This is a genomic window from Pseudomonas sp. NPDC087346 (genome assembly GCF_044744235.1).
Classification (GTDB): Bacteria; Pseudomonadota; Gammaproteobacteria; order Pseudomonadales; family Pseudomonadaceae; genus Aquipseudomonas.
This window is the reverse complement of record NZ_JBIUXX010000031.1, coordinates 2024-46262: the sequence shown is the minus strand read 5'-3', so window position 1 is coordinate 46262 and position 44239 is coordinate 2024. Positions and strand designations below refer to the sequence as shown.

Sequence of the window (44239 nt, the reverse complement as noted above, 5' to 3'; positions counted from 1 at the left end):
GTCCCCGCTGATCATCTGCGGTGTCGGCAGCGCGATCCAGATCGGCGTCGTCGCAGATGATCAGCGGGGACTTGCCGCCCAGTTCCATGGTCACGTCTTTCAGCGAAGATGCCGAAGCGCTGGCCATGACTTTCTTGCCGGTGTCGGTGCCGCCAGTGAACGAGATTTTCTCGATGCGCGGGTGCTCGGTCAGCCAGGTGCCGACTTCACGGCCGCTGCCGGTCAGAACGTTGAACACGCCATCCGGTACGCCGGCTGCGGTGTAGATCTCGGCCAGTTTCAGGGTGGTCAGCGAGGTGACTTCGCTTGGCTTGAAGATCATCGCGTTACCGGCAGCCAGTGCTGGTGCGGATTTCCACAGAGCGATCTGGATCGGGTAGTTCCAGGCGCCGATACCGGCGACAACGCCCAGCGGCTCGCGACGGGTGTAGACGAAAGCGGTGTCACGCAGCGGGATCTGCTCGCCTTCGATGGCGGGTACCAGGCCTGCGTAGTATTCCAGTACGTCGGCACCGGTAACGATATCGACATATTTGGTTTCGGAGAACGACTTGCCGGTGTCCAGGGTTTCCAGCGCGGCCAGTTCGTCGTTGCGCTCGCGCAGGATGTCGACGGCACGACGCAGGATGCGCGAACGCTCCATGGCGGTCATCGCAGCCCAGATTTTCTGGCCTTTTTCGGCGCTGACTACTGCGCGCTCGACGTCTTCCTTGGTCGCACGTTGTACCTGTGCGAGGACTTCACCGTTAGCCGGGTTGATGGCTTCGAAAGTGGCGTCGCTGCTGGCGTCACTGTAGCCGCCATCGATGTAGAGTTTTTGCAGTTCGAAACGGGCCATAAAGTCCTCGCAAGTGCATAAGTGATTGGCTCAGGCGCCGAGCGTTTCTCTGTGCTCTAGCTCACCTGTTTGGCCAGTTGGAAATCCATGTATTCGTAAGCGATCCGTTGCGCCTGCGTGGTGTCGAAAGCGTCTCCCGACAGCGCGCCGCGCAACCACAAACCGTCAATCAACGCTGCCAGTCCACGGGCGGCGTTACGCGCATCTTCGAGCGGTAACACACGGCGGAACTCGCAGCACAGGTTGGAATACAGACGGTGATCGTTGATCCGCTGCAACCTGTGCAAAGACGGCTGGTGCATGCTGGTGGCCCAGAAGGCCAGCCAGGTTTTCATTGCCGGGCCATTGACCTGGCTGGCGTCGAAGTTACCTTCGATGATCACCTGCAGATGCGCCCGTGGGCTGTCATCTGCCAGCGCTTGGCGGCGCAGGGTGACGTTCTCGCTGAGGACGCTCATCAGATACCGCATCGTGGCGGCAATCAGGCCGTTCTTGTCCTGAAAGTAATGACTGATGATGCCATTCGAGACACCGGCCAAACGGGCGATCAGCGCAATGCTGGCGTCCCCCATTCCGACCTGATCGACCGCTTGCAACGTGGCTTCGATCAGTTGTTGGCGGCGGATGGGTTGCATACCGACCTTGGGCATCTTGCACATCTCCTTAGGCCTTCCGAGGGGCGATAAACGCCTATCGGATTGAGGGCCAGTCTATTTTGTTTTGATTGAACGTTCAATCAACAAAGAATAAGATCTGCGACAAATCGTCGCTGTTTACAGATTTTTCCCACATGTAAATGGCGATAAACCGACATCCGAAAATGCTCGAAACCTGCGCGGGGCATGGCGCGGTTCGCGGTTCGATGGACGTGTTGAAAGGGCAAGACGCTCAGGCTCAAGTTTCGGATGAACGTCCGGGCTTCGGCCACGAAAGCGATTCGTGACGCCATTTCTGCAGGTTCGGGCTCTTTTCGGGGTGTCTTTATATCACCCACCGGTCGGCTGCCAACTAACCGATTGGTCGGGTTCCGCGTTGCCTTGTGTTCTTCTCTCGCACTGCCTGGAGCATTTGTGCCATGAGTTCTGCCTCTCTTATAAAGACCCCGCCCGAGAAGGTGACGGTCAACGGTTGGGTGTTCTACACCTCTACCGCGTTGATTCTGTTGTTGACCGCCATTCTGATTATCGCCCCGCAAGAGGCCGGCAGAATGTTGGGTGTGGCCCAGGCCTGGTTGTCGCGCAGCTTCGGCTGGTACTACATGGTGGTGATCGCCGCCTATCTGGTATTCGTCATCGGTCTGGCGTTTTCGTCTTACGGCAAGCTCAAACTGGGCAGCAAGGACGACACCCCTGATTTCAGCTACGGCGCCTGGGCGGGCATGCTTTTCTCGTCGGGTATCGGCATCTCCTTGCTGTACTTCGGAGCATCCGAGCCGCTGGATCACTACTTCAATCCGCCGGAAGGCGCGTCGGCCACCAACATGGCGGCACGTCAGGCTGTGCAACTGACTTTCCTGCACTGGGGCCTGCATGGCTGGGCGATCTACGCACTGGTCGGTCTGGCCGTGGCGTACTTTGCGTACCGTCATAACCAGCCGCTGGCACTGCGTTCGGCGCTGTATCCGCTGGTCGGTGAGCGTTGGGTCAAAGGCGCGGCCGGTCATGCGGTGGACGGCTTCGGCATGTTCGTGACCCTGCTGGGGCTGGTGACGAACCTGGGGATTGGTTCGCTGCAAGTGTCGTCGGGCCTTGAAAACCTGTTCGGCATGGAACACAGCAACACCAACCTGCTGATCGTGATCATCGTGATGAGCACCGTGGCGACCATCGCTGCCGTGTCCGGCGTGGAAAACGGCATCCGTCGTCTGTCCAACCTGAACATCGTGCTGTTCAGCGGTCTGCTGATTTTCGTGCTGCTGTTCGGCCCGACGCTGCACCTGCTCAACGGCTTTGTGCAGAACGTCGGCGACTACCTCAACGGCGTGGTGCTGAAGACCTTCGACCTGTACGTCTACGAAGGCGACAGTGAAAAGTCCGACCGCTGGCTGGGTCTGTGGACGCTGTTCTACTGGGCATGGTGGATTTCCTGGGCCCCGTTCGTAGGCATGTTCATCGCGCGTATTTCCCGTGGTCGTACCGTGCGTGAACTGGTGGCCGGCGTGCTCCTGATTCCGCTGGGCTTCACCTTGGCGTGGCTGTCGATCTTCGGTAACTCGGCACTGGACCTGGTGATGAACCATGGAGCGGTGGAACTCGGCAAGACGGCGCTCGAGCAGCCGTCGATGGCGATCTACCAACTGCTCGAGCATTACCCGGCATCCAAAGTCGTGATCGGCGTATCGATCTTCGTCGGTTTCGTGCTGTTCCTGACCCCGGCCGACTCCGGCGCGGTGATGATGGCCAACCTGTCCTGTAAGGGTGGCAACGTCGACGAAGATGCGCCGCACTGGCTGCGGATCTTCTGGTCGGTGGTGATCACGCTGGTGACCATCGGTCTGCTGTTCGCCGGTAACTTCGAAGCCATGCAAACCATGGTGGTGCTGGCCGGTCTGCCGTTCTCGGTGGTGCTGGTGTTCTTCATGTTCGGCCTGCACAAGCAGATGCGCCAGGACGTGCAGATCGAACAGGAGCAAGCGCAACTGGCTGAACGGGGTCGTCGTGGTTTCAGCGAGCGTCTGACCCAACTGGATCTGCAACCGAGCCAATCGGTGGTGCAGCGTTTCATGGACAAGCAAGTCAGCCCGGCGCTGGAAGATGCTGCCGCGCAAATGCGGGCGCAGGATCTGCAGGTGCAGACGCTGCTGGGCAAGTCCAAGCGTTGCATGGGTGTGCGCATCGAGATGGAAGAGGGCAACCCTTTCGTCTACGAAGTGAGCCTTGAAGGCTACCTCGCGACACCGTCCGAATCGGTAGAGTCTGAAGAGGCGCGTCAGCGTTTCTATCGCGCCGAAGTGTATCTGCACAACGGCAGCCAGGATTACGACCTGATGGGCTTCACACAGGATCAGATCACACGGGATGTGCTCGATCAGTTTGAAAGCCATCGGCAACTCCTTGGCCGGGTGTATAGCTAAGTTGTAAGTGCTGCGGTGTTTCTGTCTGAAGCACCGCGCCAACTCTATCGCCAGCAGGCTGGCTCCCACATTGGAATGCATTCTCCTGTGGGAGCCAGCCTGCTGGCGATGGGGTCATCAACTTCAACACTGTATTGCCAGATATCCCGATAAACAAAAACGCCGCGATCCTCTCGCGGCGTTTTTGTGTCCGGGGTCTTACCCCAGGTTCTTGCCAAGCAGCGCGTGATACAGCTCGCTGTCGCCAAGAATCCCCACCACATGATTGTTATCGTGCAGCACCAGTTTGTTGCCGGTCTGATAACGAATCTGCAACGCATCGCGCATGCCGATATTCGAATCCACCAGCGTCGGCCGGCGCTCCAGTCCTTCGACCGCTTGCCCCGGTGCCCAGTTCTGCAAGTCCAGCACCGAACCGTTCTGCCGCGCACCTTTGATCGTATTGCCTTCGGCCAGGTCCAGCCAGGAATCGCCGCCCGGGTCGAGGCACACCGAGCCGTTGATGCGTTTGCACTTGTCCAGCGTGCGCATCAGGCTGCGTCCGCAAAGCACGTTGAGCGGATTGGTATGCGCCACAAACGTGCGCACATATTCGTCTGCCGGGTTCAGCACGATCTCTTCCGGCACGCTGTACTGGATGATCCGCCCGTCTTTCATGATCGCGATGCGGCTGCCGAGTTTCAGCGCCTCGTCGAGGTCGTGGCTGACGAACACGATGGTCTTGTTCAGCTTGCGTTGCAGTTCCAGCAGTTCGTCCTGCAAACCCTGACGGATCAGCGGGTCAAGTGCCGAGAACGGTTCGTCCATCAGCAGAATATCGGCGTCCATCGCCAGCGCCCGGGCCAGACCGACACGCTGTTGCATGCCGCCCGAGAGTTCGTCAGGCTTCTTGTTACGCCATTGGGTCAGACCCACCAGTTCGAGTTTTTCATCGACCAGTTTTTTGCGTTCTTTCTCCGGACGGCCCTGCATTTCCAGACCGAAACTGATGTTCTCGCGCACTGTCAGCCAAGGCATCAGGGCGAATTTCTGGAACACCATGGCGATGCGCTGGGTGCGCATCATTTTCAGCTCGGCCGGGGTGCACGAGGCGATGTCGATCTGCCTGCCTTCGTGCTCGACGAACAGCTTGCCGCGACTGACGGTGTTGAGACCGTTGATGCAACGCAGCAGGCTCGACTTGCCGGAGCCGGAAAGCCCCATCAGCACGCAGATCTCACCTTTGTTGATGTCCAGGCTGGCCTTTTCCACGCCGACGATCTGCCCGGTTTTTTTCAGGATCTCGTTGCGGGTCATGCCCTGATCGAGCAGCTTGAGCGCCTCGCGCGGGTCCTTGGAGAAGATTACGTCGACGTCTTCGAAGCGAATTATGCTCATGCGTCACCCCCTACTTTGGCGTCGGGTTGTTTGCAGATACGGTCGAGCATGATCGCCAGCAATACAATCGCCAGGCCCGCTTCGAAGCCCAGGGCGATATCAGCAGTGTTCAGTGCGTTGACCACCGGTTTGCCGAGTCCGTCGGCGCCTACCAGTGCCGCGATTACCACCATCGACAGCGACAGCATGATGCACTGGGTGATGCCGGCAGCGATGCTCGGCATGGCGTGTGGCAGTTCGATCCGTGAGAGCAATTGGCGACGCGAGCAGCCGAAGGCTTTGCCGGCGTCCATCAGTTCTTGCGGGACATCGCGGATGCCCAGGTAGGTCAGGCGGATCGGCGCAGCGATGGCGAATACCACCGTGGAGATCAGGCCCGGCACCACACCCAGCCCGAAGAGGGTCAGGGTAGGAATGAGGTAAACGAAGGTCGGTACGGTCTGCATCAGATCGAGTACCGGACGCATTATTGTGTAGAACATCGGTTTGTGCGCGGCGACGATGCCCAACGGCACGCCGATGACCACGCAGACCAGGGTCGCGAACATCACCTGGGCGAGGGTTTCCATGGTTTCCTGCCAGTACCCCAGATTGAGGATCAGCAGAAAGGAGGCGATGACGAAAACGGTCAGACCCCATTTGCGTTGGATGAAATGGGCGAGCAGGGCGATGAGGCCGATCAAGACAAAAGGGTTGAACCAGGTCAGCGCAAACGTCACGCCGTGGATCATCGTTTCCAGGGTCACGGCGATTGCGTCGAAGGTGCTGGCGCCGTGTTGCGTCAACCATTCAACGAATCCCGCGATGTACTGGCCTAAAGGTATTTTCTGATCAATCAGCATGGTAGTGAACGTCCGCATGCAAGGAAATAAACAGCCCAGGCAGGCGAACCTGCCCGGCATAAGCGATTACTGATTCAACTTGGCTTTCACGGCCTCCAGGCCTGGTTTACCGTCAGTGGTGGTCACGCCAGCGAGCCAGGTATCGAGCACCTGTGGATTCTTTTTCAGCCAGGCCTTGGCGGCCGCTTCAGGCTTCATCTTGTCGTCGAGGATGTTGCCCATCAGTTCACTTTCCATGTCGACGGTGAACTCCAGGTTTTTCAGCAACTGACCGACGTTGCTGCATTCCGTGGCGTAGCCCTTGCGGGTGTTGGTCGCAACGGTTGCGGCACCGAAGTCGGGGCCGAAGAAGTCGTCACCACCGGTCAGGTATTGAATCTTGAAGCGCTTGTTCATCGGGTGCGGCGCCCAGCCGAGGAACACCACGGCGGTGTCGCGTTTCTGCGCGCGGTCAACCTGCGACAGCATGCCCGCTTCGGACGACTCGACGACTTTGAAACCGGCGGCTTTCAGGCCGAAGGCATCTTTGTCGATCATGCTCTGGATCAGACGGTTACCGTCGTTGCCAGGCTCGATACCGTAGATCTTGCCGTCGAGTTCCTTCTTGAATTTGGCGATATCGGCGAAGTCATGCAGACCTTTGTCATACAGGGCTTGCGGCACGGCGAGGGTGTACTTGGCACCCTTGAGGTTGGTGCGCACGGTGTCCACGGTGCCGGCATCGCGGTAGGCCTTGATGTCGTTTTCCATGGTCGGCATCCAGTTACCGAGGAACACGTCCATGTTCTTGCCGTCGGCCAGCGACTTGTAGGTCACGGGTACGGAAATCATGGTGGTCTTGGTTTTGTAACCGAGGGCGTTGAGCACGACGCTGGTGGTTGCGGTGGTTGCGGTGATGTCGGTCCAGCCGACATCGGAGAAATTCACGGTACTGCACTGAGCGGGTTCTGCTGCTTGCGCCAGTAACGGCAGACTCAGCATGGCGGCCAACAACAACGACGGGGAACCTTTCATGGATGGACTCCTTGGTGTTTTTTTTGGCAGTGTTCCGACTGGACCACCGCACTTATAGGTTGCGGTTGGATGGCGTTCTGGAGACAGCTCTACCGCGGCGCCTTGCAATCGAGTCGATACGATCATGTACCAGTGAAAATCTGACGCCTACAGGGTGCGTCGTATCCAGTACAGGGATGGTCGTATCTAGTGTCAGTGACGTCGTTTACAGCTTTTTTTAGCCCCGTCTGGCCATCTGGACCGCAAAAAAACGGCGGAAAACCGGGATAAAAACGGCGCGGCGTTGGCGGACATGAGTGCGTCGGTGTCAGACGCCGGACAACCCGACAAAAGCCTGATGATGCGGGCATTCCGGCGGATCGCAGCTTGAGCGTAGCAGCTCCGCCAGCGGGCGCTCCGTGCCCGGGTCCCGCCTCCTCAGGAGCTCTGCAGCAATGGCTATCAGCGTTTTCGACCTGTTCAAAATCGGCATCGGCCCCTCCAGTTCCCACACCGTCGGGCCGATGCGCGCCGCCGCATTGTTTGTCGAGTCGCTGCGTAACAAACATCAGTTGGAGCAGGTGCGCCGCATCGAGGTGCAACTGTTCGGTTCGCTATCAGCCACCGGCATCGGTCACGGCAGCGATAACGCGGTGATCATGGGCCTGATGGGCGAGTGGCCGGACGCAATCGACCCGTCGCAAATCGGCCCGCGTATCCAGGCCCTGCGCGAAACTCACACCCTGCTATTGGATGGTCGCTTGTCGGTGCCGTTTGTCTGGGCCCGGGACATGCGCCTGATCGACGAAAACCTGCCGTTCCATCCCAACGCCATGACCCTGATTGTCGAGGGCGATCACGGTGAGCTGCATCGCGACACCTACTATTCGGTGGGCGGCGGTTTTGTCGTGGATGAGGCGCAGGCTTCCAGCGGTGTGGTCGATCTGGATCGCACTGAGCTGCCATACGATTTTTCCAGCGCAGTCGAGCTGCTGGAACTGTGCAAGAAGCACAATCTGCGCGTCGCCGAACTGATGCTGGCCAACGAGAAGATCTGGCGCAGCGAAGATGAAATCCGCGCCGGCCTGATGAAACTCTGGCGAGCGATGCAGGATTGCGTCGAGCAAGGTCTGAAGCACGAAGGCATCCTGCCGGGCGGCCTCAATGTGCGGCGGCGTGCGGCCAAGTTGCACCGCAGTCTGCAGGAACTGAACAAGCCCAACGTGATCGGCTCGACGCTGAGCGCGATGGAGTGGGTTAACCTGTTCGCCCTCGCGGTGAACGAGGAAAACGCTGCCGGCGGGCGCATGGTCACGGCGCCAACCAACGGCGCGGCGGGGATCATCCCGGCGGTGCTGCACTACTTTATGAAGTTCAGCGAAGTGGTGACCGAGGCCAACGTGGTCGATTACTTCCTCAGTGCGGCGGCGGTGGGCATCCTCTGTAAAAAGAATGCGTCGATCTCCGGTGCCGAAGTCGGTTGTCAGGGTGAGGTCGGTTCGGCCTGCGCGATGGCGGCGGCAGGACTGGCGGAGATCCTTGGCGCGTCGCCTGAACAGTTGTGCAACGCAGCGGAAATCGGCCTGGAACATAACCTCGGCCTGACCTGCGATCCGGTCGGCGGGCTGGTGCAGGTGCCGTGCATCGAGCGCAACGCGATTGCGGCGGTGAAGGCAATCAATGCGGCGCAAATGGCTTTGCGTGGGGATGGTCAGCACTTTATCTCGCTGGACCGGGTGATCCGCACCATGCGCGATACCGGCGCCGATATGCATGACAAATATAAAGAGACATCGCGCGGTGGTTTGGCGGTCAGCGCGGTGGAGTGCTGATACCGCATCGCTCCCATCGCTAGCAGGCTAGCTCCCACAGGTTCTCTGGTGTTGCTGATATTTTGATCACACCGCAAATCCCTGTGGGAGCCAGCCTGCTGGCGATCAGGGCCAGACCAGTCAAAACTGCGCGTTAAGTGAACACAGGCATTCAAACACGCCACCTTTTAGCGCGTCGCAATCAGACAAGAACCTTTCCCACCCGAGAGGCGCCCCCAAAGCCTCCTACCGTCCGTCACCCGTGCTTGCGGTGACACTCAGAAACATCGGCGCGCAGGCCCGTTCCCACAAGTGCTACCGATTTGCTCACACGCAACGGAGCAGAGCTTTCGCCGCCGCTGATGGCACTTCGAAATACCTTTTGTCGGACGTCTCGTATAGACACGTCGCGACGTCGTTTTCAGGAGTTATTGAACGGCCATTCAATTTTAGGCATGGCAATTGCTCTGTCATAACAAAGCCCGTCTCCCACGCGAGAACGATGGCAATAACAAGAGCCTCCGCCTGAGGCCATCACCCGCTTTGTGTGAGGAGATACCGCGATGACGTCGTTCAACTCCGGGGCCCAACCCCAGAACCGTGCGCCTCAATCCATCGGCTTTCTGCTGCTGGACAATTTCACGCTGATTTCCCTGGCATCCGCAGTAGAACCCCTGCGCATGGCCAACCAATTGTCCGGTCGCGAGCTGTATCGCTGGAGCACCCTCACCGTCGATGGCGGCCAGGTCTGGGCCAGTGACGGTCTGCAAATCACTCCCGACGCCTCCATGCACAAAGCCCCGCCACTCGATACCGTGATTGTCTGCGGCGGGATTGGCATTCAACGTACCGTCACCCGTGAGCACGTGTCATGGCTGCAAAGTCAGGCGCGGCAGTCGAAGCGTCTTGGCGCGGTGTGCACCGGCAGTTGGGCACTGGCTTGCGCCGGTCTGCTTGACGGTTTCGATTGCAGCGTGCACTGGGAATGTCTGGCCGCGATGCAGGAAGCTTTCCCGCGTGTGGCCATGAGCACACGCCTGTTCACCCTCGACCGCAACCGTTTCACCAGCTCCGGTGGCACTGCGCCGCTGGACATGATGCTGCACCTGATCAGCCGCGATCACGGGCGTGAACTGTCCGCCGCGATTTCCGAGATGTTCGTCTACGAGCGCATCCGCAACGAGCAGGATCACCAGCGCGTGCCGCTCAAGCACATGCTTGGCACCAACCAGCCGAAGTTGCAGGAAATCGTCGCGCTGATGGAGGCCAATCTGGAGGAGCCGATCGACCTCGACGAACTGGCGGTGTACGTCGCTGTGTCGCGTCGTCAGCTGGAGCGGCTGTTCCAGAAATACCTGCACTGCTCGCCGTCGCGCTATTACTTGAAGCTGCGCCTGATCCGCGCCCGACAATTGCTCAAGCAGACGCCGATGTCGATCATCGAAGTGGCGTCGGTGTGCGGGTTCGTGTCAACGCCGCACTTCTCCAAGTGCTACCGCGAATACTTCGGCATTCCGCCGCGTGACGAGCGCGTAGGTTCCAACACCACCCAGCAAGTGGCGATGATGCCGCTGCCGCAAGCGCTGGTGCTGTCGCCGCTGTCGGGGCCGATGTCGGCGTTGAGTCAGGCGCGTAATGAGTCGACGTTTGCCAGCGTAAGGCTGTAGACCGAGTCATATTCATCGCTGGCAAGCCAGCTCCCACAGGTTCCTGCGCTGGCTTGAATTTGGCGCATGACCTTGTGGGAGCTGGCTTGCCAGCGATGGCGGACTGTCAGGCGCTGCGGGTCTGTTGGTAATCCGCCAGTGCCGGCAGCAACTGTCTGTCGATGGCCTGCCGCACGGCGGGCTGGATACTGGCGCCGCTGGTGTACATGTCCTTGACCATCTTGCGCAGCTCATATGCCCGGGCATCATCCAGACCGCGCACTGCACACTCACATGCCTGTTCTGCCGTGGTGCCGCTCGGCGTTTGAATTCCCAACGCCTTGAGCTGGCCCAACAGGTCTTCCTGATCAATCAAATCGGCGTACATCATGAGGCGAATCCTTCTTTGGCAACGGAGGTCGTGGCTCGATTCTGGTAGGCATGCGGGGGGAGGGCAAGGGCGTTTTGTCGCAGTGTCTACATTGGTTATGAGCATGTCGTTTTTGGCCAAGTCGCCGAACAGCGGAGTGGTCACACTGGCCGCAGCTTGCTTCACGAAGGTTTGGTCACCCTCGCCTGGCGGCTCCTCAACAGTACCCTCTGCCCCGATCCTGTCACGGCTTGTATCGGGGCTTTTTTTTGGTCGTGAATCAGACTGCCGAGGTGGATTCTTCGCGAGCAGGCTCACTCCCACATTTGGAATGCATTTCCCCTGTGGGAGCCAGCCTGCTGGCGATGAACGATGACGCGGTCTAGCGTTGCAACACCAGAATCCGCGACAGCAACTCATCCCGGTCGATATAGCAGCCCTGAAAATGCCGAGCGCCGGTCGCCGGGTCGAACGCATTGCGCGCATGCAGAGTCCGGCGATTATCGAAGCACCACAGCTCTCCGGGGTTAAGCCGCTGCATCAGCCGGAAGCGCGGCTCGCGGGTCATCGCAATAAAGCGCCGATAAGCCCGATACAACAACGGCATTTGCTCCACCGAGGTATCGAACGCCCCGCGCAGAAAGTTCGCCATGCGAATCTCCGATACCTGCCCCAAAGCGTTCAGCGCAATGATCGGCGCCAGGCAGCGATAGTCGCTGTGGCGATCCTTGTTGCGAAACTCTACCGGGATTTCACACAGGGCCTGAAACGACTCGGGATCTTCTTGACGCAAGGCATCGGCAATCGCAAAGCCGTCGACGAAAATACTCTCGCCACCCTCGGCGTCATTCACCAGACAATGCAGAAATTGCAGCCCCGGTTGCAGCTCGCGGGTCGGCAGATCCGTGTGCAACGGCAGGTTGAAAGCGGTGTAGGCATTGCTGTCGGCATCGGCCTTGGATTGCACATTGAACAGCACGCCGAAATTGCTTTCGCGGATGAAGGAGATGCGTTGTGCGATCAACTTCAGCGAGCCGGGCTCGGTGGGCACGCCACGGACCTGAGTCAGGCCGATGTCGCGCACGGCGATCAGCCATTGCAGGAGTGCGGCGTTGTCGTCCATCAGCGCTGAAAATTCGAACACTGGCAACTGCAAATCGCTGCGCCATAGATAAGCTTTGGGTTTGGCGGCCAGACGCTCGGCGCGGGACCGATCGTCATACGCGTGGGCGCGCAGCCAGCCCGGATCGAAACGGCTGAGGTGGCCGTCCTGCCAATCGATATGCAGGCAACCATCGGTAGCGATATGTGCAGCGGCAGGGGCGAGGTCGTGCGCGGCATCGACAATCTCGAATACCTGCTCACGAGTGACGTTGTAGACGCACTGCTGGCACGGACAGTTGTCGCGCAGCCAGGCATGGTGAAACGGGCTGATACGGCCATCGGCCCATTCAATCGAAACGCGATCCGCCAGGCTCTGCACGCCGCTTAGCGTGCTGATCAACGGATAAGTACGGAAGTCGGCAACAGCGGCAGCGGTGTTCATGACGGCTCCTTGCGATGGATGAATTTACCGGGCAGGTGGCAGGGCGATAACCCGGCCGATGTAAGCGGGGGCGGGCAGGTCTTGCTGGTCGGCGACGATGGTTTGCAGGCGGCTCAGCGTGTCGGGGCTGAACGGCGCCGAGCGCGGGCCGGCGAGATCGACATGCAGCAGCATCTGCTCATTGCCAGCCAGTTCCTGGTCATCACCAACCTTGTGCAGGCTGTGATAGAGATGCACGCGTTTGGCGTCGTGGCCGATGATTTGCGTGCGCACTTCGACTTCGGTGTCGAGCTTCACTTCGTGCAGATAGTTGAGGTGCAGTTCTAGGGTGAACAGCGAATTGCCGCTGGCTTCGCGGTTGTTGCTGTCCATGCCGAGGCGATCCATCAGGGCGTCGGTGGCATAGCTGAAAATCAGCAGGTAGAAGGCGTCGCGCAGATGGCCGTTGTAGTCGACCCAGTCGGGGATGATGCGGGTCTGGTAGGTGGTGAGGGTGGGCATGTGGGCTGATCCAGAACATAGGGTGATTGGGCTGTTGTCATCGCTAGCAGGCTAGCTCCCACAGGTGACCGCGTTCCTGTATGGGAGCTGGCTGCTGGCCGACTATTCGCTAAAACTCATCCCATGCTTCTCTTTGGTGGTCTTCACCGCTTCCAGCACTGCCAGCAGGCAGTCATCACGATAGCGTTCCAGCGCCGAAATGCTGTGGCGGCCGAGCTGGTCGCTGGTGCCATCCACCACGTCATCAATCAATTTGTCGGTCAGCTCCGGTGCTGGCAGATACGTCCACGGCAACTGCAACGCCGGGCCGAATTGCGACATGAAGTGGCGCATGCCGGCATCGCCACCAGCCAAGGTGTAAGTCAGGAAAGTGCCCATGAACGACCAGCGCAGACCGGCGCCAAAGCGGATCGCATCGTCGATTTCGCCGGTGGTCGCCACGCCATCATTCACCAGGTGCAGAGCCTCGCGCCACAGTGCTTCGAGCAAGCGGTCGGCGATGAATCCCGGTACTTCCTTGCGCACATGCAGCGGACGCATGCCGAGGGATTCGTAGACTTTCATTGCCGCTTGCACGGCCTCCGGCGCGGTGTTCTTGCCGCCGACCACTTCCACTAGCGGCAACAGGTAAACCGGGTTGAACGGGTGACCGACCACGCAGCGTTCGGGGTGGGTCGAGCTCTCGTAAAACTCGCTTGGCAACAGGCCGGAAGTGCTGGAGCCGATCAAGGCGTTCGGTTTGGCGGCGGCGCTGATTTTGCTGTGCAGTTCGAGTTTCAGTTCCAGACGCTCGGGGGCGCTTTCCTGAATGAAGTCGGCGTCGCGCACGCATTCTTCAATGGTCGCGACAAAGCGCAGGCGATCTTGCGAGGCGCCCGGTGCCAGGCCGCTTTTCTCCAGCGCGCTCCAGGCATTGGCGACACGTTTGCGCAGCGCCGCTTCAGCGCCGGGCGCCGGGTCCCAGGCCACCACGTCGAGGCCATGGGCGAGGGCACGGGCAACCCAGCCACTGCCGATGACACCGCTGCCCAGCGCGGCGAAGGTTTTGATTTCGGTGATAAAGCTCATGGCGACGTCCTGAAATAATTCGGTGATCTTTGTAGGAGCTGCGGCACGCTGCGATCTTTTGATCTTGTTTCTAAAAGATAAAGTCAAAAGATCGCAGCGTGCCGCAGCTCCTACAGTTTTGAGGTGAGGGTTTAACCGCGCTGGGTCAGGCCCATTTTTTTGCGGCCTTCAGCCGGCGTCAGTACGCGGGCGCCGAGGCGGCTGAGGATTTCAGTGGCGCGTTCGACCAGTTGGCCGTTGGTCGCCAGCACGCCTTTATCCAGCCACAGGTTGTCTTCCAGCCCGACCCGCACGTTGCCTCCGAGCAACACCGCTTGTGCCGCCATCGGCATCTGCATGCGACCAATGCCGAAGCCAGCCCAGACCGCATCCGCCGGCAAGTTATCGACCATGGCTTTCATGGTGGTGGTGTCCGCTGGAGCGCCCCACGGGATGCCCAGGCACAGCTGGAACAGCGGATCGTGAAGCAGACCTTCCTTGATCATCTGCTTGGCGAACCACAGGTGACCGGTGTCGAAAATCTCCAGCTCGGCCTTCACGCCCAGCTCGGTAATGCGCTTGGCCCCGGCGCGCAGTTGCGCAGGTGTCGAGACATAAATCGTGTCGCCATCACCGAAGTTCAGCGTGCCGCAATCGAGGGTGCAGATTTCCGGCAGCAGTTCTTCGACGTGGGCCAGACGGGTCAGCGGGCCAACCAGATCGGTGTTCGGGCCGAACTCCATCGGGTTTTCGCCGGCACCGATTTCGAGGTCGCCGCCCATGCCCGCAGTAAGGTTGACGATGATGTCGACGTCAGCCTCGCGGATGCGCTCCATCACTTCGCGGTACAGCGCCACGTCACGGCTGAACTTGCCGGTCTGCGGATCACGCACGTGGCAATGCACAACGGTGGCGCCGGCCTTGGCGGCTTCCACCGCAGCGGCGGCGATCTGTTTCGGGGTGACCGGCACATGTGGGCTTCTGGCGGTCGTGTCGCCAGCACCGGTAAGTGCGCAGGTGATGATGACGTCGTGGTTCATGGTGCGGTTTCCTTCAGGCGTGATGGGTCTGTCCGCAGCCCGTTTCGGGCAGCGAAGCGTCGTTCAGTTCCCTACCCCTCTGGGAGAAGGGCAGGGTAAGGGGGTCTTTAATCGAGGGTTATTTACTGGTCAGTTGCAGGTTTTCGGCAGCCGGTTTGCCGTCGAAAGTGGTCACGCCTTCAAGCCAGCGCGCCTTGTCCTGCGGGTGATCCTTGAGCCATTGCCTGGCCGACTGGAAGGCGTCCTTGTGATCGAGCAGCGGCTGCATCATCCGGCTCTCGTCTTCGGCGGTGTAGGTCAGGTTGCTCAGCAGACGACCGACGTTCGGGCATTGATCGGCGTACTTCGGCGCGGTGACAGTCCAAACGGTGGCCATGCCTTCGTTCGGGCCGAGGGCGTCGTCGCTGCCGGTGAGGTAAGTCATCTTGACGTTGACGTTCATCGGGTGCGGCGCCCAGCCGAAGAACACCACGGCTTCATTGCGGCGTACGGCGCGATCGACGGCGGCGAGCATCCCGGCTTCACTGGACTCGACCAGCTGGAACTTGCCGAGGCCGAACTGGTTCTTGGCGATCATTGCCTTGATCTGCGTATTGGCGCCCGAGCCCGGCTCGATACCGTAAATTTTGCCGCCGAGTTCTTTTTCGAACTTGGCAATGTCGGCGAAGGTTTTCAGACCTTTGTCCGCCAGATAGGTCGGCACGGCGAGCGTGGCGCGGGCGTCCTTGAGGCTTGGCGCTTGCAGCACCTTGACCTGATTGGCATCGACGAACGGGGTGATGGTCTGGGTCATCAGCGGGTTCCAGTAACCGAGGAACAGGTCCAGCCGCTGATCGCGAATCCCGGCGAAGATGATCTGCTGGGAGGCGCTGGTTTGTTTGGTGTTGTAGCCGAGGCCGTCGAGCAGTACCTGAGTCATGGCGCTGGTGGCGATCACGTCAGTCCAGTTCACTACACCCATGCGCACGTTCTGGCACGACGCGGGTTCGGCCGCCATGACGCTGGCGCTCAACAAAGCGGTACCACTGAGTGCAAGAACACAGCTGCTGATCAGTCGTTTCATGTCAGGTTCCTCGGCAGGTCGTTATTGTGAGTTCCGGCGTCTGTCGCGCCGGTGATGCAAAGTTACCCAGCAACGCCCCGATGAAAGCGCACTGCGGCGACTGGCATTTGCACTGTAGCGACCTGCACTCTTGAACGGCGATCACAAACGGCGTATCAACGATCCACGCTACCCGCTAACCGAGTGCGCACATGTCCCAGGATTTCTACTTTTTGCTGATGCCGGGGTTCTCCGCCATCGGTTTTATTTCGGCCATCGAACCGCTGCGCGTGGCCAACCGTTTTCGTGGTGAGTTGTACCGCTGGCATGTGCTGAGCGCCGACGGCGGCGCGGTGCTGGCGAGTAACGGCATGTCGGTCAACGCCGACGCGGCGCTGGAACCGCTGAAGAAAGGTGCGACGTTGCTGGTGGTCGCCGGTTTCGAACCGCTGAAGTTCGCCACCCCGGCGCTTGAGCATTGGCTGCGTCGCCTCGATAACGAAGGCGTGACCCTCGGAGCCATCGACACCGGCAGCTTCGTCCTCGCCGAGGCCGGCCTGCTCGATGGTCATCGCCTGACCCTGCATTGGGAAGCCATCGACGCGTTCAAGGAGTCTTATCCACAGCTCAGCGTGACCCAGGAGCTGTTCGAGATCGACCGTCGACGGATCACCTCGGCGGGCGGCACCGCTTCAATCGACTTGATGCTCGATCTGATCGCCCAGGCCCATGGCCCGCAACTGGCGATACAGGTCAGCGAGCAATTCGTGCTGGGGCGAATTCGTCCGCGTAAGGATCACCAGCGCATGGAAGTCGCCACGCGCTATGGGATCAGTAACAAGAAACTGGTGCAGGTGATCGGCGAGATGGAGCAGCACAGCGAACCGCCGCTGACCACATTGCAATTGGCGGAGTCGATCAAGGTCACGCGGCGGCAACTGGAGCGTCTGTTCCGCCTGCACCTCAACGACACCCCAAGCAATTTCTACCTGCGCCTGAGGCTGGAGAAGGCACGACAACTGCTGCGCCAGACCGACATGAGCGTGCTCGAAGTCAGCATCGCCTGCGGCTTTGAATCGCCGTCGTACTTCACCCGCAGCTATCGCGCCAAATTCGCCCGCTGCCCCCGCGAAGACCGGCGTACCGCCCAGGCCTGACTTGAGACTGTTTTGGAAACATCATAGAACCCTGTGGGAGCGGGCTTGCCCGCGATGGCGATGTGTCAGGCAGCATTAATGTTGAATGTGCCGGCGTCATCGCGGGCAAGCCCGGCTCCCACAGGTTCTCAATGATCTGAGGAATCGGGTTACTTCTTCACCAGCGCCGAACAGGCCGTTTTATAGGCCTCATGCTGATACTTGTTCAACGTCCCCGGCAGCTCAAAATTGTGCTTCTTCGCCTGCGCATTGATCGTCTGCGGCGACAGCAGCGTCACCTCGCAACCATCCAGCAACTGAAGCACCCCCTCAATCTTGAACGTGGTCGGCCCACCGGCAAACTCACCCTTCTTGCTGCGCTTCTTGATCGCAATCCGATCAATCGAGTTCTCGCGTACAAACGACGCCACCTGCGCGGCGAAGCGTTTGACGTTGGCCGCTTCATCGTCATCGTCGAGGGCGATTTTCTTGGTGGCGAGGGTGATGTGGCTCAGGTCCGAACCGTCGAGAGCGGCCACGGCGATGATCGCTTCGCTGCCTTTGATTTCAATGCCGCAGATGTTCATGGTCGCGCCCTGATTGAGTGTGAGCGGGTGGCGATGGTCGCGCACCCTAAGTCTTGGGTCAAAGTGGATCGCCGCTGGTCATGGCAGAATTGCCGGGACGGCTGAGCAGTAGACTCAAACACGCCGCCGCCAGTGCGAACACTGTCATCAGCGCGCCGACCAGTGGCGTGATTTCCAGGCTGCCACGGGCAATCACCACGCCACCAAGCGCAGCGCCCAACGCCACGCCAAGGTGCATCGCCGATGTGTTGATCCCGACATTCGCCTCGCCAGCTTCGGGTGCGCTGTGCAGCAGGTAGTTTTGCACCACTGGCGAGATGGTCCAGCTCAACGCCATCCATACGGCGTACAACGCCAGAAAGCTGAAAAGCGAGGTTGTGGCCCACGGCAGCATCGCCATCACCACGGTGAACAGTGCGGGAATCAATACCAGCGCACGTCTGAACCCCAGGCGATCCGACAGCCAGCCACCGCAAAAGCCGCCGCTGATCGCCGCCAGACCGAAATACAAATAGAGATAACTCAGCGAAACACCTTCGATGCCCATGGTTTTCTGCACGTAGGGCGCCAGATAGGCGAACAGCACGAAATGTCCGGTCAGCAGTAACACCGACACCAGTTGTGCCAGCAGCAGTTTCGGAATGACCAATTGTCGGCAGTAATCGAGCAGCGACAGTGGCGGGCGGCTGGCGAACGTCGGCAAAGTCGCCCGCAGCAAAACGGCAATCACCAGCGCCAATGCCCCGAGCAGCAGAAACGGCGCGCGCCAACTGATCGCCTCGCTCAGGGCAATCCCCAGCGGAATTCCCAGCACCAGCGAACCGCTGATGCCCATGAACACGATGCCAATCGCCCGTCCGCGCAATCGCGCATCCACCAGCGAAGCGGACAGGGTCGAAGCCAACACCACCACCAGCGCACAACTGGCGGCGCTGATGATCCGGCAGACCAGCAGCATCCAGTAATCCACTGCCAGTCCCGAACCGAGATTACCCACGGCAAACGTCAGCAACGCATAGATCAGCAACGTCCGCCGTTCGACCCGTGCGGTAAACGACAGCAACGGCGCAGCACACAAGGCAAACGTCAGGGAAAACACCGCCGTCAGTTGCCCGGCAGCACTCAGGCTGACCCCAAGCTCTCGGGACAGTAGCGGCAAAATTCCGCCCACCAGATTTTCATCGATACCGGCCACGAACGCGGCGAGGGCGAGCAGGTAGATGCGAGGATTCATGGGCTATCAATGCGGGTGAAGTGGAGGGCGATGATGGCGGGGATGATGGTTGACTGGCAAGTCAGTAAAACGTTGTTGGATAAGTAAGTCGAAGCCTGCGGCAGTTATTCCGCAGGCTGTGATCGTTTTCCGAAACGCTAAAGCTGGAGCTGATTGGCCGTAATGCCGAACGCCGCGGCAATCTTCTCGCGTGTCGCCTTGCGTGGCTTGGCAACGGCTTCCTGCTGGGCGAACGCCGGTTGGGAAATACCCATGCGCCCGGCGACCTCTTCCTGGGTCAGGTTGAGGTGTTCGCGCCAGGCGCGGATCGGTGTCGCGCCGTCAACCATAAGGCTGACCACCTCATGGGGGATCAGATCGGGTTGTATCTTCTGCGCGACGTATTGTGCGTAGGGAATGACCACGAAAGCAGGTTTGCCCTCGGCATCATTGATAATTTGGATGTCAGTAGGTGCGTTCATCGCGTTTTTTGACCTCTTGAATACTGACCACTTTGATTGCGCCGTCCCAGTCGAACATGACCCGATAATTACCGACTCGCAGTCGGTACGCGAAGTCATGGCCCACCAATGCTTTGACGTTGCCCACATCAGGCATGTCAGCCAGCGCAGTGATGGCATCACGAACCTGACCCTGATGAGCGGAATGCAATTTAACGAGTTGCTTAACAGCCTTTCGAGTCCAGTGGATGCTGTTCATGGAAGAATATAAGTCTTTTATAAGATTTGCGAATCTTTACTTATATTTATCAAGTGGCCAATCAAAAATCATTGTCAGCATGTTGCTTGAAAGGCCCGTTATTTGGGCCTTTCAAACACAATCTGTAGGCGAGGTCAGAACACTGTGTAGGACGAAGGGCTTGCGGGCGTGAAAGCTAAAGGCGATTTCAGATTTCAGCGGGTTTTTCAGGACTATTCCTGCCCAATCGACTCCAAAAACTCCGACCGCTCATCACTCATCCGTGCCACACAATCGTTCTGCGCAATCTTGAATGCCTTGCTGCCTTCTGTCGCCGGGAAGGCTTCAACCGCACAGTCCGCATCCCGGGTCTTCAGCCACTGCTGCTGGGCGGTTTTCAGTTTGGTGGTGATGTCGGTCAGTTGTGCCGGGTTTTTGCCGTAGGCGGTTTGCATGCGTTCGGACAGGCTTTTGTAGTTGTCCTTGAGCAGGTCTTCGGCGGTGGTGCGGCTGTAGGTCGAGCATTCCAGGGTCTGCACGTCGTTTTCGACGGCGTCGCAGGGGTTGTTGTCGTCAGACTCGTCGGCGGCGTGTACGCCGGTCGCAATCAGTGCCAAAGCCAGGAAGATCGATTTCATTGATGTCGCCGCTCTAAACCGGTGAAGTTCCATTGATGCGGCGAATTCTGGCTCATGATCGCGGGCTTGAACAGGTGGCCGGTCGGGTGGCTTGGCGACCCTTTGTCGCGGATTGACGCTTTCGGCAATTCCCCTGTCGTTTTTGCACCCGGTCGCCCCTGCACCGAGGCATATGCTGGCCCCAAAGCGCCGGCAGACGATTCGGCGCATGAATCGCCAATAAGGGGACGCCTGATGAGCCCAGCCGAATTACACGCCGACTGCATCGTTATCGACGGTCTGATCATTGCCAAATGGAACCGCGAGCTGTTCGAAGACATGCGCAAGGGCGGCCTGACGGCGGCCAACTGCACCGTGTCGGTGTGGGAAGGCTTTCAGGCGACCGTGAACAACATCGCTGCCAGCCAGAAGCAGATCCGCGAAAACAGCGACCTGGTGATTCCGGTGCGCACCACTGCCGACATCCGCAAGGCCAAGGAGCAGGGCAAGACCGGCATCCTCTTCGGCTTCCAGAATGCTCACGCGTTTGAAGACCAGATCGGCTATGTCGAGGTGTTCAAGCAACTCGGCGTCGGCATCGTGCAGATGTGCTACAACACCCAGAATCTGGTCGGCACCGGTTGCTACGAGCGTGACGGCGGCCTGTCGGGTTTCGGTCGCGAAATCGTCGCCGAGATGAACCGCGTTGGCGTGATGTGCGACCTGTCCCACGTCGGCTCCAAGACGTCCGAAGAAGTCATCCTCGAATCGAAAAAACCGGTGTGCTATTCCCACTGCCTGCCGTCGGGTCTCAAAGAGCACCCGCGCAACAAGTCCGATGAAGAGCTGAAATTCATCGCCGACCACGGCGGTTTCGTCGGCGTGACCATGTTCGCGCCGTTCCTCGCCAAAGGCATCGATTCGACCATCGACGACTACGCCGAAGCGATCGAATACACCATGAACCTCGTCGGTGAAGACGCGATCGGCATCGGCACTGACTTCACTCAGGGTCATGGCCAGGACTTCTTCGAATACCTGACCCACGACAAGGGCTACGCCCGCCGTCTGACCAGCTTCGGCAAGATCATCAACCCGCTGGGCATCCGCACCGTCGGCGAGTTCCCGAACCTGACTGAAACCCTGCTCAAGCGCGGCCACTCCGAACGAGTGGTGCGCAAGATCATGGGCGAAAACTGGGTCAACGTCTTGAAAGACGTCTGGGGCGAATAACGCTTTCTCGAGACCGCCGCCGATCTGCCCCCTCTCCCTCTGGGAGAGGGCTGGGGTGAGGGTTGCGGCCACCACTGAATTCAAATTTTTCTGGAGTTAAGTTTCCATGGCCAAGATCGCCCCGCAATTGCCAATCGAAGTCGACAGCGAAACCGGTGTCTGGACCTCCGACGCCCTGCCGATGCTGTATGTGCCGCGTCATTTCTTCGTCAACAACCACATGGGCATCGAGGAAGTTCTGGGCGCCGACGCCTACGCCGAAATCCTCTACAAGGCCGGCTACAAGTCCGCCTGGCACTGGTGCGAGAAAGAAGCCGAATGCCACGGCCTGGAAGGCGTCGCGGTGTTCGAACACTACATGAAGCGCCTGTCGCAACGCGGCTGGGGCCTGTTCAAGATTCAGGACATCGATCTCGACAAAGGCACTGCCAGCGTCAAGCTCGAACACTCGGCGTTCGTCTACGTCTACGGCAAGGTCGGGCGCAAGGTTGACTACATGTTCACCGGTTGGTTTGCCGGCGCCATGGACCAGATTCTTGAAGCGCGTGGCAGCAAGATCCGCACCGTGGCCGAGCAAGTCTACGGTGGCTCCGAAGAGGGCCACGACGACGGCCTGTTCACCGTCAAGCCGTTGTAAGTCGAGGAACCCGCCATGGCTTTCGAAGCAATGTTCCAGCCGATCCAGATCGGCAAACTGACCATCCGCAACCGCGTGCTCAGTACCGCGCACGCCGAGGTCTACGCGACCGACGGCGGCATGACCACCGACCGCTACGTCAAATATTACGAAGAGAAAGCCAAGGGCGGCATTGGCCTGGCGATTTGCGGCGGCTCCTCCAGCGTGGCCATCGACAGCCCGCAAGGCTGGTGGAAATCGGTGAACCTGGCGGACGACCGGATCATTCCGCACTTCCAGAATCTGGCCGACGCCATGCACAAGCATGGCGCCAAGATCATGATTCAGATTACCCACATGGGTCGTCGCTCGCGCTGGGATGGCGAGCACTGGCCGACCTTGCTGTCGCCGTCGGGCATCCGCGAACCGGTGCACCGTGCGACCTGCAAAACCATCGAGCCGGAAGAAATCTGGCGGGTGATCGGCAACTACGCCACTGCGGCAGCGCGGGCCAAGGCCGGTGGTCTGGACGGCGTCGAACTGTCGGCGGTGCACCAGCACATGATCGACCAGTTCTGGAGTCCGCGCGTCAACAAACGTACTGACGAATGGGGCGGCAGCTTCGAGAACCGCATGCGTTTCGGTCTCGAAGTGCTCAAGGCTGTGCGCAAGGAAGTCGGCGACGATTTCTGCGTCGGCATCCGTCTGTGCGGTGACGAGTTCCACCCGGACGGCTTGTCCCACGAGGACATGAAACAGATCGCCAAGTATTACGACGACACCGGCATGCTCGACTTCATCGGTGTGGTCGGCTCGGGTTGCGACACCCACAACACCCTGGCCAACGTTATCCCGAACATGAGTTATCCACCGGAGCCGTTTCTGCATTTGGCGGCCGGTATCAAGGAAGTGGTCAAGGCCCCGGTGCTGCACGCGCAGAACATCAAGGACCCGAACCAGGCCACACGGATTCTGGAAGGTGGTTACGTCGACATGGTCGGCATGACCCGCGCGCACATCGCTGACCCGCACCTGATCGCCAAGATCAAGATGGGCCAGATCGATCAGATCAAACAATGTGTCGGCGCCAACTACTGCATCGACCGTCAATATCAGGGTCTGGATGTGCTGTGCATTCAGAACGCCGCGACCTCCCGTGAATACATGGGCGTGCCGCACATCATCGAGAAATCCACCGGCGTAAAACGCAAAGTGGTGGTGGTCGGTGCCGGCCCTGCCGGGATGGAAGCGGCTCGCGTGGCCGCCGAACGTGGCCACGACGTAACCCTGTTCGAGAAGAAAGAATTTATCGGAGGGCAGATCACTACCGCATCGAAAGCCCCGCAGCGTGACCAGATTGCCGGCATCACTCGCTGGTTCCAGCTGGAGCTGGCGCGGTTGAAAGTCGACCTGCGTCTGGGCACAGCGGCGGATGCGCCGACCATCATGGACTTGCGTCCGGACGTGGTGGTGCTGGCCGTCGGCGGGCATCCGTTCCTTGAGCAGAACGAACACTGGGGCGCCGCCGAAGGGCTGGTGGTCAGCAGTTGGGATGTGCTCGACGGCAAAGTTGCGCCGGGCAAGAACGTGCTGGTCTACGACACCATTTGCGAGTTCACCGGGATGTCGGTTGCCGACTTCCTTGCCGACAAGGGCAGCCAGGTCGAGATCGTCACCGACGACATCAAACCGGGCGTGGCCATCGGCGGTACGTCGTTCCCGACCTACTACCGCAGCATGTACCCGAAAGAAGTGATCATGACCGGCGACATGATGCTGGAGAAGGTCTATCGCGAAGGCGACAAACTCGTCGCGGTGCTGGAGAACGAATACACCGGCGCCAAAGAGGAGCGAGTGGTCGATCAAGTGGTGGTGGAAAACGGCGTGCGTCCGGACGAAGAGCTGTATTACGGGCTCAAGGACGGTTCGCGCAACAAGGGCCAGATCGACATCGAAGCCTTGTTCGCGATCAAGCCGCAGCCATCGCTGAGCGAGCCGGGTGACGGTTACTTGCTGTTCCGCATCGGCGACTGCGTGGCCCAGCGCAATACACACGCGGCGATCTACGACGCCCTCAGACTGTGTAAAGACTTCTGACGGCTTGCACATAACCCTGTGGGAGCGGGCTTGCCCGCGAAAGCGGTGGATCAGTCAATGCAACGGTGACTGACAGAATGCATTCGCGGGCAAGCCCGCTCCCACAGGGACCGAGTAAGGCATCTCGACCTGCAAGACCCGAGGTCTTTGGGAGCTTCACCTATGTTGAACACCCTTCTTCCAATCCTGTTGTTCGCAGCCCTGGGCCTTGGTGTCCTCGGCGCGTTGCGGCGGGTGGCCATGTGGCGTCGGGGCCGGGCCTCGAAGGTCGATCTGATCGGCGGCCTGCTGGCCATGCCCAAGCGTTACATGGTCGATCTGCACCATGTGGTGGCGCGGGACAAATACATCGCCAACACCCACGTCGCCACGGCGGGCGGGGCGGTGGCGTCGATTGTGCTGGCGATTCTGGTGCACGGTTTCGGCCTGCATAACCGCATCCTTGGCTACGCCTTGCTGCTGATGTCGGCGGTGATGTTTGTCGGCGCGATTTTCGTTTACCTGCGTCGGCGCAACCCGCCAGCGCGGCTGTCGAAAGGCCCGTGGATGCGTCTGCCGAAAAGCCTTATGGCGTTCTCGGTATCGTTCTTTCTGGTGACGTTGCCAGTGGCCGGCATTCTTCCAGAAAACTTCGGCGGCTGGCTGGTCGCGGCGATTCTCGGGATCGGTGTGCTGTGGGGCGTGTCGGAATTGTTCTTCGGCATGACCTGGGGCGGGCCGATGAAGCACGCCTTTGCCGGTGCCCTGCATCTGGCCTGGCACCGTCGCGCCGAGCGCTTCAATGGCGGCCGTTCCACCGGTTTGAAACCGCTGGACCTCAACGATCCCACCGCACCACTCGGCGTGGAAAAACCCAAGGATTTCACCTGGAATCAACTGCTCGGTTTTGACGCCTGCGTGCAGTGCGGCAAGTGCGAAGCTGCGTGCCCGGCGTTCGCTGCTGGCCAGCCGCTGAACCCGAAGAAGCTGATTCAGGACATGGTCGTCGGCCTCGCTGGCGGCACTGATGCCAAATTCGCCGGTAGCCCTTACCCCGGCAAACCCATCGGCGAACACAGCGGCAATCCGCATCAACCGATCGTCAACGGTCTGGTCGATGCCGAAACCCTGTGGTCGTGCACCACCTGCCGCGCCTGCGTCGAGGAATGCCCGATGATGATCGAGCACGTCGATGCCATCGTCGACATGCGCCGGCACCTGACCCTGGAAAAAGGCGCAACCCCGAACAAGGGCGCCGAAGTTCTGGAGAACCTGATCGCCACTGACAACCCGGGCGGTTTTGCACCGGGCGGGCGGATGAACTGGGCGGCGGATTTGAATCTCGACCTGCTCAGCGAAAAGAAATCCACCGACGTGCTGTTCTGGGTGGGTGACGGCGCGTTCGACATGCGCAACCAACGCACCTTGCGCGCGTTCGTCAAAGTGCTGAAAGCCGCCAAAGTCGACTTCGCAGTGCTCGGTCTCGAAGAACGCGACAGCGGCGACGTGGCCCGGCGTCTGGGGGATGAAGCGACGTTCCAGTTGCTCGCCAAACGCAACATTCAGACCCTGGCCAAATACAGTTTCAACCGCATCGTCACCTGCGATCCGCACAGTTTTCATGTGTTGAAAAACGAGTATGGCGCCTTCGACGGCAACTACCTGGTGCAGCACCACAGCACCTACATGGCGGAAATCATCCAGGCCGGCGCGCTGAATCTCGGTCAGCACAAAGGCAACAGCGTGACCTACCACGATCCTTGCTACCTCGGCCGTTACAACGGCGAATACGAGGCGCCGCGTGAAGTGCTGCGCGCCCTCGGTATCGAAGTGAAAGAGATGCAACGTTCCGGTTTTCGTTCGCGCTGCTGCGGCGGTGGTGGCGGGGCGCCGATCACCGACATTCCGGGCAAACAACGGATTCCCGATATGCGTATGGACGACATCCGCGAGACCGGCGCCGAGTTGGTGGCGGTGGGTTGTCCACAGTGCACGGCGATGCTCGAAGGCGTAGTCGAACCGCGTCCGTTGATCAAAGACATCGCCGAACTGGTGGCCGACGCGCTGCTCGAAGATGCTGCGCCGAGCAAGCCTGTCACGCCGGCCAAACGTGAACCTGCGGAGGCCCACTGATGAGCGACATTATCCGCCGCGACCCGCGCGCCGAATGGATTGCCCGCAATCGTCTGCATCCGCTGCACGCGGCGATGCAACCGGCGCAACACAGCTGGATGGGCCCGAACGGCGTCATCCGCAAGAATCTGCACGGGATTGGTTTCATCGGCCCCAACGGCATCAAGCGTATCGACCGCAGCGGCGCGCAACAGGGCGGGGCGGTCAAACGTTCGGCTGCTGTGGAAGTGCAATTGCCGCTGCATCAGGTGCCGGCGCCGGCGTTCTACATCTGCGTGGTGCCGGATATGGTCGGCGGTCGCTTGAGCAGTCACGACCGCGATCTGCTTGGCCTCGCTCATCAACTGGCCGGCAACGACGGCGCGGTACTGGCCGTGGTCTTCGGTGAACACAAGGAAAGCAGCTTCGCCAATGCTGGCGTCGATCGCCTGTTGGTGCTCGATGGCGAAGAGTTCAGCGGTTATGCACCGGAACAACGAGTGCAGGGTTTGCGCGCTGTGGATAACCAGTTCAACCCGCGTCACTGGCTGCTGCCGGACAGCCGCAGCGGTGGCGGCGAACTAGGTCGTCGTTTTGCCGCTGCACTGGGCGAACGCCCGGCGACTCGCGTGTGGCAAGTCAAAGATCAAGAGTGCATCGGCCGTGCCGGTGCGGGTCTGCAAGACCTGGCACGACCGGTTGCGCGGCTGATTCTGGCCTCGGCCGAGTGCGCCGAACCGGTCAGCGAAACCCGTCACGAAGCACTGCCGGTGGAGTTATCCACAAGCGTCGCACGCAGCCTGTCGCGGATCGAGGATCTCGGTGCGGTGGCCGTCGACCCGGCGGCGATTCCGATGGCCGAGGCCGAGTTCATTTTCTCCGGCGGCAACGGCGTCAAGGACTGGGCACTGTTCCACGAAACTGCCGCAGCACTGGGCGCCACCGAAGGCGCTTCGCGGGTGGCGGTGGACGACGGCTTCATGGCTCGCGACCGTCAGGTCGGCGCGTCCGGCACTTGGGTCACCGCACGGGTTTACGTGGCGGTGGGGATTTCCGGGGCGATCCAGCATCTGCAAGGCATTGGTGCCTGCGACAAGGTGGTGGCAATCAACCTCGATCCGGGTTGCGACATGATCAAGCGGGCCGACCTGTCGGTGATCGGCGAAAGCGCGGAGATTCTTCAAGCCTTGATCGCGGCGGTAGCGGCTTACCGCAACGACGCCAAGCGCGATGCGGCTTAAGGGAAGGAAAGGGTTATGAGCACGAACATCATCAGCCTCGTCTCCATCGGCGCCCACCCGACATCGGGCCGGCCACGCCGCGCCGAACAGGATGCGCGCGCCGTGGAACTGGGCCTGCAACTGGCTGGGGATAACCTGCAAGTGCTGCACGCCGGCGACGTTGCGGAGCCGGCGTTGCGCGCTTATCTGGGCATGGGCCTGGAGCAACTGCATGTGCTGGAGCAACCGGCTGGGGCCGATGCCTTGCCAGCGCTGACTGCGTATCTGCGCGAGGCCGGCGCACAAGTGGTGCTGACCGGTAGCCAGGCGGAAACCGGTGAAGGCTCGGGGATGTTGCCGTTCCTGCTCGCCGAAAGCCTCGGTTGGCCGTTGGTGGTCGGGCTGGCACAGGTCGAGTCGATCAGCGACGGTTCGGCGCTGGTGCTGCAAGCCTTGCCGCGCGGGCAGCGGCGGCGGTTGAAGGTGAAGCTGCCTTTCCTGGCGACTGTGGATAACGCCGCACCCAAGCCTCGGCAGAGTGCCTATGGGCCAGCACGGCGCGGCGTGTTGAATGCCGAAGATGTGGAAGTGCTGGACGACGAATTGCTCGTGGTAGCGACATTGCAACCAGCGAAGCCACGGCCGAAGCGGTTGAAAGTGATCAAGGCTAAAAGCGGCGCTGATCGGATGAAGGCTGCTACGGCCAAGGCCAGTGCAGGCGGGGGGCAAGTGTTGAAAGGCGTCTCCGCGATGGTCGGGGCTGAAGCCATCCTCAAGTTGTTGATCGAAGAAGGCGTGGTTCGGTGAGTCAATTGACCGCCTTGTTCGAGTCTACCAGTTACAACTAACGCAAAATTATTTTAGAAGAACAGCTATTAAAGTCGACGGTTATATAGCTAATCATTTGCTGTGACTGTCAGTTCTGACAGTAGGAAAAAAGTAGGAGCATGGTGCAATCTGTCTAACGACTCGGCAAGAAATGCTGAGTAAGGCAGAGGGTATGGAAATGGTGGATTTGAGCGCTGGAATAATGTCGGGAAGCAGTGCGCAGGCGGTAGATATTCCTCTTGAAGGGAATCCTCAGGATATTGTCGTCAATAAAAGCGGGTCTATTGCTTACGTTGCTAATTGGTCCTCCAAGAGTCTGGATTTTGTCGATCTTGAATCAAAGTCGCTCATCAGGTTTGTTGAAGTGGGAGACTTTCCCAAAAGTCTGGTTCTGAATAAAGACGAGTCTCGCCTCTACGGATGCACTGAAACGTCGGTTTTCTATGTGGATACCGCTGACTACAGCGTTCAACACATTAATGGGCTTCCAGGTCCGCGTGGTTTGGCTTTCAGCCCGGACGAAACATTTTTTTATGTCGGTGTTGCGGACTATTCGAAGGACTCTGCCGCCCGGGGAGAACCATTTGAAAGCTTGTACGTTATAAACACTCTCACGGATGAGATTGAAAAGAAGGTTGTTGGACCAGGTGTTACAAATCTAGTGGTCCGCCAGGGCGGATCAAGGGTATTTGTTGCGACTTACAATGAGAGTAGCGTTACAGCGGTTGATCTCAATACCTCTGTTGTCACTCCTGTTTTGGAAACTCAATGGCCTGCGGTAATTGCCATGGACTCGGCTAGAGCATTGGTATATGTAGGTGGGGGTGAGGAGATTTCCGTCTTTGACGCATTGACTCAAAATGTGGTGGTTCGACACCCTGTTGCGAATTCAAGATCCATCGTATTCAACGAGTCAGGCACATTGTTCTATGCTTCGATAGTTTTTCCCTCGGGAATATCAATCGTCAACGCGAAAACCGGAATTGTTGTAGAAAACATCAACATTTCATCCAAAGCACTTGCTACCAACTATACGAAGCAATTTCTTTATTCTGTGGAATTTGGCGGTATTTCGATTTTTCCGTTAAGGCTGCGGACGTAGTTGTCATGATGGTTTCAAACGCGGATTAAAACAACGCTCAAGCCATAAGGAGTCAAGTGAATGACCGTTGAGTTTCGACCGGCCCGGCGCACGGATGCGCGCGATATTGCGCGTTTGTTTCAGATCTCCTCGGAGGGCGCCTCGGATTACATCTGGAGCCAATTGGCGGAGCCGGGCGAGGCGTTGCTCGATGTCGGTGAGCGGCGCTATGCCCGCGAAGATGTCGATTTTTCCTGGCAGAACTGCCTGATCGCCGAAGCCGAGGGCCGCGTCGTCGGCATGATGCACAGCTACGTCATGCGCGAAGATCCAGACCCGACACCGCCTACCGACCCCGTGCTGGCACCTTACGCCGACATGGAAGTGCCGGACACGCTGTACATCTCCAGCCTCGCGTTGCACGAGGGCTGGCGCAATAAAGGCCTCGGGGTGCAATTCCTTCAGCACGCGCAAAACCGCGCCGACAGTCTGCGACTCAATGGCCTGAGCCTGATCGACTACGCCGCCAATACCGGTGCCCGACGTTTCTACGAGCGCCATGGCTTTGCAATCGTCAAAACCTGCCAGGTCGTGCCGCATCCGATGATTGCGGTAACCGGCGAGGCCTATCTGATGCACCGGCGTTGAGCGAACGCTGTTTACCCACAATCCCTGTTGGTCGATCTGTGGATAACGTGTTCGTCCCTCGCTGTACGCCACGTCAATCAGGCCTCTCAGCCCGAAGATCAAAAAACTACCAGCCTAAGTGGCGGTTTTTTCGGGCTTTTTTCCCCAGGCTAATAACGAAGTTGCCCCCAATCTCTGTTGGCGCTTCTGTGGATAAGATGTTCGCTATCTTCTGTAGGTCATATAAACCGTGGCTTTCAGGCATTTGTTTGATTTTTGATCAATTACGTCTTTTTACACATGAAACTCCGCGAAACGCCCGATTTATCAAGCCCTCCAGCGTTTTTCCACAGAGCACCTGAAGTTACCCCCGAACTCTGTTGGCGCTTCTGTGGATAAGGTGTTTGCCATCCTCTACAGGCCATATAAAACGTGCCTTACAGAGTTGTGATCAAAAAACACTCAATCACTCGACAAAACCCTGCTTCTGGATAAGTCACGGTTTTTCTTCGTAAATCAGCCACTTATTTTGCAACTCATCCACAGTTGTCCCCATTTGCTGTGGGTGGCTCTGTGGATAAGTTGTTTGCCAAACCGTGCAAGCCCCGCCAGGCATAGTCCAAATGGCAATTGGTCACATTTCATACAGTTCTAAATGGTTGCCTTGACTTCAATCCAGCGCCTGTCTTCACTGCAATGGCACAAGGACAGCCGTTACTTATCCACATCTGGTTCTGGGAGAACGCATGATGGATAGCCGCCCACATCGCCCGCCCCCCTCGCCACGCAAGCGCACGTTACGCCGTGCCGCCAATCAGCACGCTCGTCTGTAGTCCGCCAGTTCTGCCCAACGCTGTGCTGTCGCCGGGTTCGCCCCGGAGGCCAGGTGCTCGTTCGCCCATTGATTGCAGGCAACCGCAGAGTTGCCGCATCAGCCTGAGAAAGGATCAGTCTCATGACACGCATCGCAACGCCCATCAGTGATATCAAGGAACACTACGACGTGATTGTCATCGGCTCCGGGTATGGCGGCGGCATTGCCGCGTCGCGCCTGTCCCGCGCCGGTAAACGTGTGTGTTTGCTGGAGCGGGGGAGAGAAATCCAGCCCGGCGAATACCCCAACACCATGATCGCCGCGACTGAAGAACTGCAGGTTCACGATCCCGAAGGCCATATCGGCTCGCGCACCGGTTTGTTCGACTTGCACGTCAACGCGCAGCAGAACGTGGTGGTTGGCTGCGGCCTCGGCGGCACGTCGTTGATCAACGCCAACGTGGCTCTGGAACCGGAACCCGGCGTGTTCGATGATCCGCGCTGGCCGCAAGCTGTGCGTGAACATCGCGACACTCTGCTCAAGGACGGTTATGCCCGGGCCCGCGAGATGCTCAAACCCAATCCCTACCCGAGCACCGCGCCGAATCTGCCCAAGCTCGACGCCAACCGCAAGTCGGCGGATTACCTCAAGCAGGGTGCGCATTTCTATACGCCGCCGATCAACGTGAACTTCGACAAACTGCCGAACAACATCAACCACGTCGGCGTCGAACAATTGCCGTGCAACCAGTGCGGCGACTGCGTGTCGGGCTGTAACAACAAGGCCAAGAACACCACGCTGATGAACTATCTGCCGGACGCGTGGAACCATGGCGCAGAAATTTTCTGTCAGGCCGAAGTGCGACATCTGGAGTGCGACGGCGATGGCTGGATCGTGCACTTCCAGACCCTGGACAGTGGTCGCGAACTGTTCTCGGCGCCGACGCTGTTTGTGAAAGCCGACATCGTTGTGGTCTCTGCCGGTACCCTCGGCTCGACTGAAATCCTCCTGCGTTCAGAGGCCAAGGGTCTGGTGATGTCCGGGCAGCTCGGCGAGAACATGAGCGGCAACGGCGACATCCTCGGCTTCGGCCACAACTGCGAGCAGACCATCAACGGCATCGGTTTTGGCGCGCACTCGGCCAAGGAACTGCAACCGGTTGGCCCGTGCATCACTTCGGTGATCGACATGCGCACCGAAGGTGACTGGCGCAGTCGCATGGTCATCGAGGAAGGCTCGATCCCCGGCGCGCTGGGTCGGCCGATGGTGCCGGCGATGGCCGGGTTCGCCGAGATGATCGGTGTGGCCACCGACGACACGTTCAGCGGCAAGTTGAAGTACAAGGAACGCGAGGCGGAAAGCTTTCTGCGTGGCCCGTATTTCGGTGCGCTGCACAACATGCAGACGTACCTGATCATGAGCCACGACAGTGGTCAGGGGCGGATGGTGCTCGACAGCAAAGATCAGTTGCGTATCGACTGGCCGGGTGTCGGCGACCAGGAAAACTTCAAACTCGGTAACGCGCGTCTGCAGCAAAGCACCAAAGCGCTCGGTGGTGTGTGGGTCGAGAATCCGATCTGGACCAAACTGCTCAAGCACAGCATCGTCTCGGTGCATCCGCTGGGCGGTTGCGTGATGGGTGAAGACGCGGCGCAAGGCGTGGTCAACCACAAAGGGCAGGTGTTCAGCGGCGCCAGTGGCACTGACGTATACGCCAGTCTGTACGTGACCGATGGCGCGGTGATTCCGACCTCGCTGGCGGTCAATCCGCTGCTGACCATCTCCGCCGTGAGCGAGCGCAACATGGGCCTGCTGGCCGCCGACCGTGGCTGGCAGATCGATTACACGTTGCCGTCGGCACCGCGCAAACAAGTCGCGCCGCCGACCCTCGGCGTCCAGTTCACCGAAACCATGAAGGGCTATTTTTCTCGCGCCTTCACTGCTGCGCAAAGCACCGATCTGAAGATCTACGAAGCCGCCGCCACACGCGGCGAAGCGGACAATTCGCCAATAGATTTCACCCTGACCATTACCGCTGCCGACATGAACCGGATGATCAAGGAGCCGGAACATGCCGCCACTATCGTCGGTACGGTGACCGCTCCGGCGCTGTCGGCGAAACCGCTGACGGCGAGCAATGGCGTGTTCAATCTGTTCGAGCAATTCGACCAGCAAGTCGATACGCGGCACATGAAGTACGACATGAAACTGACCGCCGAGGACGGCCAGGACTATTTCTTCAGCGCCTTCAAAACCGTGCCCGAGGACAACGGCGTGCTGAATATCTGGCACGACACCAGCACGTTGTACGTGACGCTGTATCGCGGGCCGGACAAGACTGGCGAGGTGATTGGTTCGGGCGTGATGCACATTCATCCGACTGATTTCGCCAAACAGATGACCACCATGAAAGTCCTCAATGCGCGCAACGAGCGTGAGCGCATCGAGGGGCTGGCACGGTTCGGCAAGTTCTTCGCCGGGATTCTCTGGGAGAGTTACGGCGGTGTGTTTGCCGGGGATATCTACTTCAATCCGGATGCCCCGCCACGGCTGAAACGGCCGCTGGATGCGCCGGTGCCAGCGGTGCATTTCTTCCCCACCGAGGACGGCGTGGAATTGCGCCTGACGCGTTATCAGGCCGGTAGCAAAGGCCCGGTGATGCTGGTGCATGGTTTGGGCGTCGGCTCGAATATCTTTTCCACCGATACCATTCAGACCAACCTGCTGGAGTATCTGTGCAAGCACGACTACGACGTCTGGCTGCTGGATTTTCGCGTGAGCATTCTGCTGCCGGCGAGCAAGAAGGAGTGGAACGGCGACCAGATCGCCCAATACGACTTCAAGGCTGCCATTACGCAGATTCAGCAGCAAACCAACGCCAAAGATGTGCAGTGCGTGGTGCATTGCTATGGCGCGACGACGTTCTTCATGTCGATGCTGGCGGGGCTGCAAGGCGTGCGCTCGGTGGTCTGCTCGCAAATTGCTGCTGATACGGTGGTCGCCACGGCCACAGGGTTGAAGGCTGGTTTGCACTTGCCGGGAGTGCTCGATGCCATCGGCGTGAAGTCGATGACAGCCTATGCCGACAGCAAGGAAAACTGGTTCAACAAACTTTACGACAAGGCCCTCAACGGCTACGCAAGGATCGAAGCCCAGGGCTATTGCAGCAATCCGGTGTGCCACCGCATCACCTTCATGTACGCCTCGTTGTACCGCCACGACACCCTCAACGAAACCCTGCACGACAACCTGCATGAGTTGTTCGGCGAATCGAATATCGAGACGTTCGAGCATCTGGCGCTGATCGTGCGCAAAGGGCATCTGGTGAATTTCAAAGGCGAGGATGTGTACATGCCGTACTTTGATCGGCTGACCATGCCGATCTGCTTTATCAGCGGTGCGGAGAACCAGTGCTATCTGCCGGAAAGCACGCTGAAGACCTACCAGCGGGTTTGCGACATGCACGGGCCGGAGCGTTACAGCCGGCATGTGGTGCCGGGCTACGGCCACATTGACTGCATGTTCGGCAAGAACGCGGTGGTCGATGTCTATCCGATCATCCTTGAACACCTGGAGAAAACTGCCCTCGGCTGACAGAAGTTACTGAATGTTGTGCTGAGGAGATCCTCTGTGGTGAGGGGATTTATCCCCGTTGGGTCGCGAAGCGGCCCTAAAACCAGCCAGTGCGGTGTATCTGAAGAACCGTAGGTGGTGGTTTTGCGGCTGCTGCGCAGCCGAACGGGGATAAATCCCATCGCCACTGGAGGCATTGCAGGTTGGTGATTAGAAGGAAATGGATGACATGGATACCTACATCCGCTGGTTCCAACGTTTCATCTGGATCGGCATTGCGATGAACATGGTGTTTGCGATCCCGGCGTTGTTTATGCCGGGATTGCTGACATCGGTGGTCGGCCTGCCGCCGCAACTCTCCGATCCGTGGCTGGAAAACGCCGGGATGCTGCTGGTCGGCATCAGCGTGTTTTACATGCCCTCGGGTTTCAACGCGCCGCGCTACGTGGTGCACTCCTGGTTGTGCGTGCTGACGCGGCTGATCGCCGTGGCGTTCTGGATTTACCTGATCAACACCAGCATTCAGGGTTCGGTGTTTGTACCGATGCTGATGGGTGATCTGAGCTTCTTCCTGATCCTCGGCATTCTCTTGTACCTCGGCACCACGCCCGAGAACCGACCGCTGGCGTTGCTGTGCAATGGCTGGCGCGAATGGAAAGCGGCGTGGGCGCGACACTGGCAAAGCCACGCCTTCAAGGTCGGCACTCTGGTTGTGCTGGCGGTGCTGGGTTTCATCGGCTACAAAACCTGGTATCAGATGCTGCGCGTGGTACCCGAGCAGGAATACGCCTCCGACGAAGATCACTACAAATACGCCGCCATCGGCCTCGGGATCGAAGCGCGAATTCCGTATTACCTGTTCGCCGTGCTGCCGCAACTGTGCCCGGAAAAGATGCCAAAACCCGGTGGCTGGGAAGTCTTCGGTTTCCTCTACGAGAACGGCAAGGACTTGCCCATCGGCATGGCCAAGCGGCAGATCGGCTACCCGACCGTGGAGCCCAATTGTGCGCTGTGCCATACCGGCTCCTATCGGGCCAATGCCAGCGAGGTTGCGGTGAATGTGCCGAGTGCGCCGGCCAATACCTTGCAGCTACAGGCCTTCCAGTGGTTCGCCTACGATTGCGCCAGCGATCCAAAATTCACCACCGACGCGGTGATGACCGCGATCAACAGCAAGTTCCAGCTGGGCTTTTTCGAAAAGCTCTACAACCGCTACCTGATCATGCCGATGGCGAAAAGTGCGCTGCTCAAGCAGAAACAAGCCTACGCCTGGCAGAAGCTGCGCCCGCAACAAGGGCCGGGGCGCACCGATACGTTCAACCCGACGAAAATGGTGGTGTTCGGCTTCCCGGATGACTCGACCATCGGCACTGTCGATCTGCCGCAAGTGTGGAACCAGAAACCCCGGGAATCGATGTACCTGCACTGGGACGGCAATAACAACAAGATTCACGAACGCAACTACGCCGCCGCAATGGCCGTCGGTGCGACCCCGGAATCAGTGTTGCCGCCGAGTTTCAACCGTGTGACCAACTGGCTGCTTGGGCACAAAGCGCCGGCGTGGCCGTGGGCGCTGGATCAGGCCAAGGTCGCGCAGGGCAAGCCGATCTGGGACAAAAACTGCGCCGGTTGCCATGATTTTGGTCGCGCCGACACCGGTCAGGTCACCACCAATATCGATCAGCTCGGCACCGATCCGCATCGGCTGGACTCGTTCACCGTCGGCCTGGTTGCCGCGTTCCACACCTTCAAAAAACCGCCGTTCGACTTCGGTGCCTATCGCAAGACCCAGAGCTACAGCAACACGCCAACCGACGGCATCTGGCTGCGTGCGCCGTACCTGCACAACGGCTCGGTGCCGACGTTGTGGGATTTGCTGCAACCGGAGGAAAAACGTCCACAGGTGTTCGTCACGGGTTCCGACGTCTACGACCCGGTCAACGTTGGTTTCGTCACCAGCGGCGCCCAGGCCAAAGCCTCGGCGGACTTCAAGTACGACACCCGACTTGAGGGCAACCACAACACCGGTCACCTGTATGGCACGACGCTGTCGGACGACGACAAACGCGCGCTGATTGAATTCATGAAAACCCTGTGAGCCCTTACGGATAGAGGATTACGCCATGTCACTGGTCAGTCATTGGGAACACGAGTACGACAAGGTCAAAGTGCGGATTCACGGCTTGTTCACGCGCATGGAAATGGCTTGGATGAAGCTCATCAGCGAGCTGGAGCCGCAGGAGTTCGAGGCGATCATCAAGCTGCTGCAGCGCGGTCACGATCAGGCGCAATACGTGCTGAAAAACGGCGAGTTGCCGGACGATGAACCGGCGGTGCCGTGGGAGTTGTCCCACGGTTTGTCGATCCTGCGCATCGGCAACGCCACGCCGTTGCCGCAATCGCCGGATGAACTGCAAACCCGAGTGCTGAAGGACGGCACGCTGCTCGGTTGCCGCAAATGGGAGCTGCTCGATCTGTTGTGGAGCGAGGCGCTGTTGAAGTGGATCGAAAACCTGCGGCATCACGCGACCTTCGGCACTGATCCGGCCGTGGTGCAAATGGAGCGCGACGTCACGCTGGCGATTGCCGGCGACTGGGGCACCGGTCCGTTCGACACCCATGCGCCAGCGGTGTCGGTGGCCAATCAGATGCAACTGGCGCAAGCCGATTTCACCGTGCATCTGGGCGATGTGTATTACGCCGGCAGCCACTCGCAGGAAGACGTCGACATGGCCGGTTGGCCGATGGGCACCCACGGATCGTTCACCCTCAATTCCAATCACGAGATGTACAGCGGCGCCCACGGTTATTTCAAGGAACTGGCCAAGCGTTTTCCCGGACAGCAGGGCACCAGTTATTTCGCGTTGATCAACGATGACTGGCTGGTGGTCGGGCTGGATTCGGCGTACGCCTCGGATGCGATGAATCTGTACATGGACGGCACGCTGAACGAGCCGCAGATCGTCTGGATGAAGGGCCTGCCGAAACGCAAAAAAATCATGGTGCTCAGTCATCACCAGGGTTTCGATATTTCCGGGCACAACAAGACCGCGCTGTATCAACCGGTGTGCGATGCACTCGGGCGCGAGCCGGATTATTGGTATTGGGGGCATCTGCACAACGGCATCGTCTATGCGCAGCAGGGCGGATTGCAGGCGCGGTGTGCCGGGCACGGGGCGATTCCCTATGGCACGACCAGTGAACTGAACGGGCATTCGCGGGTGCTGTGGTCGGAAACGCAGGATGCGCAGGACCCGGCTTACCCGCAGCGGGTGTTGAATGGGTACGCGAAGATCAGGTTGGTGGGGGAGGATATTTTTGAGGAGTTTATTGGTGAGGATGGATCGGTGAGGTGGTCATCCAAGTGAGGCGGTGAATGTAATGACGCCATCGCCAGCAGGCTGGCTCCCACAGTGGATCTCTGGTGCACAGAAGATCTCCTGTGGGAGCTAGCCTGCTAGCGATGCTTTTGCTTTTTAGCCCTGGACCGGGACGCCTTTGAGGTATGGCGCAGGCTCAGCCCCGAGGTTGTTCAGCAAACGCTCGCTGTACCAGTCGACGAAGTTGACCACACCAAACTCATAAGTCTTCGAGTACGGCCCAGGCTGGTAAGCCGTGGAGTTGATCCCGCGCTGGTTCTCTTCGGCCAGACGCCGATCCTGATCGTTGGTCGCGTCCCACACCTGGCGCATGCGTTCGACGTCGTAATCCACGCCTTCGACTGCATCCTTGTGCACGATCCATTTGGTGGTGACCATGGTTTCCTGCGCGCTGATCGGCCACACGGTGAAGACGATGATGTGGTCGCCCATGCAGTGGTTCCACGAGTGCGGCAGGTGCAGGATGCGCATCGAGCCGAGGTCCGGGTTCTTGATCCGGCCCATCAGTTTGGCGCAGCCCTGTTTGCCATCGAGGGTCATCGACACGGTGCCCTTGAGCAGCGGCATGCGCACGATGCGGTTGCGCAGGCCGAAACTGGCGTGAGCGTAAGGAATCTTCTCGGCTTCCCAGGCAGCGGCGGACGCGGCGACGTGATCCTTGAACGCCTGATCGGCGCGTGGATCGGTGACGTCGTCCCATTCCAGCAGGGTTTTCAGCAGCTCCGGGTGCGACGCGTTGCAGTGGTAGCACTCGCGGTTGTTTTCCAGCACCAGTTTCCAGTTGGCCTTTTCGAACAAGGTGGTCTGGATCGCCACCTTGGTGTTTTCCATGTCGTACGGTTCCATGTAATGGTTCAGCGTCGACAGGAAGTCATCAATCGCCGGCGGGTTTTCCGCCAGGCTGATGAAGATGTAACCGCCAGCAGTCTTCACGTTCACCGGTTTCAGGCCGTACTGCTTCATGTCGAAGTCGGCGCCCATTTCGGTGCCGGCGAACAACAGACGACCGTCCAGCTCATACGTCCACTGGTGGTAATGGCAGACCAGTTTGGCGACCTTGCCCTTGTCGCTGGTGCACAGGCGCGAGCCACGGTGGCGGCAAACGTTGTGGAACGCATGCACCACGCCGTCGGCGCCACGAATGACGATGATCGGGTTCTTGCCGATCTGCAGGGTGATGTAGTTGCCCTTGGCCGGGATCTCGCAGGTCATGCCGGCGATCAACCACTCTTTCTGAAAGATCTCCTGCATGTCGATATCGAACAGACGCTCATCGCTGTAGAACGGTTGTGGCAGCGAATACGTGCGTTCGCGCTCTTGCAGCATCTGTGCGGTGGCCTTGCGTGCGGGTTCCAGCGGATCGCCCAGGCTGATTTTTGCGGTGACGTCCATCGATGTGATCCTCAAGGCCATCTGCGTGGCCGGCGAAAGTGGCTAAACGGTAGTGCTACGCAAGGTGTAAAGAAATCGTCGTTGTCTGAGGCGGAGTGTGGGCCCGGCGCTGGGCGCAACCTTATCCATGGGCGACATGATGCAATCTGTTCCCGACGCGCAACCCCCGGTGGTTGGGGGCTGGTCGCGATAAGTATGTCAATGTCGCGGATAGGTAAACGGACGGTCTGCGCTATACGCAGAATCGCCGACATGAGGCCGACAGTCGGCCGTGGAGAACAGCATGTCCAACAGCTTCCTGAATCCGGTCACCACACAGACCTGGGCCAATGGCCGACACATCGTCCGTTGCGTCAAAGTCATCCAGGAAACCTGGGACGTGCGCACCTTCTGTTTCATGGCCGACCAGCCGATCCTGTTCTTCTTCAAGCCCGGGCAGTTCGTCACCCTGGAGCTGGAAATCGAAGGCCAGCCGATCATGCGCTCTTACACGATCTCCAGCTCGCCGTCGGTGCCGTACAGCTTTTCGGTAACGATCAAGCGAGTGCCGGGGGGCAAGGTGTCCAACTGGCTGCACGACACCCTGCACGAAGGGCAGGAGCTGGCGGTGCACGGGCCGGTCGGGCTGTTCAACGCCATCGACTTCCCGAGCCCGAAAGTCCTGTACCTGAGCGGCGGCGTCGGCATCACCCCGTGCATGTCGATGGCGCGCTGGTTCTACGACACCAACGCCAACGTCGACATGACCTTTATCCACAGCGCCCGCTCGCCGAAAGACATCATTTACCACCGCGAGCTGGAACACATGGCGTCGCGGATCGACAACTTCAGCCTGCACCTGATCTGCGAGAAGCACGGGCTCGGCGAGCCGTGGGCCGGTTATCGCGGCTATCTGAATCACAAGATGCTGGAACTGATGGTTCCCGACTTCCTTGAGCGCGAAGTGTTCTGCTGCGGCCCGACGCCGTACATGACCGCGGTCAAGCGCTTGCTGGAAGCTGCCGGTTACGACATGGCGCGCTACCACGAAGAATCCTTCGGCGCCACGCCACCCGAGGCCCGTGCCGACGCGGTGGAACAAGCCGAACAAGCTGCCGACGCACCGGAAATCGACGCGGCGGATCTGCATCAGGTGGAATTCACTTCGTCCGGCAAGAGCATTCGCGTGGCACCGGGCGAGACCGTGCACGCGGCGGCTGCCAAACTGGGCCTGATGATCCCGAAAGCCTGCGGCATGGGGATTTGCGGGACGTGCAAAGTGCTCAAGCTTGGGGGCGAGGTGGAGATGGACCACAACGGCGGGATTACCGAGGACGACGAGGCTGAAGGGTTTATCTTGTCGTGCTGCAGCGTGCCGAAGGGCGATGTCAGAATCGAATTCTGATAGGCGCTTTAGCCCCCTGTAGGAGTGAGCCTGCTCGCGATAGCGGTGTGCCAGTTATATAAGTGTTGACTGATACACCGCTATCGCGAGCAGGCTCACTCCTACAGGGGGGGAGTATTTCAGTCGACGAACAGGTCGGTCATCAGGGTTGCGTTACTGTCCGGTTCGAAGCGGTAGTGATCGAACTCGGATACGCCGCTCTCGCGCAAAATTTCCTCATCAATCAACAATCGCCCGGTTATTTGCCGATTGCTGCTGCTCAAAATCACATGCGCCGCATCCGCCATGATCGCGGGTGTGCGCGCATGTTTAAACGACTCGCGACTGCCCAACTGAAACTCGATCGCCGCCGTGGCAATCATGGTCTGTGGCCACAGCGAATTGACGCTGATCCCGTGGCTGGCGAATTCCTCGCTCATACCCAGGGTCAGCATGCTCATGCCGTATTTGGTCACGGTGTAGGGGCTGTACTGCGCAAACCATTTGGTTGCGAGATTCAGCGGCGGTGACAGGTTGAGAATGTGCCCGGCGGATTTTTTCAGATAGGGCAGGGCAGCCTGGCTACAGAGCAACACCGCGCGGGTGTTGATCTGGTGCATCAGGTCAAAGCGCTTGAGTTCGATGTGCGCAACCCCGGTCAACTTGATCGCCCCGGCGTTGTTCACCAGTGCATCGATGCTGCCGAAATGTTCGTTGGCCTGGGCCAGTGCCTGGCGCACCGCGTCTTCATCACGCACGTCCAGTTGCAACGCCAAGGCTTTGCCGCCAGCGGCTTCGACTTCTGCGGCGACGCTGTGGATGGTGCCGGGGAGTTTGGGATGCGGTTCGGCGCTCTTGGCGGCGATGACGATATTGGCCCCGTCTTTCGCAGCCCGCAGCGCCATCTCACGCCCGATGCCACGGCTGGCGCCAGTGATGAACAGGGTTTTGCCTTGTAGCGACATGCGGATGCTCCTGCTTATTGTTTTGTGAGCGGAGGGCTCGACAGACAATGTAGACGAAGGAGCAGCGATGGGATGGACGGCTTGGTGGTGAGAGGATTTTGTGGCGAGGGGATTTATCCCCGTCGGGCTGCGAAGCGGCCCCAAATCCAGAGAACGCGGTTTTGTCAGGAGATACCGCGTTCTCTGGTTTTACGACGGCTTCGCCGCCGAACGGGGATGAATCCCCTCACCACAGGGGATATCTTCACTACAGTGGATCAGCGTTAGGCGGACATGACTTCGCGGATGTCGCGGGCCAGTTCGCGGACGCGTTCTTCTTCGGTGTCCCACGAGCACATGAAGCGTGCGCCGCCCTTGCCGATGAAGGTGTAGAAACGCCAGTTTTTCGCGGTCAACGCGGCAATCGCCGGCTCGGACAGTTGCAGGAACACGCCGTTGGCCTGCACCGGGAACATCAGTTCCACACCCGGAATGTCGCTGACCAGCTCTGCCAGCAACTGCGCGCAGTGGTTGGCGTGGCGGGCGTATTTGAGCCAGGCGTCGGTTTCGAGAATGCCGACCCACGGCGCCGACAGAAAACGCATCTTCGACGCCAGTTGCCCGGCCTGTTTGCAGCGGTAGTCGAAGTCTTCGGCCAGTTTATGGTTGAAGAACAGGATCGCCTCACCCACGGCCATGCCGTTTTTCGTGCCGCCGAAGCACAGCACGTCGACGCCGGCCTTCCAGGTCAGGTCGGCGGGCGAGCAGCCGAGGAATGCGCAGGCGTTGGAGAAACGTGCGCCGTCCATGTGCAGGTGCAGACCCAGCTCTTTGCAGGTGGCGCTGATGGCGCGGACTTCTTCCGGGGTGTAGACGCTGCCGACTTCGGTGGCTTGGGTCAGGGTGACCACGCGCGGTTTCGGGTAGTGAATGTCCTGACGCTTGAGCGCCACTTCACGGATCGATTCCGGGGTGATCTTGCCGTTTTCGGTACGGGCGATCAGTAGTTTCGAGCCGTTGGAGAAGAACTCTGGCGCGCCGCATTCGTCGGTTTCGACGTGGGCGGTTTCCGAGCAGATCACGCTGTGGTAACTCTGGCACAGCGACGACAGTGCCAGCGAGTTGGCGGCGGTGCCGTTGAAGGCGAAGAACACTTCGCAATCGGTATCGAACAGTTTGCGGAAATGATCAGAGGCGCGTGCGGTCCACTCATCGTCGCCATAGGCGCGTTGGTGGCCGTGGTTGGCCTGTTCCATGGCAGCCCAGGCTTCAGGGCAGATACCGGAATAGTTGTCGCTGGCGAATTGTTGGCTCTTGTCGGTCATGGCCGGCTTCCGTGATCGAAACGCTTGTGACGCTTCGTTGGTCAATGATGGTGCGCACTTTACCGAAGATCATCCGGGGAGCACACGGGATGTCGCTGTCAGAACATTACATGGACACGGGCCGATTATGCACCTGAGTAAACGCGACGGCGCGCTGGATCTGCTGAAGTGGCTGGCGCTGCTGAGCATGTTGCTCGATCACCTGCGATATGTCGGGTTCTCCGCCGATTGGCTGTATGTGCCGGGGCGGCTGGCATTCCCGTGGTTCTGTCTGGCGATGGCGGCGAATCTTTCCCGTGACGGTTTGAGGAAAACTGACGGGCAGTGGCGTTATCTCGAGTGGTTGCTGTTGTTTAGTGCGGTGAGTGAAATTCCCTACCGCGTTTATATTCCTGATCCCGAAACGTTGAACGTGATGCCGACGCTGGCGTTGGGCTTGCTGGTGGCGCGGGGCTGGCTGGATCGGGCGCTGTCGGCACGATTACTCGCTGCCGGGGCGGTGCTGCTGGCGGCGCTGTTCTCAAATTGGCTGATGTTTGGCTTCTTCGGTGTGCTGTTGCCATTGGCGCTACTGCTGGTGATCCGCCGGCCGTGGTATTTCGGCCTGTTGCCGGGATTGCTGTGTCTGGCAGCCAATCAATGGCAGGTGCTGTTTGACTCGGCACGGTTCGGTAACAGCGTTGCCATTCTCGGCATTGCGACATGTCTGTTTGCGCCATTGCTCGGAATGTTCCTGTTGCGACATGCCAAATCCCTCCATCCCCCACCGATGCGCCGCTGGGCGTACGCCCTCTATCCCGCGCATTTCCTCCTCTTGCTACTTATCCGCCAAGTCGCCGCATAACCCTGTGGGAGCTGGCTTGCCAGCGATAGCGGTGGGTCAGCCGCCATCAATGTCAGATGTGCCACCGCCATCGCTGGCAAGCCAGCTCCCACAGGGTTCTTCATTGTTTTCGAGATCGAGTCCGGCGAGGGCATTTCGATGCATGTCGTAAACGCACCTTTGCGTGGCGTCCGTAGGCATTTGAGCTGTCTGCGCCGGTCATACCATCGCATCAAAGGGCACTGTCGCAAGACCGCTGCCTGACCAAGACAAAATGGCGCACCGCCGCCGCTGGGAGAGACGCGATGTTCAGCAAGCAAGACCAGATCCAGGGTTATGACGATGCACTGCTGGCGGCGATGAATGCCGAGGAGCAACGTCAGGAAGATCACATCGAGCTGATCGCGTCAGAGAACTACACCATCAAACTCGAGATGCACGCTCAAGGCAGAGT

The 44239-nt window shown here is 59.4% G+C and carries 37 protein-coding genes and 1 pseudogene; 19 read left to right on the top strand and 19 right to left on the bottom strand.

Annotated elements, in window-relative coordinates; all coding sequences use genetic code 11:
• Both ACIOZM_RS18760 and betI read right to left on the bottom strand, forming a co-directional pair.
• Positions 1-838, bottom strand: an 838-nt coding sequence (locus ACIOZM_RS18760; protein ID WP_401216290.1) for an aldehyde dehydrogenase family protein, incomplete at its 3' end; no start/stop codon positions are given.
• Positions 839-894: 56 nt separating this feature from the next.
• Positions 895-1488, bottom strand: a complete 594-nt coding sequence (betI, locus tag ACIOZM_RS18755) for a transcriptional regulator BetI (protein WP_401216289.1) — start codon at positions 1486-1488, stop codon at positions 895-897.
• A 170-nt stretch (positions 1489-1658) separates the two neighbouring features.
• Here betI and ACIOZM_RS18750 point away from each other — a divergent pair, with 170 nt between their 5' ends.
• Together ACIOZM_RS18750 and betT are read left to right on the top strand one after the other, a co-directional pair.
• Positions 1659-1781: a hypothetical protein gene (locus ACIOZM_RS18750; protein WP_401216288.1), complete on the top strand. Its 123-nt coding sequence runs from the start codon at positions 1659-1661 to the stop codon at positions 1779-1781.
• Positions 1782-1913: 132 nt separating this feature from the next.
• On the top strand, positions 1914-3911 hold the full coding sequence (gene betT, locus ACIOZM_RS18745) for a choline BCCT transporter BetT (RefSeq protein WP_401216287.1): 1998 nt from the start codon (positions 1914-1916) through the stop codon (positions 3909-3911).
• Between the two features lie 198 nt (positions 3912-4109).
• Here the strand turns inward: betT and choV are convergent, their stop codons facing one another.
• The 3 genes from choV to ACIOZM_RS18730 form a co-directional block, all read right to left on the bottom strand.
• On the bottom strand, positions 4110-5288 hold the full coding sequence (gene choV / locus ACIOZM_RS18740; RefSeq protein ID WP_401216286.1) for a choline ABC transporter ATP-binding protein: 1179 nt from the start codon (positions 5286-5288) through the stop codon (positions 4110-4112).
• Positions 5285-6130, bottom strand: a complete 846-nt coding sequence (gene choW, locus ACIOZM_RS18735; protein WP_401216285.1) for a choline ABC transporter permease subunit — start codon at positions 6128-6130, stop codon at positions 5285-5287. Before choW ends, choV begins: the two co-directional genes overlap by 4 nt.
• A 66-nt stretch (positions 6131-6196) precedes the next feature.
• The gene (locus ACIOZM_RS18730; protein ID WP_401216284.1) at positions 6197-7144 is read right to left on the bottom strand and encodes a choline ABC transporter substrate-binding protein; all 948 of its coding nucleotides are present in this window, start codon (positions 7142-7144) and stop codon (positions 6197-6199) included.
• Between the two features lie 434 nt (positions 7145-7578).
• Between ACIOZM_RS18730 and ACIOZM_RS18725 the strand changes: the two genes are divergently transcribed.
• Both ACIOZM_RS18725 and ACIOZM_RS18720 read left to right on the top strand, forming a co-directional pair.
• The gene (locus ACIOZM_RS18725; protein ID WP_401216283.1) at positions 7579-8955 is read left to right on the top strand and encodes an L-serine ammonia-lyase; all 1377 of its coding nucleotides are present in this window, start codon (positions 7579-7581) and stop codon (positions 8953-8955) included.
• Between the two features lie 542 nt (positions 8956-9497).
• Positions 9498-10601: a GlxA family transcriptional regulator gene (locus ACIOZM_RS18720; RefSeq protein ID WP_401216282.1), complete on the top strand. Its 1104-nt coding sequence runs from the start codon at positions 9498-9500 to the stop codon at positions 10599-10601.
• Positions 10602-10707: 106 nt separating this feature from the next.
• Here the strand turns inward: ACIOZM_RS18720 and ACIOZM_RS18715 are convergent, their stop codons facing one another.
• From ACIOZM_RS18715 to choX, 6 genes are all read right to left on the bottom strand, one after another.
• Entirely contained in the window at positions 10708-10971 is a 264-nt protein-coding gene (locus ACIOZM_RS18715; RefSeq protein WP_401216281.1) for a hypothetical protein, read from the bottom strand.
• 361 nt (positions 10972-11332) lie between these two features.
• Positions 11333-12496: a gamma-butyrobetaine dioxygenase gene (locus ACIOZM_RS18710; protein WP_401216280.1), complete on the bottom strand. Its 1164-nt coding sequence runs from the start codon at positions 12494-12496 to the stop codon at positions 11333-11335.
• A 24-nt stretch (positions 12497-12520) separates the two neighbouring features.
• Positions 12521-12997 (bottom strand): thioesterase family protein, encoded by a 477-nt coding sequence (locus ACIOZM_RS18705; RefSeq protein WP_401216279.1) that lies wholly within the window; start codon positions 12995-12997, stop codon positions 12521-12523.
• Between the two features lie 102 nt (positions 12998-13099).
• The gene (locus tag ACIOZM_RS18700) at positions 13100-14065 is read right to left on the bottom strand and encodes an L-carnitine dehydrogenase (RefSeq protein WP_401216278.1); all 966 of its coding nucleotides are present in this window, start codon (positions 14063-14065) and stop codon (positions 13100-13102) included.
• Positions 14066-14196: 131 nt separating this feature from the next.
• A complete protein-coding gene (locus tag ACIOZM_RS18695) occupies positions 14197-15084 on the bottom strand; it encodes a 3-keto-5-aminohexanoate cleavage protein (RefSeq protein ID WP_401216277.1) in 888 nt (295 codons plus the stop codon).
• Between the two features lie 118 nt (positions 15085-15202).
• Positions 15203-16147, bottom strand: a complete 945-nt coding sequence (gene choX, locus ACIOZM_RS18690) for a choline ABC transporter substrate-binding protein (protein WP_401216276.1) — start codon at positions 16145-16147, stop codon at positions 15203-15205.
• A 191-nt stretch (positions 16148-16338) separates the two neighbouring features.
• Between choX and ACIOZM_RS18685 the strand changes: the two genes are divergently transcribed.
• Positions 16339-17283, top strand: coding sequence for a GlxA family transcriptional regulator (locus ACIOZM_RS18685; RefSeq protein ID WP_252142512.1), 945 nt, complete (start codon positions 16339-16341; stop codon positions 17281-17283).
• A 149-nt stretch (positions 17284-17432) separates the two neighbouring features.
• Here ACIOZM_RS18685 and ACIOZM_RS18680 read toward each other — a convergent pair whose 3' ends face one another.
• The 5 genes from ACIOZM_RS18680 to ACIOZM_RS18660 all read right to left on the bottom strand — a co-directional run bounded on the left by ACIOZM_RS18680 (position 17433) and on the right by ACIOZM_RS18660 (position 20399).
• Complete coding sequence (locus ACIOZM_RS18680) at positions 17433-17849, bottom strand: DUF3010 family protein (RefSeq protein ID WP_401216312.1); 417 nt, start codon at positions 17847-17849, stop codon at positions 17433-17435.
• 58 nt (positions 17850-17907) lie between these two features.
• Positions 17908-19083, bottom strand: a complete 1176-nt coding sequence (locus tag ACIOZM_RS18675; RefSeq protein ID WP_401216275.1) for an MFS transporter — start codon at positions 19081-19083, stop codon at positions 17908-17910.
• A gap of 137 nt (positions 19084-19220) precedes the next feature.
• Positions 19221-19544 (bottom strand): helix-turn-helix domain-containing protein, encoded by a 324-nt coding sequence (locus tag ACIOZM_RS18670; RefSeq protein ID WP_401216274.1) that lies wholly within the window; start codon positions 19542-19544, stop codon positions 19221-19223.
• Positions 19528-19782 (bottom strand): type II toxin-antitoxin system RelE/ParE family toxin, encoded by a 255-nt coding sequence (locus tag ACIOZM_RS18665; protein ID WP_401216273.1) that lies wholly within the window; start codon positions 19780-19782, stop codon positions 19528-19530. The genes ACIOZM_RS18670 and ACIOZM_RS18665 overlap by 17 nt, the downstream gene beginning before the upstream one ends.
• A 212-nt stretch (positions 19783-19994) precedes the next feature.
• The gene (locus tag ACIOZM_RS18660; RefSeq protein ID WP_401216272.1) at positions 19995-20399 is read right to left on the bottom strand and encodes a lysozyme inhibitor LprI family protein; all 405 of its coding nucleotides are present in this window, start codon (positions 20397-20399) and stop codon (positions 19995-19997) included.
• A gap of 234 nt (positions 20400-20633) precedes the next feature.
• Between ACIOZM_RS18660 and ACIOZM_RS18655 the strand changes: the two genes are divergently transcribed.
• The 11 genes from ACIOZM_RS18655 (at position 20634) to ACIOZM_RS18605 (ending at position 37926) form a co-directional block, all read left to right on the top strand.
• Complete coding sequence (locus ACIOZM_RS18655; protein ID WP_401216271.1) at positions 20634-21611, top strand: dipeptidase; 978 nt, start codon at positions 20634-20636, stop codon at positions 21609-21611.
• A gap of 106 nt (positions 21612-21717) precedes the next feature.
• Complete coding sequence (locus ACIOZM_RS18650; protein ID WP_005792152.1) at positions 21718-22248, top strand: DUF5943 domain-containing protein; 531 nt, start codon at positions 21718-21720, stop codon at positions 22246-22248.
• Between the two features lie 15 nt (positions 22249-22263).
• Positions 22264-24324, top strand: coding sequence for a dimethylglycine demethylation protein DgcA (gene dgcA, locus ACIOZM_RS18645; RefSeq protein ID WP_401216270.1), 2061 nt, complete (start codon positions 22264-22266; stop codon positions 24322-24324).
• 162 nt (positions 24325-24486) lie between these two features.
• Positions 24487-26436 (top strand): dimethylglycine demethylation protein DgcB, encoded by a 1950-nt coding sequence (dgcB, locus tag ACIOZM_RS18640; protein WP_401216269.1) that lies wholly within the window; start codon positions 24487-24489, stop codon positions 26434-26436.
• Positions 26436-27656 (top strand): electron transfer flavoprotein subunit alpha/FixB family protein, encoded by a 1221-nt coding sequence (locus ACIOZM_RS18635; protein ID WP_401216268.1) that lies wholly within the window; start codon positions 26436-26438, stop codon positions 27654-27656. The genes dgcB and ACIOZM_RS18635 overlap by 1 nt, the downstream gene beginning before the upstream one ends.
• A gap of 15 nt (positions 27657-27671) precedes the next feature.
• Positions 27672-28442, top strand: a complete 771-nt coding sequence (locus ACIOZM_RS18630; protein ID WP_401216267.1) for an electron transfer flavoprotein subunit beta — start codon at positions 27672-27674, stop codon at positions 28440-28442.
• Between the two features lie 193 nt (positions 28443-28635).
• Complete coding sequence (locus tag ACIOZM_RS18625) at positions 28636-29565, top strand: YncE family protein (protein WP_401216266.1); 930 nt, start codon at positions 28636-28638, stop codon at positions 29563-29565.
• Positions 29566-29625: 60 nt separating this feature from the next.
• A complete protein-coding gene (locus ACIOZM_RS18620; RefSeq protein ID WP_401216265.1) occupies positions 29626-30192 on the top strand; it encodes a GNAT family N-acetyltransferase in 567 nt (188 codons plus the stop codon).
• 934 nt (positions 30193-31126) lie between these two features.
• Positions 31127-34579, top strand: a complete 3453-nt coding sequence (locus tag ACIOZM_RS18615) for a GMC family oxidoreductase N-terminal domain-containing protein (RefSeq protein ID WP_401216264.1) — start codon at positions 31127-31129, stop codon at positions 34577-34579.
• A gap of 208 nt (positions 34580-34787) precedes the next feature.
• Complete coding sequence (locus ACIOZM_RS18610; RefSeq protein ID WP_401216263.1) at positions 34788-36656, top strand: hypothetical protein; 1869 nt, start codon at positions 34788-34790, stop codon at positions 36654-36656.
• Between the two features lie 25 nt (positions 36657-36681).
• The gene (locus tag ACIOZM_RS18605; RefSeq protein ID WP_401216262.1) at positions 36682-37926 is read left to right on the top strand and encodes a metallophosphoesterase family protein; all 1245 of its coding nucleotides are present in this window, start codon (positions 36682-36684) and stop codon (positions 37924-37926) included.
• Between the two features lie 108 nt (positions 37927-38034).
• Here ACIOZM_RS18605 and gbcA read toward each other — a convergent pair whose 3' ends face one another.
• On the bottom strand, positions 38035-39330 hold the full coding sequence (gene gbcA / locus ACIOZM_RS18600) for a glycine-betaine demethylase subunit GbcA (protein WP_401216261.1): 1296 nt from the start codon (positions 39328-39330) through the stop codon (positions 38035-38037).
• A 283-nt stretch (positions 39331-39613) separates the two neighbouring features.
• On the opposite strand from gbcA, the gene gbcB reads away from it, so the two are divergent.
• On the top strand, positions 39614-40714 hold the full coding sequence (gbcB, locus tag ACIOZM_RS18595) for a glycine-betaine demethylase subunit GbcB (protein WP_401216260.1): 1101 nt from the start codon (positions 39614-39616) through the stop codon (positions 40712-40714).
• 119 nt (positions 40715-40833) lie between these two features.
• Here the strand turns inward: gbcB and ACIOZM_RS18590 are convergent, their stop codons facing one another.
• Complete coding sequence (locus ACIOZM_RS18590) at positions 40834-41658, bottom strand: SDR family oxidoreductase (RefSeq protein WP_401216259.1); 825 nt, start codon at positions 41656-41658, stop codon at positions 40834-40836.
• Positions 41659-41921: 263 nt separating this feature from the next.
• Entirely contained in the window at positions 41922-42962 is a 1041-nt protein-coding gene (locus tag ACIOZM_RS18585) for a low specificity L-threonine aldolase (RefSeq protein WP_401216258.1), read from the bottom strand.
• A gap of 127 nt (positions 42963-43089) precedes the next feature.
• Between ACIOZM_RS18585 and ACIOZM_RS18580 the strand changes: the two genes are divergently transcribed.
• Both ACIOZM_RS18580 and glyA read left to right on the top strand, forming a co-directional pair.
• Positions 43090-43806 (top strand): TraX family protein, encoded by a 717-nt coding sequence (locus ACIOZM_RS18580; protein ID WP_401216257.1) that lies wholly within the window; start codon positions 43090-43092, stop codon positions 43804-43806.
• Between the two features lie 284 nt (positions 43807-44090).
• Positions 44091-44239: pseudogene (glyA, locus tag ACIOZM_RS18575) on the top strand (serine hydroxymethyltransferase); the annotation flags it as partial.

What these genes read in the sequence shown, in the direction of transcription:
- betI (WP_401216289.1), bottom strand. Translation starts at nt 1,488, where the DNA reads ATGCCCAAGGTCGGTATGCAACCCATCCGCCGCCAACAACTGATCGAA.
- ACIOZM_RS18750 (WP_401216288.1), top strand. Translation starts at nt 1,659, where the DNA reads ATGCTCGAAACCTGCGCGGGGCATGGCGCGGTTCGCGGTTCGATGGAC.
- betT (WP_401216287.1), top strand. Translation starts at nt 1,914, where the DNA reads ATGAGTTCTGCCTCTCTTATAAAGACCCCGCCCGAGAAGGTGACGGTC.
- choV (WP_401216286.1), bottom strand. Translation starts at nt 5,288, where the DNA reads ATGAGCATAATTCGCTTCGAAGACGTCGACGTAATCTTCTCCAAGGAC.
- choW (WP_401216285.1), bottom strand. Translation starts at nt 6,130, where the DNA reads ATGCTGATTGATCAGAAAATACCTTTAGGCCAGTACATCGCGGGATTC.
- ACIOZM_RS18730 (WP_401216284.1), bottom strand. Translation starts at nt 7,144, where the DNA reads ATGAAAGGTTCCCCGTCGTTGTTGTTGGCCGCCATGCTGAGTCTGCCG.
- ACIOZM_RS18725 (WP_401216283.1), top strand. Translation starts at nt 7,579, where the DNA reads ATGGCTATCAGCGTTTTCGACCTGTTCAAAATCGGCATCGGCCCCTCC.
- ACIOZM_RS18720 (WP_401216282.1), top strand. Translation starts at nt 9,498, where the DNA reads ATGACGTCGTTCAACTCCGGGGCCCAACCCCAGAACCGTGCGCCTCAA.
- ACIOZM_RS18715 (WP_401216281.1), bottom strand. Translation starts at nt 10,971, where the DNA reads ATGATGTACGCCGATTTGATTGATCAGGAAGACCTGTTGGGCCAGCTC.
- ACIOZM_RS18710 (WP_401216280.1), bottom strand. Translation starts at nt 12,496, where the DNA reads ATGAACACCGCTGCCGCTGTTGCCGACTTCCGTACTTATCCGTTGATC.
- ACIOZM_RS18705 (WP_401216279.1), bottom strand. Translation starts at nt 12,997, where the DNA reads ATGCCCACCCTCACCACCTACCAGACCCGCATCATCCCCGACTGGGTC.
- ACIOZM_RS18700 (WP_401216278.1), bottom strand. Translation starts at nt 14,065, where the DNA reads ATGAGCTTTATCACCGAAATCAAAACCTTCGCCGCGCTGGGCAGCGGT.
- ACIOZM_RS18695 (WP_401216277.1), bottom strand. Translation starts at nt 15,084, where the DNA reads ATGAACCACGACGTCATCATCACCTGCGCACTTACCGGTGCTGGCGAC.
- choX (WP_401216276.1), bottom strand. Translation starts at nt 16,147, where the DNA reads ATGAAACGACTGATCAGCAGCTGTGTTCTTGCACTCAGTGGTACCGCT.
- ACIOZM_RS18685 (WP_252142512.1), top strand. Translation starts at nt 16,339, where the DNA reads ATGTCCCAGGATTTCTACTTTTTGCTGATGCCGGGGTTCTCCGCCATC.
- ACIOZM_RS18680 (WP_401216312.1), bottom strand. Translation starts at nt 17,849, where the DNA reads ATGAACATCTGCGGCATTGAAATCAAAGGCAGCGAAGCGATCATCGCC.
- ACIOZM_RS18675 (WP_401216275.1), bottom strand. Translation starts at nt 19,083, where the DNA reads ATGAATCCTCGCATCTACCTGCTCGCCCTCGCCGCGTTCGTGGCCGGT.
- ACIOZM_RS18670 (WP_401216274.1), bottom strand. Translation starts at nt 19,544, where the DNA reads ATGAACGCACCTACTGACATCCAAATTATCAATGATGCCGAGGGCAAA.
- ACIOZM_RS18665 (WP_401216273.1), bottom strand. Translation starts at nt 19,782, where the DNA reads ATGAACAGCATCCACTGGACTCGAAAGGCTGTTAAGCAACTCGTTAAA.
- ACIOZM_RS18660 (WP_401216272.1), bottom strand. Translation starts at nt 20,399, where the DNA reads ATGAAATCGATCTTCCTGGCTTTGGCACTGATTGCGACCGGCGTACAC.
- ACIOZM_RS18655 (WP_401216271.1), top strand. Translation starts at nt 20,634, where the DNA reads ATGAGCCCAGCCGAATTACACGCCGACTGCATCGTTATCGACGGTCTG.
- ACIOZM_RS18650 (WP_005792152.1), top strand. Translation starts at nt 21,718, where the DNA reads ATGGCCAAGATCGCCCCGCAATTGCCAATCGAAGTCGACAGCGAAACC.
- dgcA (WP_401216270.1), top strand. Translation starts at nt 22,264, where the DNA reads ATGGCTTTCGAAGCAATGTTCCAGCCGATCCAGATCGGCAAACTGACC.
- dgcB (WP_401216269.1), top strand. Translation starts at nt 24,487, where the DNA reads ATGTTGAACACCCTTCTTCCAATCCTGTTGTTCGCAGCCCTGGGCCTT.
- ACIOZM_RS18635 (WP_401216268.1), top strand. Translation starts at nt 26,436, where the DNA reads ATGAGCGACATTATCCGCCGCGACCCGCGCGCCGAATGGATTGCCCGC.
- ACIOZM_RS18630 (WP_401216267.1), top strand. Translation starts at nt 27,672, where the DNA reads ATGAGCACGAACATCATCAGCCTCGTCTCCATCGGCGCCCACCCGACA.
- ACIOZM_RS18625 (WP_401216266.1), top strand. Translation starts at nt 28,636, where the DNA reads ATGGAAATGGTGGATTTGAGCGCTGGAATAATGTCGGGAAGCAGTGCG.
- ACIOZM_RS18620 (WP_401216265.1), top strand. Translation starts at nt 29,626, where the DNA reads ATGACCGTTGAGTTTCGACCGGCCCGGCGCACGGATGCGCGCGATATT.
- ACIOZM_RS18615 (WP_401216264.1), top strand. Translation starts at nt 31,127, where the DNA reads ATGACACGCATCGCAACGCCCATCAGTGATATCAAGGAACACTACGAC.
- ACIOZM_RS18610 (WP_401216263.1), top strand. Translation starts at nt 34,788, where the DNA reads ATGGATACCTACATCCGCTGGTTCCAACGTTTCATCTGGATCGGCATT.
- ACIOZM_RS18605 (WP_401216262.1), top strand. Translation starts at nt 36,682, where the DNA reads ATGTCACTGGTCAGTCATTGGGAACACGAGTACGACAAGGTCAAAGTG.
- gbcA (WP_401216261.1), bottom strand. Translation starts at nt 39,330, where the DNA reads ATGGACGTCACCGCAAAAATCAGCCTGGGCGATCCGCTGGAACCCGCA.
- gbcB (WP_401216260.1), top strand. Translation starts at nt 39,614, where the DNA reads ATGTCCAACAGCTTCCTGAATCCGGTCACCACACAGACCTGGGCCAAT.
- ACIOZM_RS18590 (WP_401216259.1), bottom strand. Translation starts at nt 41,658, where the DNA reads ATGTCGCTACAAGGCAAAACCCTGTTCATCACTGGCGCCAGCCGTGGC.
- ACIOZM_RS18585 (WP_401216258.1), bottom strand. Translation starts at nt 42,962, where the DNA reads ATGACCGACAAGAGCCAACAATTCGCCAGCGACAACTATTCCGGTATC.
- ACIOZM_RS18580 (WP_401216257.1), top strand. Translation starts at nt 43,090, where the DNA reads ATGCACCTGAGTAAACGCGACGGCGCGCTGGATCTGCTGAAGTGGCTG.